The sequence below is a fragment of the Nonomuraea sp. NPDC050451 genome (assembly GCF_044458585.1).
On record NZ_JBITHZ010000056.1, the window covers coordinates 1 to 57,599 of the forward strand.

Consider the following 57,599-nt stretch of genomic DNA (forward strand, 5'->3'; position numbering starts at 1 on the left):
ATGCATAGTCCCGTCACGTTCGAGAGCTTCTACCGGCCCTCAGACACCACTGAGTGACCTCACCTCGGGTGTCCGTGCTACTGGGGGAACCTCACACGAGCTTGCTGCTGCCGCCCTGAGCTCCTCCGAATGGCTGAAAGTGCAGCAGGAGCCACAGGTCAAATGACGGGTGTGAAAATGCGAGCTCGATCCCAGCCTCCGCGGCCGTCTTGACCGCCTGCGGGATGTCCTCCCACTGGTCACGATCGAAAAGAGCCCACGCCTCGTCCTCGCCGGCAGCCTTTCGGTGCGCGGCTTCCACGACTTCGGAAGGCGTCAGCCCATTCCGGCGACAGACCGGCTGAATTCGGAAAGGCTGCCTGCCCTGGTCGTCGCCATCCCCGAACTGCTCATTCAGATACTGCAGATAGTCCGGTTCTGTGGATTCACCCTCGCAGGCCACATACAGCACTCGTACGTCTCGAGGACGGCTGCTGGAGCGTGGCGCCAGCGGACGTTCGTCTTCCAGACGTCCGCGTCTCCTTCGCCTGCCCTGTTCCTGCTCCTTTCCCGTCCTCCTGCTCACGCCGTGGCCTTCGCTTCTTGCCGGGACAGTTCGCGGACAATCTCTCCTGCGGTCACTCGTGGCACCCCGCCATATCGACCTCGCAGGTAACCTCGTTCGAGGTTCTCCCCCTTTCGAGGCTTGGCGTCTGTCAGCGGGTATAGTTCCGTCTCGCCTGAGCGCCGCTTTGCGATGATCCATACCTGATCACGTTTGAGCGGGCGGTCGAGTACTTCGCTGCCCAGCAAGGTTGCGTCGTGGGTGGTGAAAATGAGTTGCGCACCGCGTGGATTGGATGCGGGATCTTGGAAGACGCGCACGACCTCGGCCGCGAGTGCAGGGTGCAGACTCGAATCCAATTCGTCCACCAGCAGGACTGATCCCTGGTCCAGCACGGTGAGCATGGGGCCCAGGAAGGCGAACCAGGCATGGGTGCCTAGAGACTCTTCCGTTTGGAAGTCCAGCGGCAGCTCTCCACCATCCGGTGTACGGTGCCAAAGCCTGATGTCACCGGTATCAGGGTCCGTGTCAAGGCGGGTGACTCCCAAGTCGGCTGACTGCAGCATCTGCACGATTCGCTGATGGTGCCCCGCATTATCTTGGTGAGTCAGGATTTGCTTGGTCCAGTGCACGCGTGCACTGAGATCTCTTTCCGGCGTCACCAGCCATAGGTTGTTGATGAACCACCTGTGCAACGCTGACAACTGAGGATCGTTGAGAGTCGCACCGACGGACAAGAAGAGAGCGTTCGGGCGGGTCAGTTTTACCAGGGATTCCCGTTCTCCCCTGAACCCCTCTCCTCTGAAGATGAACTCTCCGCCTTCCGACTCAGGACGCTCCGCCTCCCGGTCAAACCAGATATTGCGGCGGCCATGCGGATATGCATGCAGCCACTCCGCCTCCACCCGCTCATCCGACAGCTCAAAGCCATAGGTGTAGCGGATGGGATCCCGGCCCAGTACAAGGTCCACCTCGAACAGGCTCGTCCCCTCGCGGGACGCGGAATCGAGCTTGAAGGGCTGCCGAGGAACCACCTCCGGCAACTTGGCCCAGTCCGCGAAAGAATCTCGCACCGCGTCACGCATGAGCCCGAATCCGCCGAGCAGGTTGGACTTCCCCGACGCGTTGGCTCCGAATACACCCACGACGGGTTGCGCCGAAACATCCTGTCCCCGGTACCTGAGGCCCGTCCTGCGTCCCGTACCCTCATCGAATTCGGTTGCGATCAGAGACAGCTCGTACTCGTCGCGGATCGACCGGTGGTTGGCCATCCGGAAGCGGATCAGCACCCTGGACCTCCTGCCGAGACAAAGCTCTCTGCCCTGTCATCTACGTTTTGGTGCACAGAGCCTGCATGGAACAGCCTATGACGCCCCTCCAGCAGATGCCAGGGTAGAGGCGGGATGCGCAGCTGGAGGGTCGGAGTCGAAGCCGGACCCAGCCAGCCAGCCGGACGGATTATCGCTACGATCCGCCACTCATTCGTAGCCGCTACTGCTTCTGGTGGCGCACCGGCTGGAACTCCGAGCACAAACGCGCTGTCAACGTCTGGCATTCGGCCATCGAACCCCGTACGCGCCGGCTGTGCTTCACCCCGTCCAGCGGCTCCTGGCGCTGCCGGTCAAACCGGACAAGCCGATGCAGCTCATCGCCACCGACGACATCGGGGTCTTCGCCGCCGACGCCACTCAGTCGAGGACGGCAGTGGCCTCGACCTCGACCAGCAGATCGGGTTCCCCCAGCGCCGCGACGCCCAGCAGCGTGATCGGCTTGACCGGGTCGACGCCCAGCTTCGCCGCCGCCCGGGCGACCCCCTCGCCGAGCAGCGGCATCTTGTCGGGTGTCCAGTCGACGACGTAGACGGTCAGCTTGGCCACATCGTCGAAGGATCCACCGACCCCGGCCAGGGCCGTGCCGATATTGAGGTAAGCCTGCTCGACCTGAGCGGCCAGATCCCCCTCACCGACCGGCCGGCCCTGGGCGTCGCGGGCCACCTGGCCCGCCAGGAACACCAGCTTCGACCCGGTCGCGATCGACAACTGGCGGTAGACCTCGGGTTTCGGCAGCCCGTCGGGGTTGACCAGCGTCACGGTCATGTCCGCTCCTTGCGTTTCGGCACAGCATGTTCGGTACTCCCCGAAAACATAGCAAAGCTATGTATTGTGGTGCCATGGTGAGGATCAAGGACCCGGCGGTCCGTTCCCTGCTCATCGACCGGGCCGCGCAGATGCTCGCCGCCCGGCAGCCGGTCACGCTCCGCTCCCTGGTGGCCGGAACCGGGGTGTCGACCATGGCCGTCTACACGTACTTCGGCGGCATGGACGGCCTGTGGACGGCGATGCGGCAGGAAGGCTTCACCCGCCTGGCCGCCCGCCTCGCCGCGGTCGCGCCGACGAGGGATCCGGTACGGGATCTGGCCGCTCTCGGCGCCGCATACCTGTCCAACGCCATGGCCGGTCCTGATCTCTACCGGGTCATGTTCGACGCCGGGTTCGAACTCGAGGACGCCGCGGCCGCGGACGACACCCTGCACTGTCTGGTCCGGGCCGTTGAACGGGCCACGGCCGTCGGCCGCTTTCGCGACGGCACCGACCCGCTGGAACTGGCCACGCGGAGCTGGATCATCGGGCATGGACTGGCGTCACTGGTCGCGACCGGCCCCCTGCCCCGCCAGTCGCTGGCCCAGGGCGTACCGCTGCTGATCGCCCTGTTCACCAGCGCAGGCGACGACCCCGAACGGTGCCGCCGGTCAGTCGAACGCGGCTGGCGGCCCTGACCTCTGATCGCCGCTTCGAGCCGCGCCCAGGACTCCCACCCGGGCATGAGAGACCGGTCGCGTCAGGTGCCTGGTTTGAGCTCCTGCAGGATGGCCTGTCCGGCCGCCCGATGTTCGGCGGCCGTGGGCGGGTCGGTCTCGTCGAGGACGGCGGCGATCCCCTCGTGGGCCAGGCCCTCCGCGTACCGGTAGCCCAGCTTCGGGGCCAGCTCCAGCGCCTGCCGGTGCAGGCGCAGGGCCTCCTCGGGCAGACCGGCCAGCCGGCAGGTCTCGGCATAGCCGTTGAGGAAATGGATCTTCCAATGTTCCTCGAACAGCTCGTCCAGCAGCGCGAACGCCTGCCGATGGCTCGCGAGCGCCTCCTCGTAGCGGCCCATCTGCCGCAGGGCGACGCCCATGCAGTTGAGGCACCACGCCTCGTTGTGCTTGTGGCCGTCCTCGCGGGCCAGCGTCAGCGCCTGCTCCAGGTGCTCCAGCGCCTCGCCGGGTGCCTCGGGGGCGATGGCCACGCCGAGGGTGATCCTGGCCGTCAGCGTGGGCGGCCAGGCGGGGTCGGCGTGCGGCATGTCCAGCGCCGCTTGGGCCAGCCGCGCCGCCTCCTCGCGGTGTCCCAACTGCAGCATCGCCCACGCCTCGTACGCGGTCGCATGGGCCGTGCCCATCGGGCAGTCGGCGTCCGCGTACAGCTTGCCCGCCAGCCGGAACAGGTCGAGCGGCTCCTCGACGTAGCCCTCGTCCCACCTCAGGTAGCCGCGGCGCATGGTCAGTTCGGCCTCCGACCTGGTGTCCCCGGTCTGGGACACCAGCGGTGCCGCCGCCTCGTACGCGGCGTCCGCCTCCGCCATCCGGCCCGCGTTGTAGCGGGCGAAGCCCAGGTCGCTGTGCGCCTCGGCCAGCTGCACCGGATCGCCCAGGCGCTGCGCGGCCACCAGCGACCGCTCGAACAGGACGTTGAGATGCGTCGTGCCGCAGCGCCGCGCGAAGAACGCCCGCATGAAGCGCGGCAGCTCGCACACGTGCACGTCGGCTCCGGCCGCGACGGCCGCCTCGAAGACGGCCATCAGGTTGGTGTACTCCGTGGCGAACCAGTAGAGGGCCGCGTGCTTGTTGGCGAACTGTGGCAGCTCGGCCGGAGGCCGACCCGCGGAGACCTCCCTGTTGGGGGACAGGTACGACATCGCGGCGTCACCGGCGGCCGCCGCGTGCACGTAGTAGTCGAGCACCCGGCCCAGCGCCTGTTCCAGCTCCGCCGGTGAGTCCTGCTCGGTGGCGGCCCGGCGCGCGTGCTGGCGCACCAGGTCGTGCAGGCGGTAGCGGCCGGCCGCCGGCTGCTGGACCAGGTGGGCGTCGAGCAGGTCCTCCAGCATCGCCCGGGCGCTGCGCAGCGGTATGTCCGCCAGCGCCGCCGCCACGTACTCGTCGAAGGTGGAGCCGGGCATCAGGCCCAGCAACCGGAAGAAGCGGCGCTGCGTCCGGTCCAGTTGCCGTACGGACATGGCGAACGCCGTGTCGAACTCGGTGGCCCCCTCCGCCATCCGCTCGACGAGGATGCCCACGGTCCAGCCCGGCCGGTGCCGCAGCCGGGCCGCGGCCAGCCGCAGGGCCAGCGGCAGGTGGCCGCACAGCCGTACCACCTCAGCGGCGGACTCGGGGTCGCGGGCCAGCCGGCTGTCGGGCCCGCCTGGGTCGCCGCTGGCGCGGGCCAGCAGCTCGGCGCTCTCCTGCGGGGTCAGCACGTCCAGCGACACCGGGGGCACCTCGTCCAGGCCCAGCAGCCGGTTGCGGCTGGTGATCAGGGCCACGGAGGGGCCGGCGCCCGGCAGCAGCGGGCGGACCTGGTCGGCGTCGGCGACGTTGTCGAGGACCACGACGGCCCGCCGGTGGGCGAGCTCGGAGCGCCAGCAGGCGGCCAGCGGCTCGATGCCGCCCTCCTGTGGGATCTTCTCCGAGGGGACGTCGAGGGCGGCGAGCAGGGCCCGCAGCGCGGGGTCGGGACCGAGCGGCTCCCGCCCGGCGGTGAACCCGTGCAGGTCCAGATAGAGCTGGGCGTCGGGGTAGTCGGCGGCGAGCCGGTGGGCGGCGTGCACCGCCAGGCAGGTCTTGCCGACGCCCGCCATGCCGTCGACGGCGACCACCCGGCTGCTGTCCACCCCGGCGAGCACGGCGGCGAGCTGGGCTTCGCGTCCGGTGAAGTCGGGCACGTCGCGCGGCAGGTCGTTGCGGGGCGGGCGCGGAGCTCCCGAGGGTGGCGACGGGGGCTGGACCTGGCGGCTGGTCTTCGGGGGCGACGGCAGGGGGTTGGAGGCCCGTTCCCACAGGGGGCGCAGCGGGCGGGGGTCGCGTTTGAGGAGGCGGCAGAGGGCGACCACTGCGGGCCAGGGCGGCAGCGTCTGGCCGCTGAGGTAGCGCGACAGCGACGACGAGCTGAGTCCGGCGTCCCGGGCCAGGGCCCGCACGCCGCGCTCCGACAGCTCCTGGAGCAGGCGCAGGCGGGCGGCCAGCTCGTCCTTCGGGTCGGTCTTCGCTGCCTTCTGGTGCACAGCCACCGTTCCCCTGTCTTTCTGTCCCACACCTGCGGAAACTTCTCGAGGACGGTCATCGCTGGTCAGAGGCGTTTCAACTGTCCCAGAGTGTCCCATCGACGTCGTCATCGTAGCCCTCCACGGGCTGTCATGGAGTCACGCCCCCGAGGGAACGGGGCGCAGACCTGAAAGAGGAGAAACCCGATGCAGCCTCGTATGCAGAACCCCGCCGTCATCCTGTCCGGCGCGATGCAGCCCATCCAGGAGATCTTCAAGGCCGTGCACTCCGGTGGGGTGGAGGGGCAGACGCTGGAGCTGGTGCACCTGCGGGTCAGCCAGATCAACGGCTGCAGCGCCTGCGTGGACGGCGGCGTCAAGACGTCCCGCAAGGCCGGTGTGAGCGAGGACAAGCTGGCCACGGTCGCCGCCTGGCGGGAGACCCCGTACTTCACCGATGAGGAGCGCGCGGCGCTCGCGCTGGCCGAGGCCGCTACCCGGCTGGCCGACCGCGCCGACGCGGTCAACGACGAGGTCTGGGACACCGCCGCCACCTACTTCGACGAGAAGCAGCTGGCCGCGATCGTGCTGATGATCGGCGTCACCAACATGTTCAACCGGCTCAACGCCACCACCCGGCAGATCGCCGGCGCATGGGGGTAGAAAGGCGCCGGTTCCCGGGCGGCATACACTGACCCGCCGCCGCCTCGTAAGACAGATGATTCGCAGACAAGGAGATTCCCACCATGAGCGAGACGAAGAAGACCACCAAGGGCACCGCGGCCGAGAACAAGTTCGACGGGTTCACCGACGACGAGCGAGCCGCGATGAAGGAGCACGCCCAGGAGCTGAAGAAGGCCGCGCGCCGCGGTTCGGGCGCGAGCAAGGCCGCCGACGCGGAGCGGGACGTGCTCGAGAAGATCGCCGAGATGGCGGAAGCGGACCGGGTCATCGCCGAGCGCATCCACGCCATCATCAAGGCCGACGCCCCGTCCCTGTCCCCGAAGCTCTGGTACGGGCAGCCCGCCTACGCCAAGGACGGCAAGATCGTCTGCTTCTTCCAGCCCTCGCAGAAGTTCAAGACGAGGTACTCGACCCTCGGCTTCAACGACCCGGCGAACCTCGACGACGGCACCATGTGGCCGACCGCCTTCGCGCTGACGGAGCTGACCGCCGACAGCGAGGCGAGGATCAGCGCCCTCGTGAAGCAGGCGGCGAGCTGAGGACTCCCCTTGCCGCGCCGGCGCGGGGCGTGCTGGTCACGCCCACTGGCCGCCCCGGTAGTCGCCGGCGCATGTGATGTGCGTCACGGGTGGAGGAACGCGGGCATCGAGAAGAAGACGATCATGGCGATCGCCACGCAGATCAGGAACCCGACGACCTCCCAGGCCCAGTCGAAGTGCCGGTCCTTGCGCCGGCGGATCTTCTCTGGCCGGGCCGTGTACGCCGGGCGCTTCTTGGGCACCGGACGGGGGCGGACCGGGCGTGGGGCCAGGAGGGAAGGCTCCGGGGCCAGCGAGGCAAAGGCCCCTTGGGGGTCCTCGTCGGGTGGAGCCGGGGTCCTCCTGTTCGACGAAGAGGGCTTGGGGAGGGTGGGGGGCTTCGGGGGCGCCTTGTCGTACAGGGGCAGGCGGTAGACCGGTTCGGCGGGCCTCATGGGTTCGGCCGGCTTGGGGGTGCGCCTGGCCGGCTCGGAGGGCTTGGCGGCCTTGGTGCGCCTGGAGGACTTGGGGCGGGGGCGGAAGAGGGGCGCCGCGTCGCGGGCCGGCTCGTTCGTCCGCGGTGGCTGCTGGAGGGGACGTGCGGGGCCCTTGTGCACCAGTACGTCGGGGTGCGGGTCTCTGGGGGCCAGGATGTCGCCGTCGTCGTCGTCCGAGAACGGTCTCGGGAGATCTCTGGGCAGGATCACGTCGCCGGTCGCGAAGGGCTCAGGGGTGCCCCTGGGTAAGATCACGTCGCCGGTCGCGAAGGGTTCCAGACCGCCGAAAGGCTCGTCGGGCGGGTCCTGGAAGAACGGATGGATGTGGGGCGGCACTGGGGTCCTCCCTGCGAAGGGTGGAGCTGTCTGTGGTGTGCCGGGCTGGTCGGGCCGTGCGCCGTCCACCGCCGCCAGAGGATCTCTGAGAGACGGAGTGGGACCCAGCGGATCGTGCAGACGCTGGGCGGAGGCCAACGGGTCCCTGAGGGGGGAGCGGGCGGTCGAGGCCGTGCCGTCTCCGAAGAAGGAGCCCGGAGTCGAGCTCCGGCCGTCTCCGAAGAACGAGCGTGGCGTTGAGGTCGGGGCTTCTCCGAAGGGAACGTGTGAGGTCGGGACTTCTCCGCGGCGCGGTGCGGACTCCGGGGAGTTGTTCAGCTTGGGCATCGGGGCCGTGGTGGCGGCGTGCTCTGGCACGTGCGACGGCGACGGCGGCGTCAGCAGCTCGGCCGGGAAGAGGACGGTGCTGGTCGCCGGGTCGGCGTCCGCCAGGGGCTGGGGCCACATCGGCGGGCTGGGCCAGCGCGGCTTGACGAAGAGAGGGCCGGGGCTGGCGGAACGGGAGCCCGCGAAGTGGATGCGGAGGGCTCCGGGCGGCTGCGCCCACGGGAGGCGGCCGATGATGTCGGCGAGCGGGGCCACGCCCAGGGCGCCGTACACGTCCGCCACCGGCTTGGGCACGCGAACCCCCGTGGAGGACAGTGCCGTCACCAACGCGTGCCGGAAGTGGTGGGCCGCTCCGACCGCCAGTTCCTCGGCGGTGTCGGGGGCGACGTCGAGTACCCACGCCAGTTCCGCCTTGCTCATCCCGCAGACCGCGCACAGCACCAGCACCTCGCGCTGGTGTGGTCGCAGCTCGCGGAAGGTGCGCTCGACGAGGGCGGTCGCCGGGTCGATCAGCGGATCGACCATGGGGGGCGCGTAGACGATGTCCCGCCGGTGGATCTGGCGGCGGGCGAACGCGTAGAGAGCGGCGCGAGGCGCCTCGGCGGCGGAGGGAACGCCGGCGACGCTGGAGAACAAGGTCACCAGTACGTCGGACGCGGAGCCTAGGTCGCCGAGCTGATCAGCGCAATACGCGAACAGCCCAGCGGCATGGCGGTCGTAGAGCTCTGCGATCAACTCGGCGCGTCGGCGCTGATCGGTGAGCGGCTGAGACACGGGGCCGGATCCTCTTGCTGTGAGCGGACGCTGAGGGTGAGGGGTGCGGGGCTGAAGTTCGTGATTTTCGTGCGGGGTACTCGTCAGGACTTTGTGGAGGTATAGGTCAGAAGTTCGTGGAGGTAATCATGCCAACACACCACGGTCCGGCGCACTACCACTTCCAGATTTGGGGTAAATATCCAGCTTAACTGAAGCGTTTCAGCTGGATCCGGAGACGACACGGTGGTCCGGATCGCCGTAGTCTGTGCTGCGATAGATCATGCGGCGGTCGTGGCACGGGGGCTGCGACCCCTGCCACAGAAGCCTGAAGCGAGAGTTCGCGCGTGATCACATTCGACGCTGTCACCAAACGCTACCCAGACGGAACGGTCGCCGTGGACCGTCTCGACCTCGAGGCGCCCACGGGAGAGATCACCGTGCTCGTCGGCCCCTCGGGCTGCGGGAAAACCACGTCACTCCGGATGATCAACCGGATGATCGACGCCTCCGAGGGCCAGATCCTCCTCGACGGCACGCCGGTTCAGGGCATCGACCCGCCGACGCTGCGGCGCGGCATCGGGTACGTCATCCAGCAGGCCGGCCTGTTCCCGCACCGCAAGATCGTCGACAACATCGCCACCGTCCCGTACCTGCTCGGCTGGGACCGGAAAAAGGCCCGAGACAGGGCCATGGAGCTGCTCGAACGGGTCGGCCTCGACCCGGCGCTGGCCGGTCGCTACCCCTTCCAGCTCTCGGGCGGGCAGCAGCAGCGCGTGGGTGTGGCCAGGGCGCTGGCCGCCGACCCGCCCGTGCTGCTCATGGACGAGCCGTTCAGCGCGGTCGACCCCATCGTGCGTACGAGCCTGCAGGACGAGCTGCTCAGGCTCCAGTCCGAGCTGAACAAGACCATCGTGTTCGTCACGCACGACATCGACGAGGCCATCAAGCTGGGCGACCGCGTGGCGGTGCTGCGGGTGGGCGGCAAGCTGGCGCAGCTCGCCGCTCCCAAGACGCTGCTGTCGGAGCCGGCCGACGACTTCGTGAAGGAGTTCCTCGGGCACGACCGGGGGATCCGGCGGCTGCAGTTCATCTCGACGGGTGGGCTGCGGCTGCGTACCGACCTGACCGACGCCGCGGACGAGCCGTGGCGGCTGGTCGTGGAGGACGGCAGGCCGACCGGGTGGGTCTCCCGGGAGCGGCCCGACGAGCTGGAGCCGTACGGGACGTTCGTGTACGGGCGCGACTCCATGCGCACGGCCCTCGACGCGGCGCTGCTGTCGCCGTCCGGTTGCGCGGTGGCCGTGGACGAGCAGGGCAAGGTCGTCGGCGTGGCCACCAGGGAGACGCTGGACAAGGCGCTCGCGGAGGCGGCTGATGGCTGACGGCCCTCCTTCCATATGGGAATGGATCGGGCGTAACTGGGACACCGGCCGGGTCGACAGCATCAAGAACCTGCTCCTGGACCACCTGACCATGTCCCTCGTGCCGATCCTGTTCGCGCTGGTCGTCGCGCTGCCGCTGGGGCTGGCCTGCGTGCGCTGGCGCTGGCTCTACCAGCCGACCGCCGGCTTCATGAACGTCGTCTACGCGCTCCCCTCGCTGCCGGTCTTCATGCTGCTGATCTCGGTGACCGGGCTGTCGCAGACCACGGTGATCATCCCGCTGACCTTCTACGGCATGGCCGTGCTGATCCCGTCCGTCGTGGACGGGCTCGGCTCGGTGCCCGACCACGTGCGGCAGTCGGCGATCGCGATGGGGTTCACGCCGCTGCGCAGGCTGCTCGCGGTCGAACTGCCGATCGCCGTTCCGGTGGTTCTGGCGGGGCTGCGGGTGGTGGCGGTCTCCAGCATCAGCCTGGTCAGCGTGGGTGCGCTGATCGGGCAGGGCGGGCTCGGCGGGCTGTTCACGCGGGCGTACCAGAACCCGTTCATGCCGCCGGTGATCGTCGGGATCGTGCTGATCGTGGCGCTGGCGCTGGTCGCCGACGGGCTGCTGGTGCTGGCGCAGCGGCTGCTCACTCCATGGGTACGGGCCCGAAGGGGGCAGGGATCGTGAGCTGGCTCACCGCGTTCTTCGGCTGGCTGGCCGACTTCTTCGGCAACGGCGCCAACTGGTCCGGCCCCGACGGCATCCCCATGCGCCTGCTGGAACACCTGGAGTTCTCGGCCCTGGCCCTGGCCCTGGCCGTGCTGGTCGCGGTGCCGCTCGGGCTGCTGATCGGCCACACGGGCCGGGGCGAGGTGCTGGTCGCCGTCACCGCGAACCTGGCCAGGGCGCTGCCCACGCTGGGCCTGCTGGTGATGTTCGTGCTGCTGCTGGGCACGGCCTCGAGCTGGCCGGTGATCATCCCGCTGGTGCTGCTGTCGGTGCCGCCGATCCTGGTGAACACCTACGAGGGCATCAAGGGGGTCGATCCCGAGCTGCGCGACGCCGCGTACGGGATGGGGCTGCGCGGCGGGCAGGTGCTCGGGCGGGTGCTCGTCCCGGTCGCGCTGCCGCTGATCCTGCTGGGATGCCGGCTGTCGGCGATCCAGGTCGTGGCCACCACCACCGTCGCCGCGTACACCGGGCTCGGCGGTCTGGGGCGGTTCGTGATCGACGGTTTCGCGACCAAGGATTACGCGAGCGTCGTCGGCGGTTCAGTACTGATTGTGCTGTTTGCCCTGCTGGTCCAGATATTGTTCACGCTCGCCCAGAGGGTGACGGTCTCCCCGGGAGTGAGCCAGCGGCTGAAGGTCCGATAGTCTCCTGTATTACCTCCCGCTTAGAAGGGAAAAGCAAGATGGGACGCAAGTACGGCATCGCCGGGGTGTTCGTTTCGGCGATGCTCGCGCTGGCCGCCTGTGGCGGTGGCGGCGGTGGCAACACTGGAGGCAACCCGCTCGACACCACGAGCGCGGCCCCCAGCGGTTCGGCTTCGAGCGGGGGCGGGGGCAAGGCCGTCGTCGGATCCTTCGACTTCGACGAGAGCGTGCTGCTCGGGTCGATCTACACCCAGGCGCTGCAGGCCAAGGGCGTGCAGGTCGAGGAGAAGCCGCGCATCGGCAGCCGCGAGGTCGTGTTCGACCAGGTCAAGAGCGGTGGCCTGACCATCGTGCCCGAGTACAACGGCAACCTGCTGGCCTTCGTCGACCTCAAGAACACGGCCGCGACCACCGACGAGGTCAACGCCGCGCTGAAGGAGAAGCTCCCCGCCGAGCTCGAGGTGCTCGACTCCTCCCCGGCCGAGGACAAAGACAGCCTGTCCATCAGCAAGGACACCCAGACCAAGCAGTCGCTGAACACCATGGAGGACCTGGCCAAGGTCTCCAAGACCTTCGTCGTCGGCGGCCCGCCCGAGTTCAAGAAGCGGTGGGAGGCACGGTTCAAGGAGGTCTACGGCATCGAGTTCAAGCAGTGGAAGCCGACGGGCCCGACCACCGCTGACGCGATCAAGGACGGCACGATCCAGGTCGGCAACGTGTTCACCACCGACCCCAAGATGACGGCCAACAACCTGGTGCCGCTGCAGGACCCCAAGAACATCTTCCCCGCCCAGAACGTGACGCCGCTGCTCAACAAGGCTGCCGCGAACGACACGATCAAGACCACGCTGAACGCCGTCTCGGCGAAGCTCACCACGCAGTCCCTCCTGGACATGATGCAGAAGATCTCCGTCAACAAGGACGAGCCCGGCACCGTGGCCAAGGAATGGCTGACCGCCAACGGCCTCGGCTGACGCGGTTTTCCGGTGAGGGTCCCCGCCGTCCGGGGGCCCTCACCCGCTAGGTTCGTGCCGTGAGCGAGTTCACGGAGGCGATGGCGCAGCTCGCGGCCGGGGTGGCCGTGGTGACCGTACGCGATGGGCGCGACGACCTGGGTACCACGGTGTCGGCGCTGATGTCCGTCTCGCTGGAGCCCCCGCTTCTCCTGGTGAGCCTGGCCAGCGGTGGCTACCTCAACGAGGTCCTGCTCCGGCAGGACCGCTGGGCGGCCTCGCTCCTGTCGTCCGGCCAGGCGGCCATCGCCAGCCGCTTCGCCACCGCCGGGCGGCCCAGCGCCCGCCTGCTGCTGGCGGGCACCCCACATCACCGGGGAACGCACTCGGACGCGCTGGTGGTGGAGGGCGGGGTGGCCGCCCTGGAGGCCGAGACCACCAAAGTGGTCCCGGCCGGGGATCACACCCTCTTCATCGCCACCGTCCTCGCGGTCCCCTACGTCGAGGCCTCTCTCCAGCCTCTGGTACGGCTCCGCTCCCGCTATCGCCCGGTCGGATCGTGAGCGCTCAGCGGATCACGTACCACGTGGGGAGAAGCAGCGGGCCCGCGGCGGGCAGGCCGAGCTCGGCGGACAGGCGGGCGAGGGGTCCCCACGCGTCCAGGCGGATGCGGGCCAGGGCGGCGGACTTGTCCTCGCTGGAGTCCGGCCCGCGCAGCCGCTCCAGCGGGTTGAGCCGGGGGTAGGCGCGTACGGGGGCGTCGTCGGGGAGGCCGGCCCGCTTCCTGGCCAGGACCAGTGCGTCCTCCAGGCCGCCCAGCTCGTCCACGAGACCGCTGGCGTGCGCGTCGGCGCCGGTCCATACGCGGCCGCGGGCCAGCTCGTGCGCGCGCTCCCGGGTCAGATCGCGGCTCGCGGCGACCTTGCCCACGAAGTCATCGTAAATACGGTCGAGCCAGGCGTTGACGCGTTCCCATTGCTCGGGGGAGAAACCGCGAGACGTGGAGAACATTCCAGCGTTAGCCCCGGACGCCACCATTTCCGAATTTATGCCGATTTTTTCGAGCATTTCCGCGACGACCGGCTTGCCGCCGTACACGCCGATCGAGCCCGTCAGCGTGCCGGGCTGGGCCACGATCACGTCGGCGGCCATCGCCACGAAGTAGCCGCCCGACGCCGCCAGGTCGCCCATCGAGACGATCACCGGCTTGACCTTGCGCGTGAGGGTCACCTCGCGCCACACCGTGTCGGAGGCCACGTACGAGCCGCCGGGGCTGTCCACCCGGAACACCACGGCCTTGACGTGCTCGTCCCGCCGGGCCGCGCGGAAGGCGGCGCTGATCGTGTCGGAGCCCATCGCCCCGCCGCCGCCGAGCGGGCTGCGCCCGCTGCGACCGGTCCTGATCATGCCGGTGCCGTGGATGAGCGCGATCCCGTCCGCCGTCGGGTGCGGCAGCTTCTTCACTGCCGCGCCCCTGGCGTACCTGGACACGTACAGCAGGTGCGAGTCGTCGCCCGCCGCCTGCTTGACCTCGTCGTACACCTCGTCCCGGTACGCCAGCCCGTCGACCAGCCCGGCCTCCAGCGCCTCGGAGGCGGTGAACGGGCCGCGGTCGATCAGCTCCCGCACCTTGCCCGGGTCGAGCCGGCGCCCGTCGGCGATGCCCGCGCTGAGGCTCTCGGTGACCGACTCGACGATGCGGCCCATGGACTCGCGGTGCGGCTCGGTCATGTGGTCCTGGGTGAAGGTGTTGACGGCGGTCTTGTACTCGTGCCGCTGCCCGGCCTCGTACCCGACACCCAGCTTCGTCAGGGCCCCCTTGACGAAGCGCTGCTCCAGCGCCACCCCGGTCAGCCCGACGTCGCCACTCGGCTGCAGGTAGACGCGCTCGAACGCGGTGGCCAGGTAGTACGGCACCGTGCCGCCGCCGAACTCCCCGAACGTCTCCGCGAACGCGACGGCCAGCTTGCCCGACGCCCTGAACTGGATCACCGCCTGGCGCAGCTCCTGCACCATGGCCAGGCCCAGCGGGTTACCCCCGATCTTGACCACCAGCGCCTTGACCCTGGAGTCCTGCCTGGCGCGCTTCAGCCCGGACAGGACGTCGGACAGGCGCGTCTTACGCATGGACAGCACCGCGGCGAGCGGGTCCGCCGGCGGGCCCTCGGTGAGGCCCTCTGTGAGATCGAGCTCCAGCACCAGCGGGGCCGTGCGCCGCTGGCGAAGCTTTTCGACGGTTTCGAAGATCGCCTTTCCTGCCTCCATGAAGACACCCTAAGCGACCTAATACGGATCCGCTTAGAGATGTACAGCTAAGGTGTATACATCTAAGCTGCATGCACCTAAGGTGTATGGTTATATCGTGAGTTCGATCGCTAAGCCTGCGGCGGCCAAGCCCTCCCATGTCTTCGACCGTGATCGCGAATGGGCGAGCTTGATCAGATTCGCCACGTCGCCCAGCCCTGACGTGAGGCTCGGCATTGTGAGCGGGAGGCGTCGGCAAGGCAAGACCTACCTGCTCGATGCCTTGGTCCAGGAATTCGGCGGGTTCTTCTTCGCCGCCACTGACGAAACGGACACCGAGGCGCTGGCTCGTTTCGGCGAAGCCTTGGCGGCGCAGACCAGCGGCGCAGGCGGGCGATTCACATTCACCAACTGGCATGAGGCTCTGGCGCGGCTGTTCGCCCTCGTTCCTGAGGGGCTCATCGTGATCGACGAGTTCCCTTATCTGAGCAAGGCCTCGCCTTCGCTTCCCTCGCTGATCCAGCACGCCCTCGATCCCAGGGGATACGCGAGACAAGGGAAAACGCGCCTGCTGCTATGCGGTTCGGCACTGGGGGTGATGGGCCGCCTCCTCGCGGGCAACGCGCCCCTGCGGGGGCGGGCCAGCTTGGAGCTCGTGGTCAAACCGCTGGACTACCGCGCATCTGCCAGATTCTGGGACATCAAGGATCCGCGCCTCGCGGTGCTGGTCCACTCCATCGTAGGAGGCACCCCGGCGTATCGGCGGGAGTTCGTGGCCGGAGACGTCCCTGAGTCGGTGGAGGACTTCGACGCCTGGGTGGCGCGTACTGTGCTCAATCCGGAGGTCCCGCTGTATCGCGAGGCCCGCTACCTGCTGACGGAGGAGACGGACATCCGCGACACCGCCATCTACCACGCGGTGCTGGGGGCCATCGCATCGGGGAACGCCACGCGTGGCGGCATCGCGAATCACATAGGACGCAAATCCACGGACATCGGGCACCCGCTTTCGGTCTTGGAGGACTCGCAGCTGATCGCCCGTGAAGAGGACGCGTTCAGGAAGGGGAGGTCCCTCTACCGGAGCTGCGAGCCGTTGATCGTTTTCTACGAGGCGGTGATGCGCCGCGAGTGGACCCGGCTGGAGCGCGGACGGCCCGAGGCCGCCTGGAGCAATTCGCGTGCCACTTTCCTGTCGCAAGTGGTCGGGCCGCACTTCGAAGCCCTCTGCAGGGAGTGGGCGATGTTCGCGGAAGAGGAGGTGTTCCGCGAACTGCCCGGCAGGGTGGCCGCCGGGGTGGTGGCCGACCCGCACAACCGGACGCAGATCCAGGTCGACGTGGCGGTTCTCGCTCAGGAGGAACCCGGGCGTCCGCAGCGGATCCTGTCCTTGGGGGAGGCCAAGTGGGACAAGGTGATGACCGCTGGGCACGTGGACCGGCTGCGGCGGGCTCGGGACCTGCTGTCGGTGAAGGGCTACGACACGAGGGACACGGTGCTGGCCTGCTACAGCGGAGCCGGGTTCCACGACGACATCCCCGAGGGCGTCCGCCTGGTCGGCCTCAAGGAGCTTTACGCGTGACCGGACCCGGTGTGGTCGGGGTGACCAGGCCGGTCTCGTAGGCGAGGACGACGGCCTGGACGCGGTCGCGGAGCTCCAGCTTTGACAGGATGCGCGCGACGTGCGTCTTGACCGTCGTCGGGCTCAGCACCAGGCGGTCGGCGAGCTCGGCGTTGCTCATGCCGGTCGCGAGCAGGCGCAGGACCTCCAGTTCGCGCGGGGTCAGCTGCGACAGGTCGTCGTGGACGCGACGGTGAGCGGGCTCGTCGCGGCGGGCGAAGCGCTCGATCAGGCGGCGGGTGATCGCGGGCGCGAGCAGCGCGTCCCCGGTGCGCACCAGGCGCACCGCGGCCACCAGGTGCTCGGGGGAGACGTCCTTGAGCAGGAAGCCGCTGGCCCCGGCGGTGAGCGCCGCGTAGACGTAGTGGTCGAGGTCGTAGGTGGTCAGGATGAGGACGCGGGTCCCGTCCGTGCCGCCGGAAAGGATCTGGCGGGTGGCCTCGATGCCGTCCATGCGCGGCATCCGTACGTCCATGAGGACGAGATCGGGCCGGGTCCGCCGGACGGCGGCGACCGCCTCGACGCCGTCGGCGGCCTCGGCGACCACCTCGATCCCGTCGGCGACCAGGATCATCCCGAACCCGCTGCGTACGAGCGCCTGGTCGTCGGCGATGACCACGCGCGGCGCCTCGTTCATGACGTCCATCGCAGGCGCGCCCTCGTCACGAAGCCTCCGCCGCTGCGCGGCCCCGCCTCCAGGGTCCCGTCGTAGAGCGCCAGCCGTTCGCGCAGCCCGATCAGCCCCCGGCCCTGGCCGCCCCCCGCACGCGCCGAGGGAGCGCCCCCATGGTCGGCGACCTCGATGTCCAGCCAGTCGCCGGAGTGACTGATCGCCACCGACGCGGCGGCGCCGCCCGCGTGCTTGATCGTGTTGGTGAGAGCCTCCTGAACGACGCGGTAGACGGCCAGGCCCACCCCGGGCGGCACCGGACCCTCCGGCGTACTGATCTCGGCGCTGACCGGGACCCCGGCCGCGCGCACGCGCTCGATGAGCGAGTCGAGCTGGTCGAGGCCCGGCTGCGGTTCGAGAAGGTCGGACCCGCTGCCGGAGGCGGCCAGCAGGCCCATGACATGGCGGAGCTCGGCCATGGCGGCCCTGCCGCTGCTCTCCACCGCGAGCATGGCCTGCTTGGCCCGCTCCGGCGCGGTGTCCATCACCTTGCGCGCCGCCCCCGCCTGGATCACCATCACGTTCACATTGTGGGTGACGACGTCGTGCAGTTCGCCGGCGATGCGCGAGCGCTCCACCTGTACGGCCCGGCGGAGCCTCTCGTCACGCTCGGCGAGCTGCTGCCGCCAGATCCGTACGAAGCTCGCCATGACCCCCGCACTGAGCAGCACCACGAACGGCCCGAGCCAGCTCGGCAACCCCGCCACGGCATCCTTGAAGGCCATCCCCGCCAGTACGGTGGCCAGCACCAGACCGCCCAGCGCCACCAGCCGGTTGCGGCTGTAGGCGACCGCTCCGTAGGCGGCGATGGCGCAGGTCGCCACGGTGACCCAGGTCGCCTCGTCATCGGTGGCCAGGGCGGCGAGCAGCACGACCCAGAAGGCGGTCAACGGATACAGCCGCCGTACGGCCAGCGGCAGCGCCGTCAGCGCCACCGCGAAGAGCAGGCCGGGATCGACCGCGTCACTGTGGGCGGGCAGAACGGGCCTGGGCGGGGGAGGCAGCCGCAGGGGTTCGACGCTGAGGACGGCGTCCCCGGAGGACACTGCCACCACCATGGCCAGCACGGTCAAGGCGACCGCGAGGAGGACGTCGAACAGGAGCGCGCGACGCGAGGGCCTGTGCTCCGCACGCCATCGCCTTCTGATCAGTGACACCCGCACATTGTCCTGTTCATGGCGTATGGGCGGTATCGGCGGAGCGGAGTACATCTCGAGGATGACCCCGCCGCCGATGTCGTCGTCGCGGCCGACGCGGGCGGAGATCGCCCGGCCCTAGCGTCGAGGCCCATGAGTCACCGAATCGGGCGGCTTGCCCTCGCCGTACTCCTCGCCCTGCCGGCCGCCGCCTCCTGGGCGTCCACCTCCGAGGCCGCGGTCACGAACCGCCTGCCCGGCGTCGCCACCGAGCCGCCGACCGCTCTGCGCATCCCCAAGCCGACGGGCAAGCTGCCGGTCGGCCTGACCTCCCTCCACCTCAAGGACACCTCCCGCCCCGATCCCTGGGTGCCCAGCATGAAGGCGCGGGAGCTCATGGTCTCGCTCTGGTACCCGGCGGCCAAGTCCGGTGGGGCGCGGGCGCCGTACATGACGGTCAAGGAGTCAGAGCTCACGCTGAAGGAGGCGGGCGCTTCCGGCGTACCGGGCGACCTGCTCAGCAAGACGCGGATCGACGCCGTCGAGGACGCCAGGCCGGCCAAGGGCCGGCTGCCCCTCGTGGTCCTCTCCCCGGGCTTCACCAAGCCCCGCTACTCGCTCACCGGCCTGGCCGAGGACCTGGCCAGCCGGGGCTACGCGGTGGCCGTCATCGGGCACACGTACGAGAACGTCGCCACGAGCTTCCCCGACGGGAGGGTCACCCAGTGCGTCGCGTGCGAGATCGAGCCGAAGACTCCGGCGTTCTGGGCCAAGATCGGGCAGATCCGGGCGGCCGATGTCAGCTTCGTCCTTGACTCGCTGCTGGCCAAATACCCCAAGCTGATCGACCGATCCAGGATCGCCATGGGCGGCCACTCCGTGGGAGGCGCGAGCTCCGTGGCCGCCCTGCTGAAGGACTCCCGGCTGCGCGCCGGGATGAACATCGACGGCACCGCCGTCGTCCCGGTCCCCGGCAGCGGGCTGGCCAAGCCGTACCTGCTCCTCGGGGCCGAGGCGAAGCACAGCCCGGGCAAGGACCCCTCCTGGGACCAGTCCTGGCCGAACCTCACCGGCTGGAAGCGGTGGTTCGTGGTGACGGGCACCGAGCACGCCTCCTTCACCGACATCTCCGGGCTCTCCGAGCAACTCGGCATCGACGACGGCGCCGACCTGCCCGCCACGCGATCCCTGGAGATCACGCGCGGGATCGTCGCGGCCTTCTACGACCTGCACCTGCGGCGCAAGCCACAGCCTCTCCTGAACGACCCGGCGTCGCGCTACCCGGAGGTCAAGTCGGTGGGCGGGGCAAGCTAGGGACCCTGCTGCGGTCGCATCAGGTCGAGGTCCGCGCCCCACGCGTCCAGCACCGCGCCGTGCCCGGCGCGTCGGGCCGCCGCCTCGACCTGGGCGAAGAGACGCCGTTGCAGCTGTACGTCGCCCGTTCCCGAGATGCGGCGTACGGCGTCCAGCAGCAGGCCGGTGTCCCAGCCGGGCAGCGGGTGCCGGGCGAGCTCCCACTCCAGGTACTTGTTGTACGGGCGGGGGCGACGGTCGAGAGCGAAGAGCAGCTCCAGCAGGAATCTGACGCTGTCGGCGGCGTCGAGGCGGGCGGCGAGCGAATGCCCGTCACGGTCGTTCTTGACGGAGCGGTAGAGGGAGTTGGCATAGGCGTCGAGCCATTCGCCGGAGTCCCGGAACGTCTCATCGGCGTCGAGCCGTGCCTTGGCGGCCAGGATCCGGGCGATGCCTCCGCCGAGCCGGTCGAGCACGATCCGGGCGCGGGCGAGGGCGTAACGCTCGAAGCCGGGCATCCCGGTCGTACGGAACTCGGACAGCGTGATGATGACGAGATCGAGTTCGGGGGAGCGGTGGCCGGCGAACCGGGTGAGATCCGTTGCCGCGCCGTCGGCGAGGACGACGTACAGGTCGTGGTCGGAGTGCTCGGTGATCATGCCGTCGTGGGCGCGGGAGCCCTTGAGGACAAGCCCGACGACGGCGGGGTCGGCGGTGGCGAGCTCGACGAACGCGTGGTAGGTGAGAGGTGGTTGAGCGGGCATGGTGATCTCCGGCGAGGTCGTGACGGGGGAATGCCTGCCGGGGCGGCCCCGCCTGCCAGGGTCGCCCGCACCGTCCGCGGCGGTACGTGGCCGCCGCACGGAAGATCAACGCACGCGTGGACTCTATCGGCCGGGCCGTCCGGGGGACAGCGACTTCGAGGCGGCCTCAGACGCAGATCGAATGCGCCCAGATCGTCATCGGGGAAGCTCGGGCAGTGACTCACTCCGGATCCGGCAGGTCCATCGAGGCGAGCCTGGCAGGGTCGGTCACGACCGCGATCCCCGCGATCCGGCCGTCGACGACCGTGAACGCGATGACCGAGAGCGGGGTGCCGTCCTCGCGCCACGCCACGATCCCGGGAAGGCCGTTGACCAGCACCGCCTTCCCCTGCGTGGCTGCTCCGGAGGACAGCCGCGCGCCCGCGGCGACCTTGGTGGCGCCCAGGACGACGATCTCACCATGGGGGCTGTCGACGGTCAGCCTCACCTCGGGGTCGAGCACGCGCAGCAGCCCCTCGAAGTCGCCGCTGCGAGCCGCCGTCAGGAAAGCCTGGACCACCTCTCGCTGCTCCCGCCCGACGACCGCCGGCCGGTCTGTCGCCTGGACCTTCCTGCGGGCGCGGCTGGCGAGCATCTTGGTGGCGTCGGTGGACTTGCCGAGGATCTGGCCGATCTCCTCGAACGGCACCGCGAACAGGTCGTGCAGCACGAACGCCAGCCGTTCGCTCGGCCCTAGCGACTCCAGGACGACCAGGAGCGCGAGCCCGACCGAGTCGGCGAGCGCCACGTCGTCCTCCGGCGCAGGACCGTCGTCGACCGTCACGACGAGCGCGGGCAGCCGGGCGTCATAGGACGCCTCAGGGCGGGTCTGGCGCGACCGCAGGACGTCGAGGCTGATCCGGCCGACCACCGTGGTCAGCCAGCCGGCGAGGTTGTGGATGGTCGCCGCGTCCTGGCGGGAGAGCCGCAACCAGGCCTCCTGGACGGCGTCCTCGGCATCGGCATGCGATCCGAGCATGCGGTAGGCGACCGCGCGCAGCCGGTCGCGCTCGGCCTCGAACGTCTCGGCCACCGGGTCCCTCGGGCTGGTCTCGGACATGTTGTTACCTTCCTCGGATCTGCTCCGTCATGGGGATGACGAGCCCGGACGGGCACACGTAACCGATGAAGGAGCAAGACCGATGGAAGCACGCACTCAGAGCCCCGCGAATTTTGACGTGATCACCGCAATCCAGCATCTCCACAAGGCTGTTCACGCCGGTGGCGTCGACCCGCTCGTGCTCGAGCTCGTACACCTGCGCGCCAGCCAGATCAACGGCTGCAGCCCGTGCGTCTTCGCCGGGGTCGCGTCGGCGAAGAAGCACGGAGAGACCGACGAGCGGTTGCACAACGTGGTCACCTGGCGCGAGACGCCCTTCTTCACCGAACCGGAGCGGGCAGCGCTCGCGCTGACCGAGGCCGCCACCCGGATCCAGGACGGCGCACAGGGCGTGACCGACGAGATCTGGGACGCCGCCGCCGCCCACTTCGACGAGAAACAGCTGTCCGCGATCGTTCTGAACATCGCGCTGACGAACTTCTTCAACCGGATCAACCGCGCAACTCGGGAGCAGGCCGGCAAGACCTGGTGAGCTGGTCGGGGCCGTCACCCGCTCGTCGTCGCGTCCCCACGAGATCAAGGGATGCGGCCCCGCCGACAGCAATACGGCCATGGATGTGATCACGGTCGGCCCGAGATCTGGCCGACGAATCGTCTCAGCGCGCGTGGATTCCTGATCACGTGCAGCTCCGCATCACCGGCGTGAGCCGCGATCGCCGTGAGGAGAAGCGGTCGGCTGCGGCGTCGGTAGGCCCATACCCACAACCAGAAGTCGGCGCGTTCGCGAGAGCGTCGGATCGCTCGCCAGGCGCAACGCCAGAACGAGAAGTCCAGCAGGATGACGGTGTCGGCCGCTTGGAGCCGGACGTCCAGGACGTCGTAGGGGCCGAGGTCGCCGTCCATGACCCAAGCCTCGGCCCGGACGAGTTCACCTTGGACGGCAGCCCACTGATCGGGAGGCGTCCCTTCGAGACCTGGCTGCCAGAAGTGCTTGTCCAGCTCGATGACGGGGAGTCCGGTGATCGCGGCCAGGTGGGCGGCAAGGGTCGACTTCCCCGAACCGCCGCGCCCCAGGATCACGACTCGTTTCATGCTGTCATGGTTTCAGGCCGGTTTCCGGAACGCCCACTCCTGTCTTTCGGGCTCGGTCCCGACGGCAGGGTGCAAGGTGGTGTCGGCCTGCGTCGCTATGGTGCTGCCGTGGCTGACATTCACGAACTCATGCTTGCGATGGACTTGCGTGGCGACCTGTCCGAGACCGAACTCGCCGAGTTGCGCTGGCACCTGGGCCTCGGCTCGCGGCCCGAGCACATCACCGAGAAGACGATCATCGTCAACGAGGTTCTCGATCTGCTGGACGACGAGCAGAAGCCGGTGCAGGACGAGAACGGCGACTGGGTGATCAAGGAGCTTCCGCAACCGGCGTGGAGCGATGGTTCGCCGTACGCGGCCTCGAAGATTTCCGGCGCCGGCGGCTCGATCCTGGTGCGCGCGGATGGCCACGGCGACGAACGCTGGGCGCTGACCTGCCGCTGGGAGATCCACCCTGACGGGCATGCCGAGGTGGCCGCGCTGATGAGCTGGTTGGCCGCCCGGCTCCACAAGAACGGGTCCTTTTTCGGGTACCAGCGGTGGTATGAGGACGATGAGCCGGAGTTGCTAAGCGTCCGTGACGGGAGGATCGTGACGCGTCGCGATGGTGCGTTCGGGCTGCCGTTCTGGGATGAGGCTGACGCGGGCTGAGCGATCAATCGCCGTTCTGGCGGGCGTTTTGTCGGCCAAGAGCGGGCTGCGCAACTCGGCATAGAGCTGGGCGGCGTTGACGACCTGGTCTTCAGCGACGCGTTGCCGCAGGTAGGGGACGAACTCCTCGAACGATCGCGGCTGGCCGAAGCGAGGGCCGTTGATGAGTTCCTCGGCGGTGGTGGCGTTGCGGAACTTGCGGACGGTCTTGCGGTCCAGGCCAAGGTGCTGAGAGATCGCCGCGAGGGTCCAGCCCAACTCGAGTCGCGCGCACTGCGGTCCGGACCCGTGAACGTCACGCCGCCGTTGGCTTGGCCTGCCGGGGACCCGGCATGTTGCACAATGAACTCCGAGGCCCCTCTGTTGACGATCACGTTCTTGGTCGAACCCGATCATCACGGAGCGGCCCACACTCATGTGCGGCCTGTTACCCCATCGCGATCAATGCCGAGCGAGAGCGCCGCCACTCCTTGTGAGTCCTTTCATCCTGAGTAACGGCCGTCTTCGACGAGCTGGAGGACGAGGATGGCCGCGAATCAGCCGGTCAACCAGGCGGCCACACTCGTCGCTCGCGACTATGGCGCGCAATTCGCCCCCCCGGGCGACCCGGACTCAGAGCGTCTTTAACGATCTTGTATGCCGTGGCGGGTCGTCGTCAGCCTGGATCGCTTGGGTCAGGCAGTGTCCAGATAGGCGAGTACTGCGAGTACGCGACGGTGGCCGCCTTCGGCGGGAGGAAGGCCAAGTTTGGCGAAGATGTTGCCGATGTGCTTGTGGACGGCGTTGTCGGTGATGAACAGCCGCTTGCCGATGTCGTTGTTGCCTAGGCCTTGGGCCATCAGGGTGAGTACCTCACGTTCTCTGCGGGTGAGTGTGTCGATGGCGCTCGTGGCGCCGCCTGCCAGGAGTTGGGCGATGACGTCGGGATCCATGACGGTGCCGCCCTCGGCCACTCGGCGCAGGCCGTCGACGAACTCGCTGACCCGGCTCACCCGGTCCTTGAGGAGGTAGCCGACGCCCCCTCGGCCATCGGAGAGCAGCTCCCGCGCGTAGACCTTCTCGACGTACTGCGACAGGACAAGCACGGGCAGGCCGGGATGCGAGTGTCGGATCTCCAGCGCGGCCTTGATGCCCTCGTCGCGAAAGGACGGAGGCAGCCGGACATCGACGATCAGCGCGTCCGGCCGGTGCCGGTCCACGGCCTCGACCAGAGCGGGATGGTCGGTGACGATGGCGGCGACCTCGATGCCCTTGGTGCCCAGGATGAGCTCCAGCCCCGCGGAGAGCAGGACGTTGTCCTCAGCGATCACGACTCGCACGGCAGCTCCACCGATATGGCGGTGGGGCCGCCGGCCGCGCTGGAGACGATCATGGTGCCGTCCAGTGCGGCGACCCGGCGGCGGATGCCGGTGACGCCGGTGCCGCGGCTCTCGTCCACACCGCCAATGCCATTGTCGGTGACTTCGACCAGCAGCCTGCCGCCGTCGCGAGTGATCCGCACCCGCGCCTGGGTGGCGCCGCTGTGCTTGGCGGCGTTGGTGAGCGACTCTGCAACCACGAAGTAAGCAGCGGCCTCCACCGCGGCGGGTAACCGGTCGAGATCGCCGAGTTCGATCTCCGCGGGGACGCCCGACCGGGCGGTGAGTGCCGCCAGGGCCCCGGGAAGTCCTCGGTCGGCGAGGATCGGCGGATACATGGTGCGGATCACGTCGCGCAGCTCCGACATGGCTTCCTCTGTTCCTTCGTGGGCCTCTCGCAACATGTCGGCCAGAGCGCCGGCGCTGTCGGGCAGCGATTCCCTGGCCATCCCCAGTCGCATGGCGATGGCGACCAGCCGGGCCTGCGTGCCGTCGTGCAGGTCCCGCTCGATGCGGCGCAGCTCCGCCCCATGAGCATCCAGCACGCCCGCGCGGCTTTCGGCCAGCTCACTGACCCGCTTGGCGAGCCGGTCCTCCGCCGAGGGTTCAAGCGCCGCCAGGCAGCTGCTCGCGTGGAAGACCGCCAAGCGTGGCACCATCCAGCACGCCAGGGCGGCGAAGCCCACGATCTGGACGACTCCCATGGCCAGCGCGCCACCCCACCCGGTCACCGGGACGAAGCCCAGCAGCCGCAGTGGCGCCTGTGGCGGGAACAACCACCACAGCGGAGCGGCGAACACGGTGAACACCACAGTGCCGAGGCAGAACAACGTGACCATCCCCACCGGGACGCCCGTCACGATGTGCCGGAACACCCAGCGGACGTCACGCCTGATCTCAGGGTCGTCGAGCACCTGACGCCACCGTGCGCGAATCCCCCCGCCCAGAGCCATGCGACGAGGGGACACCTGCCGGTCCAGGAACGCGGCGGCACGGCGGCGATGCCACTCGGCCCACCAGCGCAGGCCCGCCACCGCCCGTGGAAACAGGACAAGCCCGATGCCGCCGAGTCCGGTCGACAGCGCCGCAGCCCCCACAAGCGGCAACACCAGCATGGTGGCCATCGCCGTCGGCAGCCCGAAGAGGAGGTATCGGCTGCTTCGCCACATCTTCCGCCATCGCTCGCGCACGAGATCCAGTCTGGCCCCGGCGACTGGCGGGTGCACTACAGCGGACTGTAGTACCGATGGGGCGGACCGCTCCATCGTCAACGGATGCGAGTGAGACCTACTGTCCGTGGTCATGACCACACAAAACCTCCTGCGCCCCGTCGTGCCATGGTCCAAAGTCGCGGTCTTCCTCGCCTTCACCTTCGGCGCCATCTGGGCCGCCGGCGGCGCCGTCTGGCTCGGCGGCGGCGACGTCCACGAAGACGCTGCCACGCCCCTCATCATGATCGCGATGTTCACGCCGACGCTGGGAGTGCTCGCCACGACGTTGCTGACCAAAGAGCTGCGCCGTCCACGCGACCTGCTTCGGCAGACCGGCATTCTGCCGTCGCGATCACTGCCACAGGCGGTCGGCTACACGGCCATCGGTCTGCTTCTTCCGCCGCTCCTGGCGCTTGCCGCGCTAGGTGTGAGCTCCGCCTCCGGTGGCTTCGTCTTCCACGATCCCCTGCCGCTTGAAAGTCTGGCCGACATGCTGGGTTCACAGCTGCTGATCTTCCCGCTAGGGATGGTCCTGACCTTCGGCGAGGAGTTCGGGTGGAGCTACCTGTTGCCCAAACTGCTGCCGCTTGGGCTTTGGCGTGGCCTGCTGATCAGCGGAATCGTTTGGGGGGTGTTTCACGCTCCGTTCACGCTGCAGGGCTACCACTTTCCGGGGATGCCGGGCGGTCTTGCCGTACTCGCCTTCACCATCGCGTCGGTGTTGCTCGGCACGTTGCTGGGCTGGCTGCGTCTCGCCGCCGGAAGCATCTGGCCGGCGGTGGTCGCACACAGCGCGGCGAACCTCATCGCCTCCGCCCTGCCCGCAGTCCTCGGAAGACCCGTGGGCACTGGCGACGCCGCCTTCCACATCTCACTTTCAGGCTGGCCCGGCTGGATCGTGATGGCCGCCGCCGTCGCCGTACTCGCCGTAACGGGACAGTTCAAGAAGCTCAATGGAGCTGAACCTGGATCGATGGCGAGGTAGACCAGCAGATCAGCCATCGATGGTTTCGTGCGCGACTCGGAGTGACAGGGGACGCGGCACGAGGCCTCGGACATCGAAGAAGCTGAGGCACCCCTCGAACCGCTCGCCGGTCCCCGTGGACTCCTCAAGCACCACGGGATTGAGCAACGTCAGGAACCCGCCCTCCGGTGGCCGGACGATGGCGGCAGCCCTCCCGATTCCGATCTGAGGAGCCGCGATGCCCATGCCCTTCGCGAAGATGTGGACGGCCGCGACACGGTCAGCGGCCGCGTTCAGTTCCTCGACGACTCTCGATGCTTCTTTGGCCTCCGCCGGGAGCGTGAAAGGGCGAGCAGCCGCCAGCAACACCGGATCGCCCTCTTGAACGATCCCGGCCGCTCGCATCAGGTCGGTGAGATTCCCCGCCGTCATGGGCGCACCCCCTTTGGGTCCGGACCACCATTCCTGACGTCGGCGGCGTGCCGCCGACGTCTGACCAGGTCAATCAGAACACAGCGTCGCTGCAACGCCGGATAACAGGTGGTTGTACTCGTATCTATAGGCCAGTTGTTGCGCTCCGCGGCCAATGGATGGCCCGAAAGGCATCCCGGTCCCGGGGGCATCAGCCGGCCCACTGCTTCGCAGGTCAACGGGCGGGGGTGACTGGCGAGCGGAGCGAGCGGGGGGTTCGGGGCGGGGTCCAGCAGGCTGACCACCCAGTAGGGCAACGGGATGGGTGAGCCTGGCCCACCTACCCGTTGCCCGGGTGGGGTTCTAGTAGCGGGTGCGCAGGGCCGCGTACACGTTGATGCGCGGCGTCGTGACCTCCGCCCCCGCGCTCGTGTACGTGATCGGCTTGCCCGTGCGCTTCAGGGCGTCCACCATGCTGTCCACCCCGGCGCGCGGCCGCTTCTGGTGGAGCAGGGCCAGGGAGCCGGCCACGTGCGGCGCGGCCATGGAGGTGCCGTTCAGCGTCGCGTACGTGTTCCCCGCGATCGCGCCCTTGATCGACACCCCGGGCGCGAACACGTCCAGGAGCGTCCCGCGGTTCGAGAAGGCGGCCACCGCGTCCTGCTTGTCCGTGGCGCCGACCGCGACCGTGTTGGAGACGCACGCGGGCCACGACACCGAGGAGTCGAAGCCGTTGTTGCCCGAGGCGACCACCGTGGCGGTGCCCTTGGCGAGGAGCTTGTCGACCTCGGCCTTGAAGTCGGCCCCGTCGCCCGTGTCGCAGGCCTCGGTGTACTGGCCTCCGCCCAGGCTCAGGTTGACGGAGGCGATGTTGTACTGGTCCGCCAGCAGGTCCGCGTACGCCATGCCGGTCAGGATCGACGAGTCGTACGCCAGGATGCAGACGGGACGCCCGGCGCAGTACGGGGAGTTGTCGAAGCGGCTGAACACCTGCACCGGCACGATCTTGGCCTTGGGGGCCACGCCGCTGGCCGGGAAGTCGGCCGTGGCCTGGCCGGCGGCGATGCCGGCGACGTGCGTGCCGTGGTAGCACAGGCCGTACTGCGGCTGCGGGGCGCCCGTCATGCAGGCGGCCGTCTCGGCGTCGGCGGCGCCGTCGCCGATCTGGAACTGGCTGCCGTTCGGGCAGAGCGGGGTGGAGTTGTCGGCCGGGTCGGCGGCCGAGAAGCAGGCCTGGGCGACGACGCGCCGGCCGAAGGCCGGGTGGTCGTTGTCGATGCCGCTGTCGATGATCGCGACGGCCGTGCCCTTGCCCGTGAAGCCCTTGCGGTGGGCCTGGTCCGCGCCGATCAGCGGGATGCTCTCGACGAGCGAGGGCTCGTTGAGCTTGTCCTTGCGGATCGAGACCACGTCGGACTGCTCGGCGATCTTCTCGAGCTCCGCCCGGGTCCCCCGGTAGACGAAGAAGTCCAGCTTGCCGGCCACCTCGGAGGGCGGCTCGGCGTAGACGTTCTTCTTGTCCCGCTTGACCTCCTCCGCGCTGGACTGGACGGACTGGACCTGCGCGGGCTGCTGCACGCGGACGATGGCGCGGTGCTCGCCGGTCGCGGTGATCGCCGGGTCGATCTTGGACTCGGGGTCGGCCAGGGCGGGTGTGGCGACCAGCGCGGCCGAGGTGGCGGCTAATGCGATGGCGCCAGCCAGCAGAGACGAGAGTCTCAACCGTTCCTCCGGGGGTTGAGGGGGCGTTTGTAGTCAAGAGTAACGATTGATGTAGGACGGCAGAGAAAAGGGCCGGATCCCGCCGATCCGGCCCTTGTGGCCGGCACCCCGCCGTCCGGCCCTCGCAGCCGGACCCCGCCGTCCGGCCCTCCCCGCGCCGATCAGGCGCGGGCGCCCGCGGTGGCGCGCTCGGCGTCGATCCGCGTGGTGGTCACTGAGGTGCCCGCCGCGTCGTAGCGGATGGGCGTGCCCGTCTCCTGCAGCCGCTGCAGGCTCTGCGCGACCGTGAAGGCCGGGTATGCCTGCTTCATCAGTGCGAACATCCCCGCCACGTGCGGCGCGGCCATGGAGGTCCCGCTCTTCTCCGCGTAGGTGTTGTTCGGCACGGAGGAGTTGATGTTCACGCCAGGCGCGAACAGGTCGAGCAGCGGCCCCCGGTTGGTGAAACCGGCCGGCGCGTCGGAGTCGTCGATGGCGCCCACCGCGACGGCGGTGGAGATGCACGCGGGGGTGGCGACGCCGTTCGGGAAGCCGTTGTTGCCCGCCGCCACCACGGGGGCCACGCCCAGGCCCACCAGCGTGTCGAACTCGGGCTTGACCGCGGCGGCGGACGCGTCCGTGTCACAGGCCTGGGCGTACGGGCCGCCCCCGCCGAGGCTCATGTTCACCGAGGCGACGTTGTGGGTCTTCGCCACCCGCGCGACGTATTCGAGCGCCAGTTTCTGATCGGAGGTGTAGCTGAGGAAGCACGGTGCGGAAACGCCGCCGATCAGGCAGGTCATCGGGTTGTCCACGCGGCTGAAGACCTGGATCGGCAGGATGCCGGCCTCGGGGGCGACGCCGTTGGAGGGCGCCCCCGTGGCCAGCCGGCCGGCGGCGATGCCGGCCACGTGCGTGCCGTGGGAGCAGGCGTTCGCACTCCTGATGACGCACTGGGCGGTCTCGGCGTCCGCCGCGCCGGGACCGGTCTGGCTGGGCTGGTTGTTCGGGCAGAGCGAGACGGCGCCGTCGCTGGCGTCGGAGGAGGAGAAGCACGCCTCGTCCACGATCCGGCCGGTGAAGAAGGGATGGTCCCGGTCGATCCCCGTGTCCAGGACGGCGACGGTGGCGCCCCGGCCGGTCCAGCCGGCCTGGTTCGCCCGGTTCGAGCGGATGAGTGCGGTGCTGACGTCAAGGGTGGGCATGCGCAGCTCGTCCTTGTAGACGGACTGGACGCGGTTGTCCTTCTTGAGCTTGGCCAGCGTGGGGCGGTCCACCTCGGCCACGAAGAAGTGCGGCGACTGCGCGGACTCCAGGACCCGGCTGCCCTCGGACGCCTTCTCGATGTCGCGCGCGACGGCCTCGACGCTCTGCCCGGGCTTGAGCTGGATGATGGAGCGCACCCTGGACTTCGCCTCGACCTCCGCCGCCAGCGACGGGCTGATGATCGGATCGCCCGAGTCGGCGTGGAGCGCCGGGGCCGTACAGAGCCCGGCGACTGTTGCGGCCAGCGCCGCGGCGCCGGCCAACAGAGTTCGTAGCCTCACTTGTTCCTCCGAGAGCTCCTGGCTCGCTTACAGCCGCATACATCCCCACCTGCGACAACTGTGATGTCGGTGGTCTATGTAGCCCAGAGAAACGTTGGAGGCTTTTTTGCCTTCCTGCGGCCCTAGCCGCCTAGCGATGGCTATTTGACGGTTTTCGCCGCCTTCCGCAATGCCGCCGCGGTCGACTTGCCGTTCAGCCGCACCTTCTCGGCGGTGGTCAGCTTCTTGGTGCCGTTCGTGCCGTGCGCCCAGTTCAGCCAGGACGTGAGCAGCGCGCTGTCCAGCTTGGCCTTGCTTGCCTTGGTGCTCTTCAGCACCCGGTACGCCTTGCCGAGCGAGGACGCCTTCGTGAGCTCGGGGAACACCTTGCTCGACTTGCCGATCAGCTTGAGGTAGCAGGTGAGCGTGGCGTCCGGGATCGTGCCGCTGCTGCGGTGGATCTCCACGGCCCACTGCTTGGCCGACAGCTTGGTGGCGTTCGTGCCCCGCGTGCAGACCTGCGCGGTGGTCTTCGGGGTCGGCGTGATCGTCACCGTGACGGTGACCGTGGGCAGCGGGACCGGCGAGGTGGAGGTCGAGGGCTCGGGCGTGGGGTCGGCCGGGTCGTCGGGCTCGGGGCTGGGCCCGCTGCTGTCCGACGGGTCGGGCTCGGGGGCGGGGTCCTCGGTCGGGGTGCCCGGGGACTGCGTGATGGTCGGCTGCGGCGAGGCGCCGGCCAGGGCCGCCGCCAGGTCCAGGCGCGGCGTGGTGACCTGCTGGCCGTTGGCCTCGTACGAGTACGGCCTGCCGGTCGTCTTCAGCGTGTTGATCAGGTCGGCCATCGGCGTCTCGCCCCCTGCGGCCTGCTTCATCAGCGCCAGCGCGCCCGCCACGTGCGGGGTCGCCATCGAGGTGCCGCTGAAGACGGCCGTCCGGTTGTCCGGCACGGACGACTCGATGTCCACGCCCGGCGCGAACAGGTCCACGATGGCCCCGCGGTTGGAGAAGTCCGCCATGACGTCGTTGTTGTCGTTCGCCCCGACGGCCACCGCCGAGGAGACGCAGGCCGGGTACGACGCCCCCTCGAAGGACTCGTTGCCCGCGGCCACCACGGTCGCGATGCCCTTGGCCAGCAGGGCGTCGATCTTCGGCTTGAAGATCGCCCCCTCCTCGCTGGAGTCGCAGTCGGCCTCGGACAACTCGCCGCCGAGGCTGAGGTTCACGGCGGCGACCGGCTCGGTCAGGCCGGCCACGTAGTCCATGGCCTGCCGCAGCGACGACTCGAACGCCAGCAGGCACGAGGGCTCGCCGCAGATGTCCTGGTCGTTGACCCGGCTGAACACCTGCACCGCCACGATGTTCGCCCCCGGCGCGACGCCGCCGGTGCCGGCCGCGATGCCCGCGACGTGGCTGCCGTGCTCGCACAGGTTCGCGCCGTCGGCCAGGCACTTGCCCGTCGTGGCGTCCGCCGCGCCTGTCCCGGTCTGCGAGGTCTGCCCGTTCGGGCAGAGCGACTCGACGCCGTCCTCCACGGCGGAGAAGCAGGCCTCGGCCACGACCCGGTTGCCGAACCACGGGTGGTCGCGGTCGATGCCGGTGTCCAGCACGGCCACCGCCTGCCCGGTGCCGGTGTAGTTCTTGGCGTGCGCCTGGTCCGCCCCGATCAGCTTGAGGTTGGGGCTCACGTCCACCGGCGCGTACGTCCTGTCCCGGTGGATGGACGCGACCCGCGGGTCCTCGGCCAGCTTGGCCAGCTCCTCCGCGGTCCCCTCCACGACCATGAACGACTGGCTCTGCGGCTGCAGCACCACGTCCACGCTCTCGGCCGCCGCCTGGCCGGCGACGGGCGCGTTCTGCGCCGGGTCGGCCAGCTCGACGATGGCCCGCACGGAGCCGCCGTCGACGCCTAACCCCTCCTCCACCTTGGCGGGGGGCTCGCTGGGGGTGGAGGTTGTTTCTTCCACGACGCTCGGACTGGGAGTCGGATCCTCCGCGTAGGCCGGGGCCGACAACGGCAGCAGGGCCAGCGCGATCGAGCTCACGATCAGGGGGCGAAGTCGCACGCGTCCTCCGAGAGGGGGATGATCTCGGAGTTTAGGGTGATTTTCCGGACAGAGACAGGTCTCGGGGCCGGTTTCTCACCGAACTTTCAGCGGGCGCACCTTAAACGTTCAGCGTGTTCCCTTCGTGCGTGAGCCACACCGCGCCGAGCGGCGGCACCCTCAGCGTGGCCGAGTACGGCAGCCCGTGCCACGGCTCGTCGTCGGCCTCGACCACGCCCATGTTGCCCACGCCGCTGCCCCAGTAGTCGTAGGCGTCGGTGTTGACGATCTCCGACCACTGGCCCGAGTAGGGGAGGCCGAGCCGGTAGCTCTCGTGCGGCGCGCCGCTGTAGTTGACCACGCACGCCAGCGCGGACCCGTCGTCGGCGTAGCGGACGAACGAGAACGTGTTACCGGAGGCGTCGTCGGCGTCGATCCACCGGAATCCCTCAGGCTTGGAGTCCTGCTCCCACAGCGCCGGGGTCTCCTTGTAGATCCGGTTCAGGTCGCGGACCAGCCGCTGCACGCCCTGGTGCCCGTCGAACTCCAGCACCCACCAGTCGAGCCCGCGCTCCTCCGACCACTCCGAGCCCTGGCCGAACTCGCCGCCCATGAACAGCAACTGCTTGCCCGGATGCGCCCACATGAACGCCAGCAGCGCCCGCAGCTGCGCGAACCGCTGCCACTCGTCCCCGGGCATCTTGCCGAGCAGCGACCCCTTGCCGTGCACGACCTCGTCGTGGGACAGCGGCAGCACGTAGTTCTCGGAGTAGGCGTACAGCAGCGAGAACGTCATCTGATGGTGGTGGTACTGGCGGAAGATCGGCTCGTGGCGCAGGTATTCGAGCGTGTCGTGCATCCACCCCATGTTCCACTTGAACCCGAACCCGAGCCCGCCCAGGTGCACCGGGCGCGAGACCCCCGGCCAGGCCGTCGACTCCTCGGCGACGGTCGAGATGCCGGGCGTCTCCCGGTAGGCGACGGAGTTCATCTCCTTGAGGAACTCGACCGCGTCGAGGTTCTCCCTGCCGCCGTAGACGTTGGGCGTCCACTCGCCCTCGCGCCGCGAGTAGTCGAGGTAGAGCATCGACGCCACCGCGTCCACCCGCAGGCCGTCGATGTGGAACTCCTTGAGCCAGTAGATCGCGTTGGCCACCAGGAAGTTGCGCACCTCCCTGCGGCCGAAGTCGAACACGTACGTGCCCCAGTCGGGGTGCTCGCCCCTGGCCGGGTCGGCGTGCTCGTAGAGGGGGGTGCCGTCGAAGCGCGCCAGCGCCCAGTCGTCCATCGGGAAGTGCGCCGGCACCCAGTCCAGCAGCACGCCGACGCCGCGCTGGTGCATCAGGTCCACGAAGTGGCGGAACTCGTCGGGCGTGCCGAACCTGGCCGTCGGCGCGTAGTAGGACGTCACCTGGTAGCCCCACGACCCGCCGAACGGGTGCTCGGCCACCGGCAGCAGCTCCACGTGGGTGAACCCCATGTCGACCACGTACGCGGACAGCTGCTCGGCCAGCTCCACGTACGACAGGCCAGGCCGCCACGAGCCCAGGTGCACCTCGTAGATGCTCATCGGCCCGTCCTGCGGATGGCTCTCGGGCCGGTCGGCCATCCACTGGTCGTCCGCCCAGGTGTAGGCGGACTTGTCGACGACGGAGGCGGTCATCGGCGGCACCTCGGTGCGCCTGGCCATCGGGTCGGCCTTGTCGCGCCACACGCCGTCGGCGCCCAGGATCTGGAACTTGTACCGCTCACCCGTGCCGACACCCGGGACGAACAGCTCCCACACCCCGGAGCGGCCCAGCGACCGCATCGGGTAGGCGGTGCCGTCCCAGTGGTTGAAGTCGCCGACGACCCGGATGCCGCGCGCGTTGGGCGCCCAGACGGCGAACGCCGTGCCCTCGACGTCCTCGTGTTCCATCACGCGGGCGCCGAGCGCCTCCCACAGCCGCTCGTGGCGCCCCTCGCCGATGAGGTGCAGGTCCACTTCGCCGAGCGTGGGCCAGTGCCGGTACGGGTCGCGGACCTCGTACGGGTCGTGGTCGGCGTATTTGACGCTCAGCGTGTAGCCGGGCACCTTGTCCAGGCCGGGGACCGTGACCTCGAACACCCCGTGGTCCTGGTGTTTCATGTCGTGGGCCGTACCGTCCTCCAGCACCACCCGCACCCGCTCGGCCAGCGGGCGCAGCGTGCGGAAGATCACCCCGCCGGACACGGGATGCGCCCCCAGCACGGAGTGCGGATCGTGGTGTGCCCCACCCGCGAGGCGGTCGAGCTCTGTCCTCATCGGCATGCTCCCAACCTTGCCCTATGATGACCGTCCATCCCAGGCACTGCCCGCTTTCACCGAGACAATCACCGAAAGTGCGAAATCCTGGGTTTAACCTGCCTTACACCAGGCTTGGATCCAGCCTCTCCGGCTCCGTCGCCGCGCCGCTCGCCAGGGCCGCCTCAAGCGCCTCCTGCCCCAGAACCGCCCGCACCGCAGCGGTGATCCGGTCGACGTCGCCCCGTTCCCCGGCGGGCAGCGGCGCGCCCGCGGCCGCCCGCAGCGCCGCCGCCCGGCCCAGCAGCAGCGCCGCCTCCTCGTGGCGTCCGCCCAGGGCACGCGCGCCCGCCAGCCCTTCCAGCGCGAGCGCGGTGGCCCTCGGATCGCCGACCTTGCGAGCCGCCCTGAGCCCCTCCAGCTGCAGCTCCAGGGCGGCGGCCGCGTCACCCCGCTGCTCGGCCGCGAACCCCAGCTCGGCCAGGATCAGCGCCGCCCCCGGCTCGCCGGCCACGTCCCTGACCCACCCCAGCCAGGCCCGCAGCCGCCGCTCGGCCTCGTCGAGGCGGCCCTGCCGCCGCGCCGCGAGCGCCAGGCCCAGCTCCGCGAACTCCTCGGCCGGCCGGTTCGACTGCTCCACGGCCAGCCGCCTGGCCCGCTCGTGGTAGTCGTCGGCCCGCGCGTGGTCGCCCGTCAGCAGGGCGATCCTCCCCAATCGGGACAGCGCGTCGGACACCGAGCTCCACAGCCCGAGCTCCTCCGCCATCCGCAGGCCCTCCGCGCGCAGCGCGGCGGCCCGCTCGTAGTCGCCGGTGATCTCGGCGAGCGTGCCGAGGTTCTCGGCGGCCCGCAGCTCGCCCCACCGGTCGCCGAGCTCCCTGAACAGCGCCAGCCCCCGCTCGCCGTCCCGCCGCAGCGCCGCCAGGTCACCGCGGGTGGCGGCGTAGCGGGCCAGCACGTTCAGCGCGGCGCCCGTGCCCCACTTGTCGCCCAGCTCCTGGAACGTCTCCAGCGCCTGCTCGATCAGGGCCCCGCTGGCCGACAGATCGTCGTAGCCGAACATCGCGTACCCGATGAACCACCGCGCCCTGGCCCGCGCCGAGCGCCCCTCGATGGCCTCGAACACCTCGTGGTCCGGCGGCTGCAGCCGCCCCGCCAGCATCCGGAGCCCGGCCAGCCACACTCTCGCCTGCGCGGCGCCGGGCCCCGCCGCGTCCGGGACGGACAGCGCGGCCTCCAGCGCCCGCTGTCCCTCGCCGAGCCTGCCGCGCAGCACCCAGTACCAGGCCATGGCGTTCACCAGCCGCATCGCCTCGCCGGGCCGGGCCAGCCGCACCGCCGTCTCCAGCGCCGCCCGCAGGTTGGCGCTCTCGGCGTCGAGCAGCGCGAGCGCGTCCCGCTGCCCGTGTCCCCGCAGGTACGGCTCCGCCCGCTCGGCGAGCGCCGTGTAGTACGCGGCGTGCCTGAGCCGCACCGCGTCCAGCTCGCCGGCCTCGTCCAGCCGCTCCAGGCAGTAGGCCGAGACCGACTCCAGGAGCCGGTAGCGCGGCTCGGCCCCGGGCGCCCGCACCCGGACGACCAGCGAGCGGTCCACCAGCCTGGCCAGCACGTCGAGGACGTCCACGCCGGGGTCGGCGGAGACCTCCTCGGCGGCCTCCAGCGTGCTGCCGTCGGCGTGCACGGCCAGCCGCCGCAGCACGACGCGCTCGGGGCCGGTCAGCAGCTCCCAGCTCCAGTCGATCATCGCCCGCAGCGTCCGCTGCCTGGCCGGGGCCCCGCGCATACCCGACGCGAGCAGCCTGAACCGGTCGTCCAGCCGGTCGGCGAGCTGGCGCGGGGTCAGCGCCCGCATCCTGGACGCGGCCAGCTCCAGCGCCAGCGGCAGGCCGTCCAGGCGGGCGCAGATCTCCGTCACGTCCGCGTCGGGCTCCACGCCGGCCCGCGCCGCGAACAGCTCCACGGCCGCCTCGCGCGTCAGCGGCGGCACGCTCCACAGGGCCTCGCCCTCGATCCGCAGCGACTCCTGGCTGGTGGCGAGGATCCGCAACCCGGGCGCGGCCTGGAGCAACCGCCCGGCCAGCGCGGCGGCCTGCTCGACGACGTGTTCGCAGTTGTCCAGCACGAGCAGCGTCTCCTTGCCCGCCAGCGCACCCGAGATCCGCTCGACCGGAGCACCCGGCCCGGCTGCGTCGTCGCGCAGGCCGAGCACGGCCGCGATCGCCTCGGCCACCTCGACGTCGGCCGCCCGCGGCCGGAGCGCGGCCAGCTCGACCAGCCACACGTCCCCGCCGCCCGTGCCCGAGGCGGCGGCCAGGGCCAGGCGGGTCTTGCCGACGCCGCCGGGGCCGGTGAGCGTCACCAGGCGGCCGGCCCCCAGGAGCGCGCGGACCTCGGCCACCGCCTCGTCCCGCCCCACCAGGCTCGTCAAGGGCGCGGGGAGGTTGGTACGGGGGCGCGCGGCCGGGCCCAGGGACGGGTCCTGCCGCAGGATCGCCTGGTGCAGGGCCGCCAGCTCCGGCCCGGGGTCCAGACCCAGCTCCTCCGACAGGCGCCGCCGCAGCTCCTCGTAGCCGGCCAGCGCCTCGCTCTGCCGTCCGGCCAGGTAGAGAGCCCGTACGTGCGCGGCGCGCAGCCGTTCGCGCAGCGGATGCTCGGCCACGAGGGCGGCCAGCTCGGCCGCGAGCAGGACGTGCTCGCCGAGCCCGAGCCGCGCCTCGGCCAGCTCTTCCAGGGCTGCCAGCCGCTGCTCGCCCAGCCGGGCCACGGCCGCCAGGGCGAACGGTTCGTCCGCGAACTCGGCGTAGGCGTCCCCGCGCCACAGCCCGAGAGCCTCGCGCAGCAGCGCGGCCCGCTCCTCCAGGCCGGAGGCCCGCTGCGCGCGCCCGATCAACGTCTCGAACAGCCCCGCGTCCACGGAGGACGGCTCCACCTGCAGCACGTACCCGGGCGCCCGGTACGCGACCAGCCCGCCGACCGCGCGGCGCAGCTGCGACACCTTCACCCGGAGGGCGCCGGGCGCGTTCGCCGGGGGACGGTCGCCCCAGAGGTCCTCGATCAGGCGGTCCCCGGAGACCGGGCGTCCGGCGTGGACCAGCAGGTCGGCGAGGAGCGCCCGGACCTTGACCTCCGGCACCTTGACCGGCTCCCCGTCCGCGGCCCACACCGCGAGCGGGCCCAGCACCCCGAACCGCATCCCGCCCCCATAACCGACTCCGAACCAGACCATAACCGCGCACCTGGAGGGTGAACGCATCACTCCTACTTAGAGGGAAACATCGAAATGTCAGAAAATATCTCCTTGCTCGGCCTCGGCCTCATGGGCACCGCGCTCGCGGCGAGCCTCATCGAGGCGGGCCACCACGTCACCGTGTGGAACCGTACGCCCGCCAAGGCCGACCCCCTCGTCGCCAAGGGCGCGACCCGCGCGGCCACCCCGGCGCAGGCCGTCGAGGCGAGCCCGCTGGTGATCGTCTGCCTGCTCGACTACCCCTCCGTCCTGGACGTGCTCAAGGACGTCCCGCTGGAGGGCCGGGTCGTCGCCAACCTCACCACCGGCCGCCCCGCCGAGGCCCGCGAGATGGCGGCCTGGGTGGGCCAGCGCGGCGGCGACTACCTGGACGGGGGCATCATGGCCGTGCCCCAGATGATCGCCAAGCCGGGGGCGCTCATCCTCTACAGCGGCTCCCAGCCGGCGTTCGAGCGCTACGAGCAGGCGTTCGGGGTCATGGCCGGGGCCCGCTACACCGGCGACGACCCCGGCATGGCCCCGCTGCTCGACCTGGCCATGCTGACCGGCATGTACGGCCAGATGGCCGGCTCTCTGGAGGCACTCGCCCTGGCGAGGTCGGCGAAATACCCGTTGACGGAGTTCACCGCGGAACTGCTGGTCCCCTGGCTCAACGCGATGGCGGCGGGGCTGCCCCGCTGGGCGGAGGACATCGAGGCGGGCGACTACAGGACCGAGGTGTCCAACCTGGAGATCAACAGGTCGGGCATGGAGAACCTCGTCCGCGCCTTCCAGGAGCAGGGCGTCCGGCCGGACCTGCTCCTTCCCATGAAGACCGTCATCGACCGGCGGGTGGCCCGCGGCCTCGGCCACGAGGGCCTGCCGGGGCTGGTGGAGGAGCTCTAGCGTGGAGGAGCTCTAGCGGGGCCGGAAGGCGGCCAGGGGGATCGAGATCCACGACGGCCGGTTGCGGGCCTCGTACACGACCTCGTACACCGCCTTGGACAGCTCGAACGCCCGCAGCAGCGCCGCGTCGCTGCGCGTGATCGCGCCGCCGCCCTCGGCGTAGCCCTCCAGGAACGCCGCCCGGTTGCGGTCCGCCCACTCCTGGGCCCGCGGCTCCAACTGCTCGGCCTGGGAGTGGCCGGCCAGCAGATGTCTGGCCGCGTAGTCGAACGAGCGCAGCATCCCCGCCACGTCCCGCAGCGGCGAGTACAGCGCCCTGCGCTCGGCCAGCGGCTGCCCGGGCTCGCCCTCGAAGTCCAGCACCACCCAGTCCGTGGGCGTGCGCATGACCTGGCCCAGGTGGTAGTCGCCGTGAACCCGCTGCACGGGCACCTCGTGGGTGAGCAGCTCCACCTGGTGATAGGCGTCCTCGATGGCGGTCACGTGCTGGCGCAGCTCGGGCACCTCCGCGGCGGCCCGGCCCAGTTTCCGCCGGAACGCCTCGGCCATGCGCTTGACCTCGTGCGACTCGATGACGTCCGTCGGGAAGGCCGCGGCCAGCTCGTGGTGCACCCGGGCGGTGGCGCTGCCGAGCCGCAGTGACTCGGCCGCGAAGTCGCCGCCCGCCTCGGCCGCCGGCACCTCGGGCAGCGACGCGTACAGGTCGCGGACGCTGGCCAGGGCGAGGTCCCAGCCGTCGTTCGCGTTGGACAGGAACTCCTGCATGAAGCCGAGCGTGGTGTCGATGCCGTCGAGGTCCGTCTCGATCCACCCGTACGGCTGCGCGACGTGCGGCGCGCCCCTGGCCGCCAGCGCCGTGACGATCTCCAGCTCGGGGTTGACGCCGGGGATGAGGCGGCGGAAGAGCTTACAGATGTACGCGTCCCCGTACACGAGCGAGGTGTTGGACTGCTCCGCCCCCAGCACCAGGCTGCGCTGGGAGGTGTCGATGGCGGCGTCCGGCACGTGGCGCAGGCGCAGGCCGTTGCCGGCCACGTCGTGGGCCATGCCTTCGAGGAGCCAGCTCATGCGCTCGGAGTCGTGGACGGCGTCGTAGAGGTAGGTGTCGCCCACGGTGCCGATGAGGGCGTGCGCCAGGCGGTCGGGGAGCTCCGTCCGCTCGCCGAGCAGGATCTGGTAGCGGTCGCGCGAGCCTTCCTGCCACACGGCGACGATCAGATGTCTGAGCCCGGACGTCAGTTCGACGTCCGATTCGATCGACAACTCGTCGATCACCCGCCCCTTGCCGCCGAACCAACGCTGACGACCGATCCATGCGGCAAGGGGCTCGCTCAGCACGTCCTACTCCTCCTGGGTGATGGCCGGCGGGAGTGTGAACCAGTAGAACCCATGCCCAGGAAGCGTCAAAAGATACGGAAGTTCGCCAATTGCCGGGAATGGGACCCCACCCATGGTCTCCACGGGCGAGACCCCGACGAATCTCCGCAGGTCCAGCTCGACCGGCTGGGGGAAGCGTGACAGGTTGTTCACGCAGAGCATCCGGTCGTCCCCCAGCTCCCTGACGAAGGCGAGCACGCTGGGGTTGGAGGAGTTGAGCTCCGCGTAACCGCCCAACCCGAACACCGGGTGCCGCTTGCGGATCTCGATCATGCGCTTGGTCCAGTGCAGCAGCGAGCCGGCGTTGCGCTGCTGGGCCTCGACGTTGAGGCCCTGGTAGCCGTAGATCGGGTCCATGATGACCGGCAGGTAGAGCCGGCCGGGGTCGCAGTCGGAGAACCCGGCGTTGCGGTCGGGGTCCCACTGCATGGGCGTGCGCACGCCGTCGCGGTCGCCGAGCCAGATGTTGTCGCCCATGCCGATCTCGTCGCCGTAGTAGAGCACGGGGGAGCCGGGCAGCGACAGGAGCAGCGCGGTGAACAGCTCGATCTGGTTGCGGTCGTTCTCCAGCAGGGGCGCCAGGCGGCGGCGGATGCCGACGTTCGCCCGCATGCGAGGGTCCTTGGCGTACTCGGCGTACATGTAGTCGCGCTCCTCGTCCGTGACCATCTCGAGCGTCAGCTCGTCGTGGTTACGGAGGAAGATCCCCCACTGGCAGTGCTCCGGAATTTTCGGCGTTTGCGCCAAGATTTCGGAAATGGGGTAGCGAGACTCCCGGCGTACGGCCATGAAGATGCGCGGCATCAGCGGGAAGTGGAAGGCCATGTGGCACTCGTCCCCGCCGCCCACCGGGTCGCCGAAGTACTCCACCACGTCCGACGGCCACTGGTTGGCCTCGGCGAGTAGCACCCGGTCGGGGTAGAGCCGGTCGATCTCGGCCCTGATCCGCTTGAGGTACTCGTGGGTCCTCGGCAGGTTCTCGCAGTTGGTGCCCTCCTCCTCGAAGAGGTACGGCACCGCGTCCAGCCGGAACCCGTCGATGCCCAGGTCCAGCCAGAAGCGCAGGACCTCCAGCATGGCCTCCTGCACGTCCGGGTTCTCGTAGTTGAGGTCCGGCTGGTGGTGGAAGAAGCGGTGCCAGTAGTACTGGCCGCGCACCGGGTCGTAGGTCCAGTTGGACGTCTCGGTGTCGATGAAGATGATCCGGGCGTCCTGGTACTTCTCATCGGTGTCGGACCACACGTAGAAGTCGCCGAACGGCCCCTCGGGGTCGTGGCGCGAGGCCTGGAACCACGGGTGGGCGTCGCTGGTGTGGTTCATGACGAGGTCGGCGATGACGCGCATGCCGCGCTTGTGCGCCTCGTCCACGAGCTTCACGAAATCTCCCAGGTCCCCGAACTCGGGCAGGATCTTCATGAAGTCCGCGATGTCGTAGCCGCCGTCACGCAGCGGCGACTCGAAGAGCGGCAGCAGCCAGAGGCAGTCCACCCCGAGCCACTGGAGGTAGTCGAGCTTGTCGATGAGCCCTCTGATGTCGCCCGTGCCGTCGCCGTTGGAATCGGCGAAACCTCGGATCAGGACCTCGTAGAAAACCGCGCGTTTGTACCAGTACGGATCGCGCGGCTTTTCCTCGTCGAAGGTGTTCGGAATGGGTGTGGTTGAGCTCATGAGCCACTCCGGGAGTGGCTCATGACGGAGGCGCTTTCACACACGTTGAAGACTCCCCGCTGAATTCAGTTCTTACCGTGGCGCGGCTCGTACGGTGAGAATGTGGGCAGGCTGGATGTGGGGATCGAGGCGCACGTAGTTGCTCTGCCGCCAGCGGTACGACTCGCCCGAGAGCTCGTCGTCCACGACGAACTCGGCGTTCCAGTCGAGTCCGATGGCAGGAAGGTCAAGTTCTACGGTCGCCTCGTGGGTATGGTGCGGATCCAGGTTGACGACCGCCAGCACCACGTCGCCCGGACCGTGCCTACGCGTGGCCGGATCATAGGCGCCGGGAAGCCGCTTCGAGAAGCAGACGATGTCCGGCTGGTCGACCCTGTGGATCCGTAGATTACGCAATTCCTGCAGTGCCGGATGCGCTCTTCGGAACAAATTCAGGTGGGTGATGAAGGGCGCCAGGCTCCACCCCTCACGTTCGGCGGTAACCCAATCGCGAGGTTTGTACTGATATTTCTCGCTATCGAGGTATTCCTCGCTGCCGGGGCGTACCGGAATGTTCTCTATAAGCTCATATCCGGAGTAAACCCCCCAACTCGGCGAGCCGAGCGCGGCCAGCACCGCCCTGATCTTGAAGGCGGGGATGCCACCGTGCTGCAGGTATTCGTGCAGGATGTCCGGCGTGTTCACGAAGAGGTTCGGGCGCACGTAGGCGGAGGTCTCGTGGGAGAGCTCCATCAGGTACGACTCCACCTCGGGCTTGGTGTTGCGCCAGGTGAAGTACGTGTACGACTGGTGGAAGCCCACCTTGCCCAGCATGCGCAGCATCGGGGGCCTGGTGAACGCCTCCGACAGGAAGATCACGTCAGGGTCGGTGGTGTGGATGTCGGCCAGCAGCCGCTCCCAGAACCCGACCGGCTTCGTGTGCGGGTTGTCCACCCGGAAGATCCGCACGCCGTGGGCCATCCAGCGCATCAGCACCCGCTTGACCTCGGCGTAGATCCCCTCGGGATCCTTGTCGAAGTTGATCGGGTAGATGTCCTGGTACTTCTTCGGCGGGTTCTCGGCGTAGGCGATGGAGCCGTCGGCCCTGATCGTGAACCACTCGGGGTGCTCCTTCACCCACGGGTGGTCGGGCGAGCACTGGAGCGCGAAGTCGAGCGCGATCTCCATGCCCAGCTCTTTGGCGCGGCCGACGAACACGTCGAAGTCCTCGAACGTGCCCAGGTCGGGATGGATGGCATCGTGGCCGCCGTCCTCGGAGCCGATGGCCCAGGGGGAGCCGGGCTCGTCGGGCTCGGGGCTGAGCGTGTTGTTGCGGCCCTTGCGGAACGTCGTGCCGATGGGATGGATCGGCGGCAGGTAGACGACGTCGAAGCCCATCTTGGCGATGGCGGGGAGGCGCTTGGCAGCGGTCTGGAAATTTCCGGATTTGGAGATGCCGAGCTCGCTGACGACCGAGCCTTCCGACCTGGGGAAGAACTCGTACCACGAGCCGTACAGCGCCCGGCGCCGGTCCACCCTGATCTTGTGCGACTTGGACCTGGTCACCAGCTCCCGGAACGGGTGCGACTCCAGCAGCGCGGCCGTCTCCGGCAGCTGCGCGATCGACAGCCGGGCCCTGGGGTCCAGTTCCTCGTCGCGGAGCGTGGCGGAGACCGACAGCAGGGCGGCACGGTGCCCGCAGGCGCTCTCGCCGTTGCCGTTGCCCTTGGAGCCGCCGTTGGAGCCGCCGTTGGAACCGTTCGAGCCGTTCTTGGGCCGGCCGTTGGGGCAGTCGGCCGTGCGCACGGCCTTGGCCGCCCGCTCGAACAGCCGGGCGCCCTCCTCGCACATCAGGTCGACGTCCATGCCGCGCGGGATCTTGATCTCGGCGTCGTGCAGCCACGTGGCGATCGGGTCGCTCCACGCCTCCACCCGGAACAGCCAGTCACCCTCGGCGGGAAGTGAGACCTCCACGGCCCAGCGGTCGGTGCCCGGGGCGAGCTCGCGCATCCGTCTCAGACGGCCACGCTGCCCATCGGGCGAGGTGAGCACCACGCCCGCGGCCACGGCATCGTGGCCCTCTCTGAACACGGTCGCCGAGACCTCGAAGGTCTCGCCGGCGACCGCCTTGGCGGGCCATTGCCCGCAGTCGACGACGGGGGAGATGTCCGTGATGGGAATTCGTCCGATCATCGCATTCAAGGGTTGGCGACGGCGCGCTCGGTGCCGCCGGAGGCTTTCCGTGGGTGCAGACTCCGCGTCCCGGCGGTGAGCCGCTGGACGCGGACCACCGTGGTAGGAACGATCCTTGCATGTAAATTGTGGACAGCAGCGGATAGACCTCCCGAGTGTGTCCGCGGGAGTGCCAACAATCAGGAAAGTTGCCCCAATCGTCCGTCTTCATGCTTGTTCCCGGAAGGGGTTTGAACGGTCTTCATGGGGGTGAAGGACTGAGAGGTCCCTCCTAGCCCGTAGGGTGCAGAAACGTGAGAGCAATCCGCCGGTTTACCGTCCGCACCGTCCTGCCCGCGGAGCTGGCCGCCCTCGGCGAGCTCGTCCACAATCTCCGCTGGTCCTGGCACCCGGAGACGATGGACCTCTTCGCGGAGGTCGACGCCGCCCTCTGGGAGCAGGTCGGGCACGACCCTGTGGCCCTGCTCGGCGCCGTCACCCCCGCCCGGCTCAGCGAGCTGGCCTCTGATCGCCGCTTCCTGCGCCGTCTCGCCGACGCGGCCGACGACCTCCGCGAATACATGACCTCTCCGCGCTGGTACCAGACGCTTCCCGACGGGGCGCGGGCCATCGCGTACTTCTCCCCGGAATACGGCATCGCCGCCGCACTCCCGCAGTATTCGGGCGGTCTCGGCATCCTGGCCGGAGACCACCTCAAGGCCGCCAGCGACCTGGGCGTGCCGATCCTCGCGGTCGGCCTGCTCTACCGCCACGGCTACTTCACGCAGTCGCTGTCGCCGGAGGGCTGGCAGCTGGAGCACTACCCGTCGCTCGACGCGGGCGGCCTGCCGCTCAGCCTGTTGAAGGACGCCGCCGGCGAGACGGTCAAGATCCGTCTCGCCCTGCCCGGCGAGCGCGAGCTGCACGCGCAGGTGTGGGTGGCGCAGGTCGGCCGGGTGCCGCTGCTGCTGCTCGACTCCGACGTGGCCGAGAACGACACGGCCGCCCGCGACATCACCGACCGCCTCTACGGAGGGGGCACCGACCACCGGCTCATGCAGGAGCTGCTGCTGGGCGTGGGCGGCGTGCGCGCCATCCGCGCGTACTGCAGGATCACCGGGCACCCCGATCCCGAGGTGTTCCACACGAACGAGGGGCACGCCGGCTTCCTCGGCCTGGAGCGCATCCGCGAGCTCACCGAGGCGCGGCTCTCGTTCGACGAGGCGCTGGAGGCGGTGCGGGCGGGTACGGTGTTCACCACGCACACGCCCGTCCCCGCGGGCATCGACAGGTTCCCCGTGGACATGATCGAGCGCCACTTCGGCGGCGCGAACGCCTGGCCGACCGTGCCCGTCGAGCGGATCCTGGCGCTGGGCGCGGAGGCCGATCCCACCCGGTTCAACATGGCCGTCATGGGCATGCGGCTGGCCCAGCGGGTCAACGGCGTCTCCGTGCTGCACGGCAAGGTCAGCCGGGAGATGTTCAAGGATCTTTGGCCCGGATTTGACGTGGACGAGGTGCCGATCGGGTCGATCACCAACGGCGTGCACGCGCCCACCTGGGTCGGCAGGGAGCTCATGGAGCTGGCCGAGCGCGAGCTGCCCTCGCTGCTGGAGCGGGCCCGTGGCTGGGAGGGCATCCAGAAGATCTCCGACGCCGACCTCTGGCAGATCAGGGGCACGCTGCGGCAGCGGCTCGTCGAGGGCGCCCGGGTGCGCCTGCGCAGGTCGTGGCGGGAGCGGGGCGCCTCGGACGCCGAGCTCGGGTGGATCGACGACGCGCTCGACCCCGAGGTGCTGACCATCGGCTTCGCCCGGCGGGTGCCGTCGTACAAGCGGCTCACGCTGATGCTGCGCGATCCCCGGCGGCTCACCGAGCTGCTGCTCGACCCGGACAAGCCGGTCCAGATCGTGATCGCCGGCAAGGCTCACCCCGCCGACGAGGGCGGGAAGAAGCTGATCCAGCAGATCGTCAAGTTCGCCGACCAGGCCAACGTGCGCCACCGCATCGTCTTCCTGCCCGACTACGACATGGCGCTCGGCCAGCTCATGGTCCAGGGTTGCGACGTCTGGCTGAACAACCCGCTGCGCCCGCTGGAGGCGTCCGGCACCTCGGGGATGAAGTCCGCGCTGAACGGCGGGCTCAACCTGTCGATCCGCGACGGCTGGTGGGACGAGTGGTACGACGGCACCAACGGCTGGGCGATCCCGACCGCCGACGGCGTGACGGACGCCGACCGGCGCGACGAGCTGGAGGCGGCCGCCCTCTACGACCTGATCGAGCACGAGGTGTCCGACCGGTTCTACGACCGTCCCGTGGACGGGCTGCCGCGGCGCTGGCTGGAGATGGTCAAGCACACGCTCACCTCGCTGGGCCACAAGGTGCTGGCCGGGCGCATGCTGCGGGACTACGTGGTCGACCTGTACAACCCGGCCGCCGCCGCGGCCAACGCGCTGTCGGCCGACTCGTACGCGCCCGCGAAGGGGTTCGCGGCCTGGCGGGTCCGGGTCACCAGGGCCTGGCCGGGGGTGCGCGTCGAGCACGTCGAGGCCTCGGGCGTGGGGGACACGCCGGAGGTGGGCGCCTCCATCGAGCTGCACGCCACGATCGCGCTCGGTGACCTGGAGCCCGACGACGTGCTGGTCGAGGCCGCCTACGGCAAGGTCGGGCCGCACGACGAGCTGATGCGTCCGACGTACGCGAAGCTCACCGTCGCGTCGACGGGCGACGATGGGCGGGCCCACTACACGGGCACGGTGCCGCTCGACCGTACGGGAGCGTTCGGATATACCGTGCGCGTCGTGCCTTACCACCCGCTCGTGGCCACTCCCGCCGAACTCGGCCTGATCGCCGCGCCGGAGGAGCCCGTGGGCATGACAAACGGCACATTGCGTTAATCAGGGGCACCCGCGAACGGCATATCGCGTTAAACGGACGGCATAATCAGGACGTGGACGACAGCGGGAACGGCTTGCGGGCCGACACTCTGGTGGCCACGGTCCGCGGTGTGCTGCCGTCCCTGACGCCGGCCGCTCAGACCGTCGCCCGGCTCATCCTGGAGGACCCCGCGACGGTGGCCAGGAGCACCATCACGGAGCTCTCCGCCGCCTCGGGCACCAGCGAGGCCACGATCGTGCGCACGGCGAGGCTGCTCGGGTTCGCGGGATATCCGCAGCTCCGGCTGGCCTTAGCCGCTGCCGCCGCGCAGCCCGACCGCCTCGTGCCCGGCGACCTGGCGCCCGACGACCCGTTGTCGGAGGTCATCCAGAAGGTCGCGCGGGCCGAGTCGGAGGCGATCAACGACACCGTGGCCCAGCTGACCTCCGAACGGCTGGGCCTGGTCGTGGGCGCCATCGTGGATGCCCGGCGGATCGACGCGTACGGCGTCGGCGCCTCCGGGCTGGTGGCCGAGGACGTCGCGCAGAAGCTGCTGCGCATCGGGCTGTCCAGCCACGCCTTCCAGGACGCGCACCTGGCGCTGACCAGCGCGGTGCTGCTCAGGGAGGGCGACGTCGCGATCGGCATCAGCACGTCGGGGGAGACGCCCGACGTGATCGAGCCGCTGACCCGGGCCAAGGAGGCCGGGGCCACCACGGTCGCGATCACCAACAACCCGCGCTCGTCCATCGCGGAGCTGGCCGAACACGTGCTGATCTCCGCCGGGCGCGAGACGGAGTTCCGTCCCGGCGCCCTGGCCAGCCGGATCAGCCAGCTCCTCGTCGTCGACTGCGTGTTCGTCGGCGTCGCCCAGCGCACGTACGACTCCTCTCAGGAGGCGCTCGCGAGCACCAGGCGCGCCGTCAAGGAGTTCACCCGGAGAACGTCACCTGCACGTCGTCAGCCTTGACGAACATGACGCGGTGGCCGAACTGGATCTGCAGGTACTTCGTCTTGCCCCGCACCACCTTGTGGTCCTGGTCCATGGTGAACGTGACCGCCCGGTAGTACTCGGCGGGCGCCGGCCCGGCGAGGGTGTACTTCTCGCCTGCCGAGAACGTGTACTGCAGCGGGGTCACCGCCTGGTACGGGATGTCCGCCGGGTACGCCTCCTGCTCGGGGTACGCCCTGCCGTACACGGGGACGGTGGCCTTGCCCGGCTTCGGGGTGACCACGAGGCCGGCCGACGGGACGGCGGTCGGCGCGCTCGCCGGGTTGAAGAACCACGCCTTCTGCCCCAGGTACCAGATGGCCGTCCAGTCGCCCTGGCGGTCGGCCACCGCGTAGCGCTGGCCGGTGGTGGCGCGGGCGCTGTGGTCGTACACGCTGTAGAGGGACTCGCCCGTGGGGTGCTTGCCGATGTCCTTGACCAGCGGCGCGTCCGCCCTCGGCTCGGTGCGCAGCCAGACCGTGCTGGCGGGGAGCGGCGGGCAGGCGTTCTGCGGGTTCTTGCGGTCGCAGCCGTAGAAGTACGGCTTGTTCGTCGCGAAGTCCGGCTTGATCATGATCGAGCCGGAGTTGGGCCCGCCGAACCGGTGCAGCGGGGCGCCCATCAGCTGGAAGTAGTGCGCCCAGTCCCAGAACGGGCCCGGGTCCTCGTGCATCTGCTTCACGGTCGTGGGCAGCGTGCCGGGGACGTTGTCGTGGCCCAGGATGTGGGCGCGGTCGAGCGGGATGCCGTACCTGAACGCCAGGTAGCGGACCAGGCGGGCGCTCGAGCGGTACATCGCCTCGGTGTACCAGGTGCTGCCCTCGGCCAGGAAGCCCTCGTGCTCGATGCCGATGGACTTGGCGTTGATGTACCAGTTGCCGGCCTGCCAGGCGACGTCCTTGCCCTTGATGTGCTGGGCGATGTGGCCGTCGCTGGAGCGCACGGAGTACTGCCAGCTGGCCCCGTAAGTGGGGTCCTGGTTCATGCGGATGGAGGGAGCGAAGTATCCCTCCATGTCATGAATGATGATGTATTCGATCTTCTGGCTGAACGGCCGGTTCGCCAGGTCGTAGTGGCCGTAGTCTTTGGGGGGCGGCAGTTCCTGGTACGCGGAGGGGATCCATTCGCAGGAGACGGAGGCCGGGCACTCCACGCCGTCCTTCCTGGTCGGGCGGAGACCCAGCTTCTCCAGCCACTTCTCGATCTTCTCCAGGTCCGGCACGGCCGGGAGCGCGACCCGCTGACCGTCGTCCGTGGTGCGCGCGGCGCCGTCCTTGATCGTCGCGAACACCTCGTCGGCGAAGAACTTGGCCGCCCCCGCCTCCTGGGCGCCGGAGTACTTGGCGACGGCGCCGTACCACTCGGCGGGGTTGTCGCTCAGCGGCGCGCCGAGTGCCTTCTGGTAGTCGGCGAGCAGCGCGGCGCCGCCCCGGATGTTGGCGGCGTCGTCGGTACGCAGCCGCTCGTGGGTCTCGCCGGTGAGCTGCGCGGCCTTCTCCATGGTGCGGAGGGAGGCGGGGATCGCGACGGTGGAGGGCTGGGGCTCGGGGGCGGGCAGGGGCCGGGACTCGTCGCCCCGGGCATCCTCCTCGCCGTCGCTGTGGTGGTTGGAGGCGGTGTACGCGGCGGCGTCGGTGAGATGCATGGGCCCGAACCCGGCGTCGTTGGATGGCTGCCCGGCATGGGCCTCCCACCGCGACTCAAGGTAGGACACGCCGAGCAGGACGCTCTCGGGGACCTTGAACTCCTGCGCGGCGGCCGCGAAGGCCTGCTGCCGGTCAACCGGATCCTGGGCGTGAGCTGGGGCGATGCCAGAAGTTAAGGGCAGCGCGGCGACCGCGGAGATCGCCAGTAGGCGGCGCATGAACCACTCCTCGGGACTGGGGGGCACCTGGTGCAGATCAGCGTCTCAACATTTTCCTTCGTACGCGAGATCTTTGCGAAGAGATTCTTCATCACGTAACGCGGATTACCTCACGGCGGCCTGCACGGTCAGGGTGCCCGCGGCCGTGTCGATCGTGGCCTCCGTGCCGGTGGGGATGGTCGGCGGGTTGTTCCCGTGCCCGGCCGGCAGGCCGCCGAGGATCGGGACGCCGAGCCGGTGGAGGTGGTCGCGCAGCACGTCCACGACGCCCCATCCGCCCAGCGTCGGGTCGCCTTCGTCCCGCTCGAACCCCAGGAACTGCCCCAGCGCGACGCCCCGCACGCCGTCGAGCGCTCCCGAGCGGGACAGCTGCGTCAGGGAGCGGTCGACCTCGCCCAGACCGGTGCCGCGATTGTCCTCCAGGAAGAGGATCGCTCCCTCCAGGCTGGGCAGCCCGGCGCCGACCTGCGTGCGGACCGCGCTCATGTTGCCACCGATCAGCGTGCCCGTGGCGCTGCCCGCCGCGCCGACCTGCGCGGTGACCTCGGACGGGTCGCGGTGGACGGTGACGGGGTCGGTGGTCATCAGGGCGCGGCGCAGCGCCTCGGCCGACGCCGGTCCGGTGGCGGACGCGTGCCAGTTGACGAAGGGGCCGTGCAGGCCGGCCAGGTGGCAGTGCCGCCAGACGGCCAGGTGGAGGTGGGTGATGTCACTGAAGCCGATCACGGGTTTGGGTCCCGTGCGAGCGCGTCGAAGTCCAGATCGTCCACGATCCGGTACGCGCCCTTGCCGCCCCTCGTCGCGAACACGGCCCGTACGCCCGGATCCCGGAAGGCGTCGTTAAGGTCGGCGACGCGGTCCTCGTCCGGGCCGGCCATGTAGCCCCACTGGTCGAAGACGTGCTCGCCCAGCTCGACCCGGAGGCCCCATGAGGTGAGCAGCTCGACTCCGACGGCGACCAGGTCGGGGTTGGGCGGGGAGGCGGGGGAGACGACCCGGACGCGATCGCCGGGCATCAGGCGGGGTGATCGTAAGGTGTCCATCGCCGGCCACCTTATTAGGTGGACCGGGGTTATTTGGTGGACCGGGCGCGGTGATCATGCAAGGCTCGTCGTGTGTCGGACTACTACCGTGACCTGGCCGTCGACTACCACTGGATCTTCGCCGACGAGATCGTGAATCCTCCGGGCGTGATCGGCGGCATGTCCGTCTCCCGCCGGGAGTTCATCCGAGCCGTGGTCGACGCCCTTCCGCCGGGCGCTCCCGTGCTCGACTGCGCCTGCGGCATCGGGGCGGACGCCATGGCGCTGGCGCACGCCGGGTTCCGGGTGACCGCCACCGACGGCAGCCCCGCGATGGTCGCGGAGGCGCGCCGCCGCGTGCCCGCCGGCGTGGAGCTGCTCACCTCCCGATGGGAGGACCTGCCCGCCGCCGTGACCGGGCCGTACGAGCTGGTGCTGTGCCTGGGCAACTCCCTCGTCCACACGGGCTCGCGCGAGGCCATGGTGGCGGCGCTGTCGGGGATGCGGCAGGTGCTGTCGCCGACCGGCACGCTGATCGTCGACTCCCGCAACTGGGAGCTGCTCTATCGCGAACGCCGGCGGATCGTGGTCGGCGACCGGGTGCGCGAGCGGGACGGCGTACGGTCCACCTGCGTCTACGTCTGGACCATCCCCGAGAGCTTCGACGAGCCGTGCCTGGCCGAGATCCTGTTCATCCAGGAGCACCCGGACGGCACGCTCGGCCACCAGCGGCACACCATCGACTTCCAGCCGTTCACCCCCGCCGACCTGGAGGCGCGGCTCGCCGAGGCCGGGTTCACCGTCGTCGGCTCGTCCTATCGCCCCGAGAACCCGCAGTACGCCATCGCGGCTAAGGGATGAGCACGACCTTGCCCGTCGTACGCCTGCTTTCGAGCGCGGCGTGGGCGGCCGCGGCCTCCGCGAGCGGGAACGTCTGCACGGCAGGGGTCAGCGTGCCGTCGGCCAGCGCCGCCAGCGCCCTGACCTCGTAGTCCGGCCGCGTGTGCGGCTCGCCGAGCAGCAGCATCAGCGCGTTGGTCACGGTGAGGCCGCGCTCCTTCACGTCCTGGGGGTCCGGCTGGAAGTCCTGCCGGGAGGCGTTGCCGATGGTGACGTAGCGGCCGCCGTCGGCCAGCAGCTCGAACGCGGCCCGCGCCTTGTCGCCGCCGACCCCGTCGAGCAGGGCCGTGACCGCGCGGCCGCCCAGCTCCTTGGCGACGGTCTCCGCCCAGCCCGGCTGGTCGTAGTCGACGGCGAGGTCCGCTCCGAGGTCGCGTACGGCCGCTGCCTTGGCGGCCCCGCCCGCCGCGCCGACGACCTTGGCGCCGAGGCCGCGCGCGTACTGGACGATCAGGCGCCCGATGCCGCCGGCCGCCGAGGTCACCAGTACGACGTCGTCAGGGGTCAGCTTGGCCGCGTCCAGGAACTGCAGCGCCGTCACCCCGGTGACGACCATGGCCACGGCCGCCTCGTAATCGGAGGCGATCGGGTGCACGGACGTCACGTCCGCGACCGCCAGCTCCGCGTAGCCACCGGGGCGGCCGTACGCGGTCACCACATCGCGCCCGATCCAGGACGGATCCACCCCGGGACCCACCTGGTCCACGCGTCCGGCCACCTCGGCGCCGAAGATCGCCGGAAGCTCGGGCAGCGGCGGCGTCATGCCGCCGGTCGCCCCTGACCGCATGGTCGTCTCGATCAGGTGCACCCCGGCCGCCCTGACGGCGATGCGAACCTGGCCGGGCCCCGGTTCGGGGTCGGGGACGCTCTCGTAGCGGAGGTTCTCGGCGGGGCCGAAGGTGTGCAGGACGACGGCATGCATGGCGCACTCCAGGAGGCGGCGGTCAACTCGTCCTTCGAGCGTGCAACCTCAACCTTGCTTGATGTCAACTTCATCCACTCACAGGAAGCCGCGGTCGGCGGCGGCGCGGGCGTACCCCTCGACTCCCATGAGCCGCTGCACCCGCGCCCCGGCCCCGGGCCACACGCTCGCCAGCCCGGCCGCGACGCGCACGGGCAGCGGCGCGACGTCGATCTCGGCGGCGTCGGTCAGGATGGCCCGGCACACCGCCCGCGCCACGTGCAGCGGGCTGCGGGTCATCCATGGGGGCACGGTCAGGGAGGTACGGGTGAGCATCCCGGCGTCGCGCACCAGCCCCGGGCAGATGACGGACACGCCGACGCCATAGGGCGCCAGGTCCATCCTGGCCGCATGCCCGAACCCCCGCAGGCCATGCTTGGTCGCGTTATATACGGCTAGATGCGGATGCGCCATCTTCCCGCCGATCGAGCTCATGAACACCAGGTGGCCGCGCCCGTTGGCCACCATCTGCTCGGCGGCCAGGCGGGCCATCACGAGGGGCACGCGCAGGTTGAGCTCCAGGTAGTGGTCGATCTCGTCGAGGTCGTGATCGGTCATCCGCGCGGGGGCGATGACTCCGGCGTTGGCCACCAGGATGTCGACCGGTCCGGCCTGTTTCATCATCTTCGCGATGGCCTTGCGGCCGGTCAGGTCGGCGGGGACGGCACGTCCGCCCACCTCCGCGGCCAGCGCCTCCAGCACGCGGGCGTCACGGCCGGTCAGGACCAGGCGCACGCCGTGCCGCGCGAGCGCGCGGGCCGTGGCCTGGCCGATGCCCCCGCTGGCGCCCGTGACCAGGGCGGTCGTGCCCGCCAGTTTCATCGGTCCTCCCGGAACGGGGTGAAGACGAGGGTCGCGTTGTGCCCCCCGAAGGCGAACGAGTTGGACAGCACCGGGCCGGGAACGATGGGGCGCGGCGCGGTCACGACGTCGACGGGGCAGGCCGGGTCCTGGCGGTCGAGGTTCGCGGTGGGGTGGACGGCGCGCTCGCGCAGGGTCAGCACGCTGATCACGGCCTCGATGGCGCCGGAGGCCCCCAGGGCGTGGCCGATCACGCTCTTGCTCCCTGTGACGGGCACCGCGTACTCGCCGAACAGCCGCGCGATCGCCCGCGCCTCCATCTCGTCGTTGAGGCGGGTTGAGGTGGCGTGCGCGTTGACGTGGACGACGTCGGCCGCCGCGATCCCGGCGTCGGCCAGCGCCTGACGCATGCAGCGGTACGCGCCGTCGCCCTCGGGGTCGGGGGCCGTGAGGTGGTGGCCGTCGGACGTCCGGCCGTACCCGCTCAGCTCGGCGTAAACGTGGGCGCCCCGGAGCAGCGCGTCCTCCAGCCGTTCCAGCACGAGGAACGCGGCGCCCTCCCCCAGCACGAACCCGTCGCGGTCGGCGTCGAAGGGCCGGCTGGCACGTTCGGGCTCCGACGCGCGGCGCGACAGCGCCCCCGCCCGCCCGAACCCCACCAGCGCACTGGCCCGCACACCCGCCTCCATGCCGCCCGCCAGCACCACGTCTGCCGTGCCGTCGCGGACCAGCCGCATGCCCTCACCTATGGCGTGGCTGCCGGAGGCGCACGCGGTGGCCACCGACATGCTCGGGCCGAGGAACGCGTGCCGGATGCTGATCTCCGCGGCGGCGGCGTTGTGCATGCTCATGGGGATGTGCAGCGGGCCCGGCCAGGCGCGTCCGCGCTCGTCCAGGGTGCCGAAGGCGGCCTCCTGGGTGGCGACACCGCCGTACCCGGTCCCGGTCACGACGGCCCTGCGCTCGGGCGCGGCCTGCGGATGCCCTGCGTCGGCCAGCGCGTCGGTCGCCGCGCAGAACGCCATCCGCGTGACCCGGTCCATCCGGCGGGCGTCCCTGGGCTTCACGTAGCCGTCCAGGTCGAGGTCGGGCACCTGGCAGGCGAAGTCCACCGGCAGGCCCTCGGCGTCGAAGGAGGTGATCGTACGCGCCGTCGACCGGCCGGCCAGCAGGGCGCCCCACAGCTCCTTGGGATGGGCGCCCGCCGGGGTACGGACACCCATGCCGGTGACGACCACCCGGGCGCGCACCGGACCTCCGCTGGATCGCATGTCCCACATGGAAGCGATCATCGCACGCATTGTCACGAAAAGTAGCGCGACAACTCCGAAGTGTCGCGCACGTCCACCCCACCCTCAAACCCCACCCCACCAACCACTCCCCAAACCTCCAGTCCTCAGCCCGGGCAACCACCCCCTCAACCTCCGGCCCGCCGCACTGCCAGCCGCTTCCTGGACTTCGGCCAGCCGCACCGGGCGCCGCTCTCGGAACCTCCAGCCCGCCGCACCGCCAACCACTCCCTGGACTTCGGCCAGCCGCACGGGCAACCGCTTCCTGGACCTCGGCCAGCCGCACCGGCGCCCGCCCTCGGAACCTCCAGCCCGCCGCATCGGCATTCGCTCCCTGGACCTGCGGCCCGCCGCACCGCCAACCACTCCCTGGACCCCAGCCCCTTCAGCGCTGGTCGCCGTCCCCCGAGAATCTCCAGCGCCGGGAGTCTTGGAGATCGTCACCAGCCCCGGGGACCGCTCACCACCGCCTCGGGGGGATCGCTCACCACCGCCCCAGGGGGACCGTTCGCCCACGCCCCGGGGGACCGTTCACCAACGCCCAGGGGACCCTGTTCACCAACGCCCCATCGGGACCGTTCACCAACGCCCCGGCGAGACCGTTCACCAACGCAGCAGTACAGTCCCCGCGCTGACCCCACTGGCCACCCCCACCAGCGCGACCAGATCCCCCCGCTGCACCCGCCCCGACTGGACCGCCTGATGCAACTGCACGGGGATCGTGGAAGCGACGAGATTGCCGTGTTCGGCGATGGTCACCACCACCTTCCCCAGCGGGATCCCGGCCGCCTCGCAGAAGGTGTGCAAGGACGACAGGGACGCCTGATGCACGCAGATCGCCGCCATGTCGTCCCAGTCGAGCCCGCGCTCGGCCAGCGGCGCCCGCAGCACGGACCGGTCGAGCTTGTGCACCCCGACGGCCAGCCCCACAGGATCCACGGTGAACGCGCCCACCTGGTAACCGGCCGAGGCGGAACGCGTGACCGGCAGGACGGCGGCATCCCAGTGCGCCGAGCTGGCGCAGAATCGGTGCCCCAGCACCCCGGGCACCGCACTGGCCTCCAGCAGCATGGCCGTCCCCGAGTCGGAGACGGTGTAGGAGGGGCCGGCGGCGGCGAAGTCCGCGTCCGACTCGACGTGCCAGCGGATCGCCGGAGTGGCGACCTCCCCGCACACGATGAGGACCGTGCGGTAGCGGCCGGCCGTGATGAGCGTGTCGGCCAGCTCGACCGCGTTCAGAACGCTGTTGCATGCATTGCGTACATCGAATACCGGGCAGCCCGCCCCCAGCTCGGCGGCCACCATGTGCGCGGTGGCGGGCTCGACGGCGTCGACGCTGACCCCCGCGTAGATGATCAGGTCGATGACAGGCGGTACGTGCCCGGTCTGCTCGAGCAGGGCACGGGCGGCGGCCGCGGCCAACCCGGCGGCCGTCTGGCCCGGAGCGGCCACATGCCGCCGCTCCACGCCGCTGACCCGCTCGATGACGCCGCGGGGGATGCGCGTGCCCGGATTACGCGCGGCCAGCAGCTCTTCCAGCTCCGGCGTGGTCAGGCTCTCCTCGGGCAGGTGCGCTGCCACCCCGGCCACGTGGGCGTACCGCCTCGGGTTCGGCTCGGACTGCGCGGCCACGCCCATCCCCCCTCAAGATCAGGTGCTGCTCAGGATAGGTACTGACAGGTACGCGGTCCCGCGGGCGCCCGCCGCGACCCTCGAAACTTGATCAACTCCTTAACGGAGGGTTCCGCGTCACGAGTGCCCATTTATCAGGCGACCGGCCACCCTAAGTGACAAGACCGCTACGAGGAAGGGGCCCGGTGTGAGCGACGAGGAGATCTTGACGGTGGTGCGCGATCGCTGCGTCAGCATCCTGAAGGTCCACCCGAGCCGGATCACGCCAGACGCACGGCTCCGCGAGGACCTGGACGCCGACAGCCTGGACCTCGCCGAACTCCACGTAGCCATGGAGGACACGTGGGGCCCGATGCCGCACGAGACCCTCGCCGGAGTGCGCACGATCGCCGACGTCCTCGGGCGAGCCCGCCTCCTGGCCGGGACGCGCGCGTAAAGGACGACATCGCAATTTTGATCTTCGCGCCAGCCACGAAGGAAACACCATGTACAAGCATGCCCTGACCGCGACCACCATCGGCGCCATCCTGCTCTCAGGCCCGGCCGCCACTGCCGACACCCCGCCCAACGCCGCCCAGGAGGGGAAAGTCTGCATGAAAATCCCGGTGAAGGCAATCGCCCAGTCCTTTGTGGACTTCGTCACCATGGGCGACCTGACCATCCCCATGAAAAAGATTGTCACAGGGGACAAGTTTTCCTTCTCTGACTTCTTCGGCGGCAAGACGCCAAAGGACGTGACAGTCCTGGAAAGAACGCCATGCTAGTTCGTCCATCGCCTCGTTGATTATTCCGGGCCGCGTACCGTGGAGCCGCACAAGCGACCGCCGTACCGACCGAAACGCCACTACACCGGTCGCCCTCCATCCGACGAACCCACCACCGACTGCCCTCACAGCCGCCCGCGAGAAGGCTGTCCGCGCTGCCACAGGCCCGTGGTCCCTCACCCTGCAGCGCCACCACGGGCCCGAGCGGCCGACACGAGGCACGTCGCCAAGGGGGGGCTGCTCGGTCGGCCCTTCGCGTCGGCCTCGCGCGCGAGTGACCGTTGCTTGCCGCCGGTCGGGCGACTTCGGTGGCAGCCTAAATCGGGCAGCCTAATCCGGCCCGAGCCCAACATCCCGCGCGCCATCGTCAGCACCGACGAGCTTGTCACCTGAAGTGTGTAAAGTCCTACTCTGAGTAACGAAGAGTGCTCTTTATCTGATTTACTTGATCCTTCCCGGATAAGCGATCTCGA

48 protein-coding genes and 1 pseudogene are annotated in these 57,599 nt (G+C 69.9%); 19 read left to right on the top strand and 30 right to left on the bottom strand.

Annotated elements, in window-relative coordinates; all coding sequences use genetic code 11:
- Positions 1-91: 91 nt before the first annotated feature.
- From ACIBI9_RS62865 to ACIBI9_RS62875, 3 genes are all read right to left on the bottom strand, one after another.
- Positions 92-451: an RloB family protein gene (locus ACIBI9_RS62865; RefSeq protein ID WP_397237860.1), complete on the bottom strand. Its 360-nt coding sequence runs from the start codon at positions 449-451 to the stop codon at positions 92-94.
- Positions 452-561: 110 nt separating this feature from the next.
- Positions 562-1,833, bottom strand: a complete 1,272-nt coding sequence (locus ACIBI9_RS62870; protein ID WP_397237862.1) for an ATP/GTP-binding protein — start codon at positions 1,831-1,833, stop codon at positions 562-564.
- A 399-nt stretch (positions 1,834-2,232) separates the two neighbouring features.
- Positions 2,233-2,640: a RidA family protein gene (locus ACIBI9_RS62875; RefSeq protein ID WP_397237864.1), complete on the bottom strand. Its 408-nt coding sequence runs from the start codon at positions 2,638-2,640 to the stop codon at positions 2,233-2,235.
- Positions 2,641-2,714: 74 nt separating this feature from the next.
- Between ACIBI9_RS62875 and ACIBI9_RS62880 the strand changes: the two genes are divergently transcribed.
- Positions 2,715-3,320 carry a TetR/AcrR family transcriptional regulator gene (locus tag ACIBI9_RS62880; RefSeq protein ID WP_397237866.1) on the top strand — a complete coding sequence of 202 codons (606 nt, stop codon included), beginning with the start codon at positions 2,715-2,717 and terminating at the stop codon, positions 3,318-3,320.
- A gap of 62 nt (positions 3,321-3,382) precedes the next feature.
- Here ACIBI9_RS62880 and ACIBI9_RS62885 read toward each other — a convergent pair whose 3' ends face one another.
- Positions 3,383-5,860, bottom strand: coding sequence for a tetratricopeptide repeat protein (locus ACIBI9_RS62885; protein ID WP_397237868.1), 2,478 nt, complete (start codon positions 5,858-5,860; stop codon positions 3,383-3,385).
- Positions 5,861-6,046: 186 nt separating this feature from the next.
- Here ACIBI9_RS62885 and ACIBI9_RS62890 point away from each other — a divergent pair, with 186 nt between their 5' ends.
- Entirely contained in the window at positions 6,047-6,502 is a 456-nt protein-coding gene (locus ACIBI9_RS62890) for a carboxymuconolactone decarboxylase family protein (RefSeq protein WP_397237870.1), read from the top strand.
- Positions 6,503-6,585: 83 nt separating this feature from the next.
- Positions 6,586-7,062, top strand: coding sequence for an iron chaperone (locus ACIBI9_RS62895; RefSeq protein ID WP_397237872.1), 477 nt, complete (start codon positions 6,586-6,588; stop codon positions 7,060-7,062).
- An 83-nt stretch (positions 7,063-7,145) separates the two neighbouring features.
- Here ACIBI9_RS62895 and ACIBI9_RS62900 read toward each other — a convergent pair whose 3' ends face one another.
- The gene (locus ACIBI9_RS62900) at positions 7,146-8,975 is read right to left on the bottom strand and encodes a hypothetical protein (RefSeq protein WP_397237874.1); all 1,830 of its coding nucleotides are present in this window, start codon (positions 8,973-8,975) and stop codon (positions 7,146-7,148) included.
- A 326-nt stretch (positions 8,976-9,301) separates the two neighbouring features.
- Here ACIBI9_RS62900 and ACIBI9_RS62905 point away from each other — a divergent pair, with 326 nt between their 5' ends.
- The 5 genes from ACIBI9_RS62905 to ACIBI9_RS62925 are packed head-to-tail and all read left to right on the top strand — an operon-like array spanning position 9,302 to position 13,217.
- A complete protein-coding gene (locus tag ACIBI9_RS62905) occupies positions 9,302-10,339 on the top strand; it encodes an ABC transporter ATP-binding protein (protein WP_397237876.1) in 1,038 nt (345 codons plus the stop codon).
- Entirely contained in the window at positions 10,332-11,012 is a 681-nt protein-coding gene (locus tag ACIBI9_RS62910) for an ABC transporter permease (protein WP_397237878.1), read from the top strand. The genes ACIBI9_RS62905 and ACIBI9_RS62910 overlap by 8 nt, the downstream gene beginning before the upstream one ends.
- Positions 11,009-11,701 (top strand): ABC transporter permease, encoded by a 693-nt coding sequence (locus ACIBI9_RS62915; RefSeq protein ID WP_397237880.1) that lies wholly within the window; start codon positions 11,009-11,011, stop codon positions 11,699-11,701. Before ACIBI9_RS62910 ends, ACIBI9_RS62915 begins: the two co-directional genes overlap by 4 nt.
- Positions 11,702-11,739: 38 nt before the next feature.
- Positions 11,740-12,675, top strand: a complete 936-nt coding sequence (locus tag ACIBI9_RS62920) for an ABC transporter substrate-binding protein (RefSeq protein ID WP_397237882.1) — start codon at positions 11,740-11,742, stop codon at positions 12,673-12,675.
- A 59-nt stretch (positions 12,676-12,734) separates the two neighbouring features.
- Positions 12,735-13,217 (top strand): flavin reductase family protein, encoded by a 483-nt coding sequence (locus tag ACIBI9_RS62925; RefSeq protein WP_397237884.1) that lies wholly within the window; start codon positions 12,735-12,737, stop codon positions 13,215-13,217.
- A 4-nt stretch (positions 13,218-13,221) separates the two neighbouring features.
- Here the strand turns inward: ACIBI9_RS62925 and sppA are convergent, their stop codons facing one another.
- Positions 13,222-14,919, bottom strand: a complete 1,698-nt coding sequence (gene sppA / locus ACIBI9_RS62930; protein ID WP_397237886.1) for a signal peptide peptidase SppA — start codon at positions 14,917-14,919, stop codon at positions 13,222-13,224.
- Positions 14,920-14,971: 52 nt separating this feature from the next.
- On the opposite strand from sppA, the gene ACIBI9_RS62935 reads away from it, so the two are divergent.
- Entirely contained in the window at positions 14,972-16,477 is a 1,506-nt protein-coding gene (locus tag ACIBI9_RS62935; RefSeq protein WP_397237888.1) for an ATP-binding protein, read from the top strand.
- Here the strand turns inward: ACIBI9_RS62935 and ACIBI9_RS62940 are convergent.
- Entirely contained in the window at positions 16,458-17,153 is a 696-nt protein-coding gene (locus ACIBI9_RS62940) for a response regulator (RefSeq protein WP_397237890.1), read from the bottom strand. The two genes, ACIBI9_RS62935 and ACIBI9_RS62940, sit on opposite strands and share 20 nt — an antisense overlap.
- The gene (locus tag ACIBI9_RS62945; RefSeq protein ID WP_397237892.1) at positions 17,150-18,343 is read right to left on the bottom strand and encodes a sensor histidine kinase; all 1,194 of its coding nucleotides are present in this window, start codon (positions 18,341-18,343) and stop codon (positions 17,150-17,152) included. Before ACIBI9_RS62945 ends, ACIBI9_RS62940 begins: the two co-directional genes overlap by 4 nt.
- Before the next feature lie 132 nt (positions 18,344-18,475).
- Here ACIBI9_RS62945 and ACIBI9_RS62950 point away from each other — a divergent pair, with 132 nt between their 5' ends.
- Positions 18,476-19,636, top strand: a complete 1,161-nt coding sequence (locus ACIBI9_RS62950) for an alpha/beta hydrolase family protein (RefSeq protein WP_397237894.1) — start codon at positions 18,476-18,478, stop codon at positions 19,634-19,636.
- Here the strand turns inward: ACIBI9_RS62950 and ACIBI9_RS62955 are convergent.
- Together ACIBI9_RS62955 and ACIBI9_RS62960 are read right to left on the bottom strand one after the other, a co-directional pair.
- Positions 19,633-20,379: a hypothetical protein gene (locus tag ACIBI9_RS62955; protein WP_397237896.1), complete on the bottom strand. Its 747-nt coding sequence runs from the start codon at positions 20,377-20,379 to the stop codon at positions 19,633-19,635. The two genes, ACIBI9_RS62950 and ACIBI9_RS62955, sit on opposite strands and share 4 nt — an antisense overlap.
- Positions 20,380-20,599: 220 nt before the next feature.
- Entirely contained in the window at positions 20,600-21,478 is an 879-nt protein-coding gene (locus tag ACIBI9_RS62960) for a sigma-70 family RNA polymerase sigma factor (RefSeq protein ID WP_397237898.1), read from the bottom strand.
- Positions 21,479-21,560: 82 nt separating this feature from the next.
- On the opposite strand from ACIBI9_RS62960, the gene ACIBI9_RS62965 reads away from it, so the two are divergent.
- Positions 21,561-22,010 (top strand): carboxymuconolactone decarboxylase family protein, encoded by a 450-nt coding sequence (locus tag ACIBI9_RS62965; protein ID WP_397237900.1) that lies wholly within the window; start codon positions 21,561-21,563, stop codon positions 22,008-22,010.
- A gap of 89 nt (positions 22,011-22,099) precedes the next feature.
- Here the strand turns inward: ACIBI9_RS62965 and ACIBI9_RS62970 are convergent, their stop codons facing one another.
- Positions 22,100-22,570 carry a hypothetical protein gene (locus tag ACIBI9_RS62970; protein ID WP_397237902.1) on the bottom strand — a complete coding sequence of 157 codons (471 nt, stop codon included), beginning with the start codon at positions 22,568-22,570 and terminating at the stop codon, positions 22,100-22,102.
- Positions 22,571-22,678: 108 nt separating this feature from the next.
- On the opposite strand from ACIBI9_RS62970, the gene ACIBI9_RS62975 reads away from it, so the two are divergent.
- Positions 22,679-23,221 (top strand): hypothetical protein, encoded by a 543-nt coding sequence (locus ACIBI9_RS62975; RefSeq protein ID WP_397237904.1) that lies wholly within the window; start codon positions 22,679-22,681, stop codon positions 23,219-23,221.
- On the opposite strand, the gene ACIBI9_RS62980 is transcribed toward ACIBI9_RS62975, so the two are convergent.
- From ACIBI9_RS62980 to ACIBI9_RS62990, 3 genes are all read right to left on the bottom strand, one after another.
- Positions 23,138-23,479, bottom strand: a complete 342-nt coding sequence (locus tag ACIBI9_RS62980) for a hypothetical protein (RefSeq protein ID WP_397237906.1) — start codon at positions 23,477-23,479, stop codon at positions 23,138-23,140. The two genes, ACIBI9_RS62975 and ACIBI9_RS62980, sit on opposite strands and share 84 nt — an antisense overlap.
- Before the next feature lie 416 nt (positions 23,480-23,895).
- Positions 23,896-24,540 carry a LuxR C-terminal-related transcriptional regulator gene (locus ACIBI9_RS62985; RefSeq protein WP_397237908.1) on the bottom strand — a complete coding sequence of 215 codons (645 nt, stop codon included), beginning with the start codon at positions 24,538-24,540 and terminating at the stop codon, positions 23,896-23,898.
- Positions 24,528-25,769 carry a sensor histidine kinase gene (locus ACIBI9_RS62990; protein ID WP_397237910.1) on the bottom strand — a complete coding sequence of 414 codons (1,242 nt, stop codon included), beginning with the start codon at positions 25,767-25,769 and terminating at the stop codon, positions 24,528-24,530. The genes ACIBI9_RS62985 and ACIBI9_RS62990 overlap by 13 nt, the downstream gene beginning before the upstream one ends.
- Before the next feature lie 112 nt (positions 25,770-25,881).
- Here ACIBI9_RS62990 and ACIBI9_RS62995 point away from each other — a divergent pair, with 112 nt between their 5' ends.
- A complete protein-coding gene (locus ACIBI9_RS62995) occupies positions 25,882-26,775 on the top strand; it encodes a lysostaphin resistance A-like protein (RefSeq protein ID WP_397237912.1) in 894 nt (297 codons plus the stop codon).
- 9 nt (positions 26,776-26,784) lie between these two features.
- On the opposite strand, the gene ACIBI9_RS63000 is transcribed toward ACIBI9_RS62995, so the two are convergent.
- From ACIBI9_RS63000 to ACIBI9_RS63025, 6 genes are all read right to left on the bottom strand, one after another.
- Positions 26,785-27,186 (bottom strand): peptide deformylase, encoded by a 402-nt coding sequence (locus tag ACIBI9_RS63000; RefSeq protein ID WP_397237914.1) that lies wholly within the window; start codon positions 27,184-27,186, stop codon positions 26,785-26,787.
- A gap of 342 nt (positions 27,187-27,528) precedes the next feature.
- Complete coding sequence (locus ACIBI9_RS63005; protein ID WP_397237916.1) at positions 27,529-28,887, bottom strand: S8 family peptidase; 1,359 nt, start codon at positions 28,885-28,887, stop codon at positions 27,529-27,531.
- Between the two features lie 161 nt (positions 28,888-29,048).
- Positions 29,049-30,413, bottom strand: a complete 1,365-nt coding sequence (locus ACIBI9_RS63010) for a S8 family peptidase (protein ID WP_397237918.1) — start codon at positions 30,411-30,413, stop codon at positions 29,049-29,051.
- Positions 30,414-30,553: 140 nt separating this feature from the next.
- Positions 30,554-32,455: a S8 family peptidase gene (locus ACIBI9_RS63015; RefSeq protein ID WP_397237920.1), complete on the bottom strand. Its 1,902-nt coding sequence runs from the start codon at positions 32,453-32,455 to the stop codon at positions 30,554-30,556.
- A 100-nt stretch (positions 32,456-32,555) separates the two neighbouring features.
- Positions 32,556-34,718: a 1,4-alpha-glucan branching protein GlgB gene (gene glgB, locus ACIBI9_RS63020; protein ID WP_397237951.1), complete on the bottom strand. Its 2,163-nt coding sequence runs from the start codon at positions 34,716-34,718 to the stop codon at positions 32,556-32,558.
- 103 nt (positions 34,719-34,821) lie between these two features.
- Complete coding sequence (locus ACIBI9_RS63025; RefSeq protein ID WP_397237922.1) at positions 34,822-37,923, bottom strand: BTAD domain-containing putative transcriptional regulator; 3,102 nt, start codon at positions 37,921-37,923, stop codon at positions 34,822-34,824.
- 54 nt (positions 37,924-37,977) lie between these two features.
- Between ACIBI9_RS63025 and ACIBI9_RS63030 the strand changes: the two genes are divergently transcribed.
- Positions 37,978-38,829, top strand: coding sequence for an NAD(P)-dependent oxidoreductase (locus ACIBI9_RS63030; RefSeq protein WP_397237924.1), 852 nt, complete (start codon positions 37,978-37,980; stop codon positions 38,827-38,829).
- Between the two features lie 12 nt (positions 38,830-38,841).
- Here ACIBI9_RS63030 and ACIBI9_RS63035 read toward each other — a convergent pair whose 3' ends face one another.
- The 3 genes from ACIBI9_RS63035 to ACIBI9_RS63045 form a co-directional block, all read right to left on the bottom strand.
- Positions 38,842-40,167: an aminoglycoside phosphotransferase gene (locus ACIBI9_RS63035; protein WP_397237926.1), complete on the bottom strand. Its 1,326-nt coding sequence runs from the start codon at positions 40,165-40,167 to the stop codon at positions 38,842-38,844.
- Between the two features lie 3 nt (positions 40,168-40,170).
- Positions 40,171-41,874 (bottom strand): maltose alpha-D-glucosyltransferase, encoded by a 1,704-nt coding sequence (gene treS, locus ACIBI9_RS63040; RefSeq protein ID WP_397237928.1) that lies wholly within the window; start codon positions 41,872-41,874, stop codon positions 40,171-40,173.
- A gap of 72 nt (positions 41,875-41,946) precedes the next feature.
- Positions 41,947-44,046 (bottom strand): alpha-1,4-glucan--maltose-1-phosphate maltosyltransferase, encoded by a 2,100-nt coding sequence (locus tag ACIBI9_RS63045; protein WP_397237930.1) that lies wholly within the window; start codon positions 44,044-44,046, stop codon positions 41,947-41,949.
- A 293-nt stretch (positions 44,047-44,339) separates the two neighbouring features.
- Between ACIBI9_RS63045 and glgP the strand changes: the two genes are divergently transcribed.
- Together glgP and ACIBI9_RS63055 are read left to right on the top strand one after the other, a co-directional pair.
- Positions 44,340-46,922: an alpha-glucan family phosphorylase gene (glgP, locus tag ACIBI9_RS63050; RefSeq protein WP_397237932.1), complete on the top strand. Its 2,583-nt coding sequence runs from the start codon at positions 44,340-44,342 to the stop codon at positions 46,920-46,922.
- A gap of 53 nt (positions 46,923-46,975) precedes the next feature.
- Positions 46,976-47,872, top strand: coding sequence for a MurR/RpiR family transcriptional regulator (locus tag ACIBI9_RS63055; protein ID WP_397237934.1), 897 nt, complete (start codon positions 46,976-46,978; stop codon positions 47,870-47,872).
- Here ACIBI9_RS63055 and ACIBI9_RS63060 read toward each other — a convergent pair.
- The 3 genes and pseudogenes from ACIBI9_RS63060 to ACIBI9_RS63070 form a co-directional block, all read right to left on the bottom strand.
- Positions 47,835-49,757, bottom strand: a complete 1,923-nt coding sequence (locus ACIBI9_RS63060) for an N-acetylmuramoyl-L-alanine amidase (protein WP_397237935.1) — start codon at positions 49,755-49,757, stop codon at positions 47,835-47,837. The genes ACIBI9_RS63055 and ACIBI9_RS63060 overlap by 38 nt on opposite strands.
- Before the next feature lie 105 nt (positions 49,758-49,862).
- Entirely contained in the window at positions 49,863-50,342 is a 480-nt protein-coding gene (locus ACIBI9_RS63065; RefSeq protein WP_397237953.1) for a hypothetical protein, read from the bottom strand.
- 126 nt (positions 50,343-50,468) lie between these two features.
- A pseudogene (locus ACIBI9_RS63070) lies at positions 50,469-50,800 on the bottom strand (LD-carboxypeptidase); the annotation flags it as partial.
- A 72-nt stretch (positions 50,801-50,872) separates the two neighbouring features.
- Between ACIBI9_RS63070 and ACIBI9_RS63075 the strand changes: the two are divergent.
- Complete coding sequence (locus ACIBI9_RS63075) at positions 50,873-51,640, top strand: class I SAM-dependent methyltransferase (protein ID WP_397237937.1); 768 nt, start codon at positions 50,873-50,875, stop codon at positions 51,638-51,640.
- Here the strand turns inward: ACIBI9_RS63075 and ACIBI9_RS63080 are convergent.
- The 4 genes from ACIBI9_RS63080 to ACIBI9_RS63095 form a co-directional block, all read right to left on the bottom strand.
- The gene (locus tag ACIBI9_RS63080; protein WP_397237939.1) at positions 51,630-52,601 is read right to left on the bottom strand and encodes a zinc-binding dehydrogenase; all 972 of its coding nucleotides are present in this window, start codon (positions 52,599-52,601) and stop codon (positions 51,630-51,632) included. The genes ACIBI9_RS63075 and ACIBI9_RS63080 overlap by 11 nt on opposite strands.
- Positions 52,602-52,679: 78 nt before the next feature.
- Positions 52,680-53,462: an SDR family NAD(P)-dependent oxidoreductase gene (locus tag ACIBI9_RS63085; RefSeq protein ID WP_397237941.1), complete on the bottom strand. Its 783-nt coding sequence runs from the start codon at positions 53,460-53,462 to the stop codon at positions 52,680-52,682.
- The gene (locus ACIBI9_RS63090; protein ID WP_397237943.1) at positions 53,459-54,733 is read right to left on the bottom strand and encodes a beta-ketoacyl-[acyl-carrier-protein] synthase family protein; all 1,275 of its coding nucleotides are present in this window, start codon (positions 54,731-54,733) and stop codon (positions 53,459-53,461) included. The genes ACIBI9_RS63085 and ACIBI9_RS63090 overlap by 4 nt, the downstream gene beginning before the upstream one ends.
- Positions 54,734-55,333: 600 nt before the next feature.
- On the bottom strand, positions 55,334-56,362 hold the full coding sequence (locus ACIBI9_RS63095) for a 3-oxoacyl-ACP synthase III family protein (RefSeq protein WP_397237945.1): 1,029 nt from the start codon (positions 56,360-56,362) through the stop codon (positions 55,334-55,336).
- A gap of 187 nt (positions 56,363-56,549) precedes the next feature.
- Here ACIBI9_RS63095 and ACIBI9_RS63100 point away from each other — a divergent pair, with 187 nt between their 5' ends.
- Positions 56,550-56,798: an acyl carrier protein gene (locus tag ACIBI9_RS63100; protein ID WP_397237947.1), complete on the top strand. Its 249-nt coding sequence runs from the start codon at positions 56,550-56,552 to the stop codon at positions 56,796-56,798.
- A 49-nt stretch (positions 56,799-56,847) separates the two neighbouring features.
- On the top strand, positions 56,848-57,126 hold the full coding sequence (locus ACIBI9_RS63105) for a hypothetical protein (RefSeq protein ID WP_397237949.1): 279 nt from the start codon (positions 56,848-56,850) through the stop codon (positions 57,124-57,126).
- The last annotated feature ends 473 nt before the right edge of the window (positions 57,127-57,599 follow it).

What these genes read in the sequence shown, in the direction of transcription:
- ACIBI9_RS63105 (WP_397237949.1), top strand. Translation starts at nt 56,848, where the DNA reads ATGTACAAGCATGCCCTGACCGCGACCACCATCGGCGCCATCCTGCTC.
- ACIBI9_RS63045 (WP_397237930.1), bottom strand. Translation starts at nt 44,046, where the DNA reads ATGATCGGACGAATTCCCATCACGGACATCTCCCCCGTCGTCGACTGC.
- ACIBI9_RS62955 (WP_397237896.1), bottom strand. Translation starts at nt 20,379, where the DNA reads ATGCCCGCTCAACCACCTCTCACCTACCACGCGTTCGTCGAGCTCGCC.
- ACIBI9_RS62960 (WP_397237898.1), bottom strand. Translation starts at nt 21,478, where the DNA reads ATGTCCGAGACCAGCCCGAGGGACCCGGTGGCCGAGACGTTCGAGGCC.
- ACIBI9_RS63000 (WP_397237914.1), bottom strand. Translation starts at nt 27,186, where the DNA reads ATGACGGCGGGGAATCTCACCGACCTGATGCGAGCGGCCGGGATCGTT.
- ACIBI9_RS62970 (WP_397237902.1), bottom strand. Translation starts at nt 22,570, where the DNA reads ATGAAACGAGTCGTGATCCTGGGGCGCGGCGGTTCGGGGAAGTCGACC.
- ACIBI9_RS62890 (WP_397237870.1), top strand. Translation starts at nt 6,047, where the DNA reads ATGCAGCCTCGTATGCAGAACCCCGCCGTCATCCTGTCCGGCGCGATG.
- ACIBI9_RS62880 (WP_397237866.1), top strand. Translation starts at nt 2,715, where the DNA reads ATGGTGAGGATCAAGGACCCGGCGGTCCGTTCCCTGCTCATCGACCGG.
- glgB (WP_397237951.1), bottom strand. Translation starts at nt 34,718, where the DNA reads ATGAGGACAGAGCTCGACCGCCTCGCGGGTGGGGCACACCACGATCCG.
- ACIBI9_RS63080 (WP_397237939.1), bottom strand. Translation starts at nt 52,601, where the DNA reads ATGCATGCCGTCGTCCTGCACACCTTCGGCCCCGCCGAGAACCTCCGC.
- ACIBI9_RS62875 (WP_397237864.1), bottom strand. Translation starts at nt 2,640, where the DNA reads ATGACCGTGACGCTGGTCAACCCCGACGGGCTGCCGAAACCCGAGGTC.
- ACIBI9_RS62910 (WP_397237878.1), top strand. Translation starts at nt 10,332, where the DNA reads ATGGCTGACGGCCCTCCTTCCATATGGGAATGGATCGGGCGTAACTGG.
- ACIBI9_RS62920 (WP_397237882.1), top strand. Translation starts at nt 11,740, where the DNA reads ATGGGACGCAAGTACGGCATCGCCGGGGTGTTCGTTTCGGCGATGCTC.
- ACIBI9_RS63065 (WP_397237953.1), bottom strand. Translation starts at nt 50,342, where the DNA reads ATGACCACCGACCCCGTCACCGTCCACCGCGACCCGTCCGAGGTCACC.
- ACIBI9_RS63060 (WP_397237935.1), bottom strand. Translation starts at nt 49,757, where the DNA reads ATGCGCCGCCTACTGGCGATCTCCGCGGTCGCCGCGCTGCCCTTAACT.
- ACIBI9_RS63025 (WP_397237922.1), bottom strand. Translation starts at nt 37,923, where the DNA reads ATGGTCTGGTTCGGAGTCGGTTATGGGGGCGGGATGCGGTTCGGGGTG.
- ACIBI9_RS62940 (WP_397237890.1), bottom strand. Translation starts at nt 17,153, where the DNA reads ATGAACGAGGCGCCGCGCGTGGTCATCGCCGACGACCAGGCGCTCGTA.
- ACIBI9_RS62995 (WP_397237912.1), top strand. Translation starts at nt 25,882, where the DNA reads ATGACCACACAAAACCTCCTGCGCCCCGTCGTGCCATGGTCCAAAGTC.
- ACIBI9_RS62965 (WP_397237900.1), top strand. Translation starts at nt 21,561, where the DNA reads ATGGAAGCACGCACTCAGAGCCCCGCGAATTTTGACGTGATCACCGCA.
- ACIBI9_RS63085 (WP_397237941.1), bottom strand. Translation starts at nt 53,462, where the DNA reads ATGAAACTGGCGGGCACGACCGCCCTGGTCACGGGCGCCAGCGGGGGC.
- ACIBI9_RS62895 (WP_397237872.1), top strand. Translation starts at nt 6,586, where the DNA reads ATGAGCGAGACGAAGAAGACCACCAAGGGCACCGCGGCCGAGAACAAG.
- treS (WP_397237928.1), bottom strand. Translation starts at nt 41,874, where the DNA reads ATGAGCTCAACCACACCCATTCCGAACACCTTCGACGAGGAAAAGCCG.
- ACIBI9_RS63090 (WP_397237943.1), bottom strand. Translation starts at nt 54,733, where the DNA reads ATGATCGCTTCCATGTGGGACATGCGATCCAGCGGAGGTCCGGTGCGC.
- ACIBI9_RS63030 (WP_397237924.1), top strand. Translation starts at nt 37,978, where the DNA reads ATGTCAGAAAATATCTCCTTGCTCGGCCTCGGCCTCATGGGCACCGCG.
- sppA (WP_397237886.1), bottom strand. Translation starts at nt 14,919, where the DNA reads ATGGAGGCAGGAAAGGCGATCTTCGAAACCGTCGAAAAGCTTCGCCAG.
- ACIBI9_RS62950 (WP_397237894.1), top strand. Translation starts at nt 18,476, where the DNA reads ATGAGTCACCGAATCGGGCGGCTTGCCCTCGCCGTACTCCTCGCCCTG.